Raw genomic sequence first — 57671 nt, forward strand, 5'->3', positions numbered from 1 at the left:
CAAGTCCTTGAGCTTCTATATCGGCTAACCAACGTTGAGCGACTTGCTTTTCATCCTCACGGATATAGTCATCCATCAAGAAATCAATCTGCGCATTTGGGAAGTACTCCACGAACAAAGGACCTGCAGGATAGCGAGCTTGTGGACCAGTAGCAGCCGGTGGGCCATCTACAATCACCAAAATGCGCTTTCGAGACATTTGTCTTTGCTTGGCAAGTTTGGCCAGGGTGCTTTGACAGCTGTAATACGGATAGACTTGACCGTCAGCTGCTTGCCAATCCTCCAACGGTGCTAACGTCAGTTGAACCGCCTTTTCTAATCCTGCCTGTTGAAGGTGGGCTAAAGTTTGTTGATAGTACGATTCCAAATGTTCGAACGAAACGAACGGAATCAGGCGAGAGCCATTACGCTCCGACATTAAGGCCAGCGTCTTGGCAACAATAACCGTAGACATACCAGAGCCAAGCTCAACCACAAGGTCATATGACTTCAGCGTCAAACACCGCATCAAACACAGTGCGAAATCAGCAGACACCGGCCAACTGTGGGCTTCACTATTGAAGGCAGGTAATACACCTGTAGCGAAATACTCTTGCATTCCCACGAAAGACTGTATCTGCCGTACAGCATTAGCACTATTGTTCTTAACCGTTGTTTCAATATGGCGACGAACCCGGAGCAGTTCTTCAGATTGTTTCCTAAACAACTCCTCTTGCATTCTCGGAGCTGTTTCGTCACGAGCAACCAAGGTCTGCACTTGGGCGCTCAGCCGCTCTAGCAGATCTGTTTCACGCGCAGTCTGCACCGCCAAGGATTGCTGTAACTCCAGCTGACGGGCCTCCAGCGCTGCTTTACTCTTTTCCAAGTTCAGTTGCTCTTTAGCTTGCTGCAGCAATTCTCCCTGACGCTGTGCGGCTAAAGCAATCTGTTCATCACGCACTTGAACAGCTTGATTGAGCTGAGCCTGCAAAGACTTATAGTCTGTTCGCTCTACATGGATCTGCTGTCTTGCCTCATCCAGTTGCTGGGCTAATGCCTGAGCTTGAGATTGCAAGGAATGCACTTCATCCAAGCGCTGGGCAGCAAGTCCAGCCAGCTCATCACGAGCACCTATCAACTCTTGCACTTGTGACGCTAAAGAGTTCTTCTCTGCCTGCGTCTCCCGCAATTGCCCCCGAAGCTCCTCACACTCAACAACTGATTCTTCCAACTGAACTAATAGGGACCCGACTTCCTCCAGGCGTTGATCTGCTATGACAAGCAATTCATCGTGAGCGATCGTCAAAGTCTGAAGTTGTGACAGAGCTGCCTCTTTGTCCTGATGATGCGTCTGCAACTGCGCCTTCAGGCCCTCATATTGCTGAGCCATCTCCGCTAAGCCGCCCTGCACAGTGACGCACTGCTCAAACCATTGCCCCGCTTGAGATTCTTTCTCTAGAAGCGTTTGTTTAAGCCGCTTCAGATCAGCTTGCAAACCCATGCTTTCACGCTGCAACTGTGATCTCAACAGTCCTTCTTGCTCAAGTTCGCGCTTCAAGTCCGCCACTTGCTTAAGCGCAGCCTGCGTATTGTCTTGCTCTTGAAGCACAAGTTGTCGCTGTTGATCCCCTTCAAGCTTCCGCTCTTGGAGCCTTTCCTGGTACGCCCCTTCTAACTGCTGAATCTGTGCGCGCAACTCTTCAGCTATTACAAGTTGCTCTTGCTTCTCTTGCCTTAAATGCTGCACCTCATCTCGCGCATTCGACAGCTGTATATCTTGTTGCTCAACTACACCGGCCAAGGTATTGCGCGACTGGGCCAGTTCATCCCATTGGCGCCGCACATCCTCATATTGCGCATCAACCCCAGACAAAGAACGGGCTTGAGCCAAACGCACTTCTTTTGCTTGCTTCAACAAACGATCACGTTGACGCGCCTCAGAATCAGTAAAAGTCACATCTTCCGGCAAGAGCGCCAAGAGTGCTTCTGCCTCCAGCAAATCCCCCGACTCATGTAATCGAAATGCCAGCCACTTTTGACGAAACCCTCGTGGCTCCAAAGCAAACGCACGACGCGCCATCGTTGCGACCAGGGTAGGCTCGGTCGTCATGTAAGTGCGGGCGACAGCCGTCCAAGCGCTAGCTTGCACATTTTTTGAAACAGAAACTTGATTCAGCAAGGCCTCGACCTGCTGGTCCCCACCTTGCTGATAAGCCTGAATAACTTTGTCGAAGGATTTTCCACCCAATACAGCAGGGGGCTGCGTGCGACGACTTTGACGCCAAGCTTGGCGTAAACGCCCAGGTACCGAAATTAACGAGCCAGTGGACTGCACACCCTCAATCAAAATATCGCCTAGCTGAGCGGCTAGGGCGTGTTGCGTCTTTAAATCATGTAGTTGGGTTTGCACCTTAAGCAAACACTCCAACCGGGCGGCTTCCGCCTGAGACTCTACAAGTCGCAAATCTACAGGCGCCACATTAATGACTGTCTGCGTCAAACCCCTCCCAACACCTTGGGGGCTCTCGTACAAACGACATAACTCTTCCTGCACGACCTGCAACTGGTCTAACAACAAGCAGTTTTCCTTCTCGATATGCTGCATCTGCTTGGACTCAGAGCACTCCTGACCTAACTCAGACGACACAACAGGTGACATAGACATTAAATGAATTTCCTATCTTTCTTGTTAGTCCACATGGTCAAGCACAATACTCTTGAGCAGCTTCAATATCCCAGCCAGGATCAACGCCAACAGCAAGGTCACCAAGGTGTTATAGAGACGACGCGGCTCCATTGGATACTCAGGCAAAGTCGCCGATTGCAACACTGACACTTTCTCCAACATGCGAGTTGCATCAATACGCCCTTTCTCCAGAGCACTCAAAGAGGACTTGTAAAGCTCTTGGGTGAACTGCACGTTCATTTCAAGGCGATAAAACTCTTCTACATATTTATTCAATGTCCCACCCGATGGCGTCGCCAACTTCAGCTTTTCCTCTTTAATTTGCGCATCTACGGCTCTCAAGGATTGCTTCAGCATCAATATATTGGGATGGTCTCGATCCAAAGTTTTGGGCAACGAGGCGAGTTGCGTCTGCAATTGAGCGCGCTGCCCTTCTAAAGCAGCAACAATGGCATTAATGCTTTCTGCTGTAGCTTGGGGCGACAACAAACCGGCCTTATTTTGATAGTTCAATAGGTCCTGACTGGCTTTCTGAAAGCGGTCCTGAGCTTGATCAACTTGAGTAACCAAGAAATTCACTTGCACCTGGGCCATTTCATGGCCAAGCACGTTCATGTAACGCTCGCCTTCTTGGACCAACTGCTGGGTAATAGCCTGAGCCATCTCGGGGCTATAAGCTTGGACCTTGATGCGCAACACACCAGAGAAGTCATCAAACTCCACCTCTACACGACGCAGATAATGACGATGAAACCACTCTAGCGAGGCGTCCTGAAACCACATCCGCGACACAACATCATGGTCCGAGGAGCTGTAATGCGTACGTAAGTCCAAAGACTCATCAAGCTTCTTGAGCATGTCCACGGACAGCAAGTAATCACGTAACAACAGCTGATTCGCGCGATCAACAGTCGCTACACCCGATACCAACATTCCTAGATCAAAAGACGGCGCCCCTACCGAGTCTGTCTTTCGGATAATGACGTTTGCCTCGGACACATAGCGGTTCGAGGCAAAGATCAACCAGTACGCCGACGTCAAAACAGCCAGGATCAGAATCACACGTACGGCATGATCAAATAAGCGCAATGAAAACCATGAGCGGAGGCGGGCCCCAAAAGAAGGTTTCTTTGAAACAGCCTTATCGGGAGCGGCACTAGCAGCCTGCGTAGTGACTTGAGGTGTATCTGTCATTTTGGAAGTGAATCCTTGTAGGCATTGAGCGCATCGTCAATCTGGTCAAACCAGTGCGCTCGCCCTTGATGCAGCCAGACTCCAGCCTGGCAAAATTGTCTTAAGGTGTTGTTGTCGTGGGCCACCATGATCAGGCCTGCACGATTTGTCATGGTTTTGAAAGCATCAGCTGCTTTCTTACGGAATGCCGCATCACCCGCCGCCGTCACCTCGTCCGAAATATACACATCGAAATTAAAAGCAAACGACAAGGCAAACTGGAGGCGAGAGCGCATGCCAGAGGAATAGGTATAGACTGGCTCCTCAAAAGCTCGGCCCAGTTCAGAAAAATCTTTAATGAAAACGAGCCGATCTGCCAAATCCTCTTGATGCCCATGAACTCGGCACACAAACTTCGCGTTTTGGCGGCCCGTTAAGGTACCCTCCAGCCCCCCATTCCCCATAGGCCAGGAAACCCTGCACAAACGCTGCACAGTCCCCTTATTGGGATGATCCACCCCGCCGATCAAGCGCAGCAAGGTAGATTTACCGGCACCGTTAGAGCCAATCAAACCCACATTTACCTTGGGTGGGATTGTCAGGTTTACTCCTTCCAATACCCAACGGCCCACGCCATGGGCGGTCTTGTAGCGCTTATAAACATCATTGACGACGATCATTTCATCACCAACTGCTGTGTAAAGCGTCTATACAAAACCAGGCCCAGAAATAAACTGACGATCCCCCACAGATACAGGTATCCCATGCTGACGCCAGGCACCATGTGGTAGTAATTCGCAAACCCTTTGCGCACTAACTCCAATCCATGCACTAAAGGATTAAACAAGAGCAGATCCCGATAAGGTTGAGGAACAGCAGAAATAGGCATGATGACCCCTGAAATCAAATACAAAGGCATCATCATGATTTTCAATATGTGCTCAGTTTCGCGCACCAAGGCCATCAATACAGAGGCAACCAAGCCATAGCCCACGCCAAAGAGCCATAACCCGAACATCGTCACCACAACCTGCAAAGGATCGTCAGGCCGCACGTCATGCCCGAGCAGTGCCGCGCCCGTCAAAATAATTGCGGACACTAAGGTCATTAGAAATGCTTCCAAGACTCCACGAGCTATAGAGGTATCAAAAGGTTGCACCTGTCTGTATGCAAATAAAGGCTTATTGCTATCGACCGCGTACATCACCTGCATCGCTGTACGGCGAAACATGAAAAACGCCAACATGCCCACCACAATCCAGACAGTGACATCAATGCCACCGACTGTACGCAAACGAATCACAGTGAAGATGAACGTGATGAAACTGATATGCAGCACTGGCTCCATCAACAACCAGAACCAGGCAGCCCGCATATCAAACAAGCGATCCAGGGACTCTCGCAAAACTAACGCCCGCCAGACCGCCCAAGTGACGGCCATGGGGCTGCGCACCTGCTTATTCATCTCGGCCTCTGTTGAAGGAGTTGTTCTTAAACATGCGCACGATCACTTCATCATGTTGTTCAAGGTCGTACTAGGCACAGCCACCGACACCACTAAACGCAGGAATTTCTGGAACTCCGCCGCTGGCGAGTTGGACACGTAGATCACGTCCTTATCCTGAACCGGGAAGTTCTGTGTGACAAAGAAAGAAGCCGGGTCACGGAGGTCGATTTCATACACCACGGGCACGACGCCCTTCTTGTCCAGCAGTGTCGATTCAGGTGCACCGTCCACCAACGCAGCATCCTCAAAGCGGAAGACAAACACACCGCGGGCATCAGCTCGTGACGTATCAAGGCCACCCGAACGGGCCAGGGCCTGTACCAGGGAAATGCCCTGAGCTTCAAATGGAATTTCTTCGTTCTTGCCGGTGGCACCCAAAATGGAGAAGCTCTGGTTCTGGTACAGCGCCGTGATCACATCACCCGGTTTCAGCATGATGTTCTGGTTCGGATTACGAATAATCGTATCCAGCGCCATGGTGGATGTGTTCAGCTCTCGCGAGAGCTGAATGGCGATGCGGTTGACTGCTTGCTTGACGCCACCGCCTGCGGCCAGGGCATCCAGCAAACGCTCACCTTTAGGCGTCAAGGGCATCAAGACGCTTTGATTGACCTCACCCACGACCGTCACGTTCGAGGTGTTGTTCTGAATGACTCGCACCAGAACCTGCGGATTATTGGCCTTGCCTTGCAAACGCTCGGCAATGCTTTCTTCAATCTGTTGGGTGTTGCGGCCTTTGACAGCAATACGGCCAGCGAAAGGCATGCTGATCATGCCGTCGGGCGTGACCATCTGCTGAGGGAAAGCGACGGCATTGGTGGTTGCTGCCGTTGCCTTGGGATCCAGGGAAATGCTGCCAAACAGCATGGCAGGCGGTGCTTCCCAAACTGACACTTCCAGCACATCGCCAGGGCCAATCAGGTAGTTGTTCGAACCTGTGCTGGGGAACTGGGCGGCAAAGTCACCCATGCGCTTTTTAGCGGCCAACTTCTTGGTCAACTCATCTGTCACGTTGACCAGGGTGATGCCTTCGATACGGCCTTCACGTCGTTCCTGTACTTGCTGGCGACTGGGGCCGTCTGCAGGCATCCAATCAGGCATCGTGGCACATCCGGCTAGTACGGCGACCAAGGTGCTGGCCAGTACTGGCCGTCCCATTGCTGCAATCTTGCTTACTGCTGTGTGTAGTAATTGAGCCATGCTTATTTCTTCATGAGCGTGTGAACGGTTTCACACGCCAGGTCTATGTCATCCTGGCTATGCGTGGAGGACAGGAAAAAGCGCAAACGCGCTGCTTTTTCTTCCACCGCAGGATGGATAATGGGTTGCACATTCAGACCGGCATCAAACAACTGGCCGGACAGTTTGACTGCTTTAAGAGAACTGCCTGTAATCGCGGGAATCACGGCGTAGCCTTCGGCAAAGCCGGTATTGATTCCCATCGAGCGCATCGAATTCAGAAACTGGCTGCCACGCTCTTGCAGGGTATGCACACGCTCGGGTTCCCGGCGCATGATCTGCAAGGCTTTAAGCGAAGCAGCCGCCAGCACGGGAGAAATCCCCACGCTGTACACAAAACCGGAGGCGGCGTATTTGAGCAGTTCCACCAGCGCGCGGTCGCCAGCGATATAACCGCCGCAGCTTGCCAGGGTCTTGCTCAAGGTACCCATCCAGATGTCGACATCGCGGCCTGCCACACCAAAATGCTCGTGCGAGCCGCGGCCTGTCTTGCCCAGCACGCCCAGGGCGTGGGCTTCATCAACCATCAAAAACGCTTTATACCGCCGTTTTATGTCAATAAATGCAGGCAGGTTCGGGATGTCGCCATCCATGCTGTACAAGCCTTCGATCACAATCAGCACGCGTTCAAACTGGCCACGAATCTCGGCCAGAATGCGCTCCAGGGCGGCGCTGTCGTTGTGAGGGAAGGAACGGCGGGCGGCACCCGATAACTGGATGCCTTGCAAAATACTGTTGTGGATCAGGCTATCGTGAATCACCAGATCCTTGGGACCGAACAAGTAACCAATGGTGCTGACGTTGGTGGCATGTCCACTGACAAAAACCACGCAATCATCCACCTCATAGTTCTGCGCCAGCTCTTCTTCCAATTCACGCTGGACGCGGCGCTCGCCTGCTACCAAACGGCTGGCCGAAGCCGATGTGCCGTACTGGTCCATCGCAGCTTTGGCGGCCGCATTCACTTCCGGGTGTGCAGAAAGACCCAGATAGTTGTAATTGGCAAAGTTCAGATAGTCGCGCCCGTCGATACGGGTGTGCGCAGCAGCCACACCATCGTGGCTGCGGAAAAAGGGGTTACGCACGCCCATACGATCAGCCATGGCCTTGGGCACCAGCATTTTTTCGTAACCGGGATGACGGTCAAAGCGGGTGTAGGACTCCGGGATATGGCTGGCCGCCCCCTGATGGGTGGCGGACTGCTCGGCCATGCGGCCATTGCTGGCCGCTTGCCCGGTTTTACGCCCCAGAATGCGCTGTATCAGTTGTGCTTTACTGCCTGGCGCCAGATCGTTCTTACTCATTGATCAGTGATGTTCCTGTTTCTGCCAATCGCTGTACATCTTTTGCCAAGCCTTGCAAGTCAGCCTCGGACATATCGTCCCCGTGCTGACGTACGACATCGGCCACCAAGTGCCCAGCGTCCTGCTCTGCCGAGTCCTCGCCACCGGCCGTCAGCTTGTCCACAATGCGGGCCGCAACGTTCCAGACGGTGGGAGAATCATTCAGCACCATGGCGGGCAACTGCACGCCAAAGCGTTGCTCCAACCCCAGGGCCAGTTCCACAGCCATCAAGGAGTCCATGCCCAGATCATGCAAGGAGCGCTGGGTTTCAATACGGTCTACTTCGGTGCGCAGAATGTTGGCAACTTCCTGCGCCACCCACTCGGCCACCAAAGCGTGAATTTGCTCGGGCGTTTTACCCGCGATCAAGGTGTGAATATCCTGGCCATCGCTGCCTGAGTCGTGATCCTTGCGGGCACGGTTCAAGATGGCAAAGCGTTCACTTTGGGCCGAGGCCAGCAAGCGTGCCAAGGCATTCCAGTCGAAGTTGGCCACAATGGACACTTCGCCATTGACGGCCAGGACGCGATCCAGTTGATCCAGTGCCTGATCCGACTGCAACGGTGCCTTGCCCAGACGTTTGCCCAAGCTGTCCTTCACAGTTTCATTGCGGGTCAGGTAACCTGCGTCGCCAATCGGTCCCCAGGCAATGCAGGACGCCGCCAGACCCAGGTTCTGGCGCAAGCGCGTCAAACCTTCCAGGCCCGCATTGGCGGCCACATAGTTCGCCTGTCCGGGGTTACCAATAGAGGTCGTCACAGACGAATACAGCACGAAGTGACACAGCTTCAAATCCTGAGTAGCCAGGTGCAGATTCCATGCACCCACCAACTTGGTTTGCAGCACCTTGTTCAAGCTGTCCTGATCCATATTAGCGATCAGGCGGTCATCAAACACGGCGGCAGCATGCAGCACGCCAGTCAGTGGGCTATCACCCGCCTGAATCTGCGCGACAACAGCTTGTACTGCTGCGAAATCCGTAACGTCACACGCCACGATTTGCACGCGACAGCCTTGTGCCTGGAACTGCTTCAGCAGCTCTTGTGCACCAGGGGTATCGGCACCGCGGCGACCAGCCAGGACCAGAGAGCGCACGCCACGCTTGACCAGCCATTGGGCGGAAGCCAAACCGAAGCCAGACAAACCACCCGTAACCAACCACGTGCCCTGTTCGGACAAGTCGAGAGGGGCAGCGATTTGTTTTGCAGGCAAACGGGGTTGGGCATCCTTCAGGGAGACCACCAGCTTGCCGATGTGACGAGCCTGCTGCATGGCGCGGAATGCATCAACCACATGCTCGGCACCGAAGCTACGGTAAGGCAGTGGGAACAGCGCGCCATCATGGAAAAGCTCCATGACTTCCTTGAACAAACGTCCCGCCAAAGCTGGGCGTCCCGTCAGCAGTTGGTCGGCATCAATACCGAAGTAGCTGATATTGCTCTTGAAGGGACGTAGACCAATCGGCGTGTTCTCGAAGAAGTCACGCTTGCCCAACTCCAGGAAACGGCCAAAAGGACTCAGGACGTCCAAACTGCGGCGCATGGCCTCACCCGCCAGCGAGTTCAGCACTACGTCCACACCTTCACCGCCAGTGGCGTCCATCACGTCCTGAGCAAAGCTCAGGCTGCGCGAATCGAACACATGGTCAGCACCCAGCAAGGAGGCGAATACGCGTTTCTCGTCCGTGCCAGCAGTGGCATAAATCTCTGCGCCCAAATGACGGGCCAGCTGGATTGCAGCAATCCCCACACCACCTGCGGCACCGTGTATCAACACTTTTTCACCGGGCTGGATATGAGCCAGATGCGTCAGGGCGTAGTAGACCGTGAAGAACACCGTTGGAACGGTGGCGGCAGCTTCAAAATCCCAGCCTTCAGGCATGGGAGCGATAGCATCCGCACGTGTCACCACATGGCTGGCAAAGCAGGAGGAACCAAAGCCCATCACCGGCTGGCCTACCATCAAATTGGTGACATCAGCACCAACGCGTGTAACCACACCCGAGAACTCCAGACCCAGGCTGGCACCGGCAAAACCGTTTTCGACGGCTTCGTCCGGCAACAAGCCCATCAAATACATCACGTCACGGAAGTTCAGGCCCGCGGCCATGGTACGGACTTCAACCTGATCTGCAGCCAGGCTCGGCGTTTGAACAGCTTGCCATTCCAGATTGCGCAGTTGTCCGGGCACCTGAAAGTCCAGCTTGAAATGGGCATCCTGGCTTAGCTGGGCAGTCGCTGCCGCAGTAGCCTCTTCCAGTACCAAGGTATGACGTGCGTCTTGAGACAAGACAATTTCTGTTGCTTCATCCGGCCACAGCAACTCCAGTTCCAGACGCTGAGCGACATCGCTGGCATTCACATCACCGGCCAGATCAATCAAGGTGCAGGACAAGGCGGGCAGCTCGTTCATCACGACGCGACCAAAGCCCCACAAGGCCGACTGGGCGGGATTCACCGTCCAATCCAATTCCTCTGCCATCGCCGGCAAGGCGCCGCCTTGCGTCACCAGGAACAGGCGACTTGCAGCGGTACGGGCTGACAGATCTTGCGTCAGACTCAGCAGCTGGGCGCTGGTCTGGCTAACCGCAGCAGCAGTATCGGCCCACCCCAGCATCTGCACTACATTCAGAGGGCTCTCATCAGCCAGAATGTCTGCACTGAGCGGCCAGATTTGAGCGTTAACTGTTTGGCCAGCTGCTTCCAAACGGGCCTGCAAAGAATGGGCTTGAACTTGAGAAGCCTCATCAAACAACAAGACCCATTTCGCTGCAGCGACGGCTTCCTGGTTTGGAATCGCCTGCGTTGTGGCGGCCTTGGCCAGCAACAAATAGGCACCCTCACTCAATTCCTGTGCGGCAGGCTCTTGCGCAGTTTGCACCTGCTCAAAACCTGCTTGCTCCAACGCCTTGTGCCAGCCTTCGGGCGACAACAAGGAGGAGGATTGCGACTCACCGGCGGCGTGCCACCAGCTTTGGTCCAGACCGGACAAGAAGTCTGCATGCCAGTCAGGGTGACACTCGGCCACCAGCAATACTCCATCCGTCGCCAGCCATTGCTTGCTCCGCATCAGGGCGGGAGGCACATGCACGGTACGGTGCAGGCTGTGGCGCAAAATCACGACATCGAACTGGGGCTTATCGACCTGCTCCAGTTGCCAGTCTTGCAGATCAAAACCGAGCACCTGCACGTTGGCCAAAGCATGGTGCTGCGTTGCCTGACGAGCCTGCAAATCAGCATCTGGCAAAGCCAATACGTATTCAAACTGGTCTTCGGACAGGCAAGCAGCCAGAGTCTTGGGCAAATCGCTTGGGCCTACAGCGATTTCCAGCACGCGCAGTCGCTGGGAGGCAGGCAAGTTCGCAGCCAGTTCTCGCAACTGGGCTTCCAGTGCCAGACGCACGCCCAGATACATGGGGTCATCGTCATACAGCACTTCAACCACAGGGGAGCGGCGCAAAGAGGCCAGCAGTTTTTCGCCTGAAATATCGCCACGCAACAAGGCCGGCAATTGGCGTCCGACCGAACCAATCTGGGTCAGTTGCGGCAAGCTGCTAGGCGAATCCTGCAAAATTGTGCGCCACAAGTCCTGGGCGGCAGGCATATCGGCCTGCTCCACCACACGATAGCCTTCGTCATCTTGCAGCAGCTCTTCAGCGCGCAGCAGCTCGCTTAGCCAGCGGCCATACGGGCTACTCAATACTTCGGTGCTGAGTTCGGAAGGCTTTACGTTCTGGAAGGCTTCATAAATAAAGGACAGGCTCAAGGCATCCAGCAACGGCAAAGTCTGCTGGAACCAGGTTTCTCGCTCTTGCTGCTGGTCAGCCAGTGCTGACCAGCCGCTTTGGGCCAGTTGCTCAGGCGAGAGCGTAACGGCAACTCGCTCATCGCGAGGATGAGGGCGCAGATACGGGGTAATTTGCCAGTTCGACACCGCGTGGCGATCCTGGCGCAAGAAATACGCAGCGCGGAAACGGCAGGCCTGGGCGCTGGCCAACAAACGGCCATCAGCACCATACAGCTCGAAATCTGCCAGTACCGAACGGGCACTGCTACGACGCAGGTGGGCATGAAAATGCGTTACCTGCCCTTCCGTAGACAGGGTGAAACGGCCTACTTTCACAGGCAGCAAGGCCACACCTTGGCCTGCTTCAATATCTTGTGCGAAGAAATCCACCAGGGACTGGTAGCACACGTCCATCAAGGCCGGATGCAACAGATAGCCGTTTTGCTCCAGGCTGACGGGCATCTCCAGTTCGGCATTCAGGTAAGTACCTTGAACCTGCGAGGCTTTCAAACCCTGGAAGGCCGGACCGTAATCCAGACCCAGGGAATGCGCCAAGCGATAGTGTCGATCGCGATCAATATGCAGTTCAGCCGAGGCCAGGGGCGAGAGTTCCGCCACGGCCATGCGTTCATCCGAAGCCAGAATACGACCGCTGGCGTGTACCACCCACTCGTCCTGGCTCAAGCGTTGGCGACTCTTGATATGGAAGCTGCCATCACGCGGGCTCAGCACAAAACGCAGGCTGCGGGCATGTTCACCATCAAAAACCAGCGGAGCCAGAATATCCAGCTCGTCCACCAGGATCAGTGCTTCGCCCAGCCACTCGCGGGCTGCAGCCAAAGCCATTTCCAGGTAAGCGGCACCTGGGTACACCATGGCACCACCCACTTTGTGATCCGCCAGCCAAGGCAAAATCACCGGGTCCAGCACGTTTTCCCAGCTGATATCGCTATCCGGCAAACGCCAACCCAGCAAATCATGCACACGACGACGCTCGATGGAGCGCATCCCTTCTGTGCTGTTCTTGTACCAATGACGCTCGCGCTGCCATGGGTAAACGGGCAGCTCCACTGGATTGCCAGCCACGGGGAAACGGGCTTTCAACTGGGTCGGCAATAAAGCCAGGGTATGCAAGGCCGTATCAGTCAGCCGCTGCGGGCCATCGTCATGCTTGCGCAAGCTGGACAACACCACGCCCTGAATCTCACACTGAGTCAGGGTTTCACGAATGTAGCGCTGCAAAATGGCGTGCGGGCCAATTTCCAGAAATACGCGGCAGCCCTGGTTCGCCAGACAGGCAATAGCCTGCTCGAACTGCACGGGTTCGCGAATATTGCGCCACCAGTAATCCACGCCCAGCTCTTGCGGGGACAGTTCGTCGCCCGTAACGGTCGAGACAAAACGGGCTTGTGGAGCCTGCTGACCAGGCTGCAAATCGCCCAGGCTCTTTTCCAGATGCGGCAGCAAGCCATCCATATAGGGACTGTGAAAGGCGTAATCCAAATCCAGCAGGCGGAAAAAAACGCTTTGGCCTTCCAAGGCAGATTGAATGCGCAGCAAGCCGTCCAGACTGCCGGACAGAGTGATATTGGAAGGGCTGTTTACCCCCGCCACATTCACGCCCAAGTCCGCACCCAAGCCTTCCAGCAAGGTGTTCACCGCTTCGTGCGACAGACCGATAACGGCCATCCGGCCTTGGCCACGAGTCAGACCTTGAGCCTGACTACGGGCACAAATAACGCGTATGGCTTGTTCCAGATCCAAGGCACCAGCGGCCCAGGCAGCAGCGATTTCGCCCACACTGTGGCCAGCCACGGCATCAGGTTCAATGCCATCTTCGCGCAGCATGCGCGTCACAATAACCTGTACAGCAAACAACAAAGGCTGGGCGACTGTCGTGTCGTCCATGCGGGAAGCGGCAGGTTCGGCCTGCAATTGCTCCAGCAGCGAAAAGCCCGCCAAGGGCTGCATCATGGCGTCCAGTTCGGACAGCAAAGCCGCAAAACGAGGGGACTCGCACAACAAGGTCACGCCCATGCCCAGCCACTGCGCTCCGTTACCGGCGTAGACAAAGGCCAATTGGCCTTCTTTGCTCAGGGCGTCTACGGTTTGCAAACCTTGTGGGGCTTGGCCTTGCGCGTAAGCACGCAATTGCGCCACGCCTTCTTCAACCGTTTCGGGCTGAATGATCAAACAACGAGCCAAAGTCTGACGACGGTGAGTGACCGCGTAGCTGACATCGTAAAAATCTTGCGCCGTCTTGCCGTCCAGCAAGTCCGCATAATTACCCGCTTGCTCACGCAGAGCGGCTTCTGTCTTGGCCGACAAGACCAAAGGCGGCAAACCCGAGTTCGGCACCGTTGCCGATTGGGCAGTTGTCGCTACAGGAGCCTGCAACAAGACGTGGGCGTTGGCACCACCAAAGCCAAACGAGTTAAGTCCTGCGACCAAAGGCTTGCCATCGGTGCGCTGCAACTCGCGGCCCTGGGGCAGCAGCTCCAGATTCAAACCATCAAAATCAATGGCGGGATTGGGGGTATTCAAGTGCAAAGCGGGCGGCAAGGCTTGGTGCTGCAATGCCAGCACTGTCTTGACCAGGCCAGCCATGCCGGAGGCCGATTCCATATGGCCCAAGTTCGCTTTGACTGAACCAATAGGCAAACGCTGTTCACGCGATTTGCCATACACCGCGCTGATGGCGGTGGTTTCAACAGGATCGCCTACGGCTGTACCGGTACCGTGGGCTTCTACAAAGTCAACATCAGCCGCTGTCAGGCCACTGCGCTCCAGCACGGAGCGCATCAACTCAATTTGTCCCTGGCAGCTAGGAATAGTAATGCCGGTCTTGCGAGCCCCATCGGCATTCACGCCTGTTGCCAAAATGACGGCCTGTATCTGGTCGCCATCGGCCAGCGCCTGCTCCAGGGGCTTGAGCATCAGTACCGCGCCACCTTCGGACCGCACGTAACCATTACCAGCCTCATCAAACGCCTTGCAACGGCCATCTGCCGACAGCATCGACGCTTTGGTAAATCCAACAAAGGGATAAGGGTGCAGCAACAGATTGACGCCACCGACCAAGGCGGTTGAAGCCTCGCCATTGCGCAAACTTGAGCAGGCTTGATGCAAAGCGACCAAAGAAGACGAGCAGGCGGTATCCACCGCCATGGACGGACCGTGCAGGTCGTAGATATAGGACAGACGGTTGGCGGCGATACTCATGGTATTGCCGGTCATCATATGGGCTGTCAGGCTGGACAAATCATCCAAGCCGCGCATGCCGTAATCCAGGCCGGAAATACCAACATAAACCGCACAGTCACTACCGGCCATGCTGGAGGGCAAGACGCCCGCATTCTCCATGGCTTCCCAGGACAGCTCCAGTAACAAGCGTTGTTGGGGGTCCAGCCAGGCGGCTTCGCGAGGGGAAATGCCGAAAAAGTCCGCATCGAACTCGTCGATGCGCGACAAGACACCAGCCGAAAAAGTAATGCTACGCCCCGGCTCGGACCTTTTATCGTGTTGCAACTCGGCCGTCGCCCAGCGATCCGCCGGGATTTCCGTAACCAGGTCGCGTTTTTCAATTAAGGCATTCCAGAACTGGTCGGGCTGCGACAGGTCACCCGGAAAGCGAAACGCCATACCAATAATGGCGATTGCTCCAGACGCAGTATTGCTTTTATTAATATCCGTACGGGATGCTTCTAACTCCTTAGCACCCTTGCCTGTATTTTGAGACACGCACCCTACCCTTTCGATCTTTACTGACTTGCCCTGTCACCGCGGAGCACGGAATAGTCATATTTGATAAAACGCTATTTCGGACAACGACTTCTGACATAGCCGTGTCGCAGGCAGCACACCAGTAAACAATGGCGAAACTTACATCCCGTTACTATGATTTACAAACCCCAATTACATGGAATATATATAAACTCTATGCAATTCGATGATATTTATTTTCGAATTTTATTTAGGCAATAATGCTAAAAATAAAATATTCAAATAAAATATTCCCTGACGATATTATTCTATTTATTGTTAACCAAAAAAAACGAGTGTTTGAAAAATAACAAAGCCTTGGGTATATTTACCAAGGCTGTCTAATCAAGACACTAGGCAAAATATCAAAGATTTTTTTATTTCGTCGCCACCTTTAACGAAATAAAAACTTCAATTCGACATTAAGCAAAGACTGCTCCTCGCCAAAAAATCCTGCCTACTTGGCGGTAGCCTGCTGCACTGCAAAAAGATTAGCAGCTGCGAATGTTACCATTACGCAGTTGTTCTAATCTATAAAGAATTGAAATCGAGCAGGGCCGCACTGTAACAATCCGATGCTGTGCTAAAGCCGCAAGACGAGCTTTTTCAGGACTATCAGGCAGCTTACAAGGCAGTCATAACTGACACTTGCTGACGTTCCAATAGGCCTGACACAACCATCAAGTCGTAGTGAAAAACTCATTTTTGATACAAACACGACATACGCGCGACGAGCGCGAACCCGTTACTGGTGCCGGTATACAACGACCTTCCCCCATGACCTGACCATGTGTCACCAAAGCAGTGTTTTCCCTTAGCCGCATCAAAAACGCCCAAATCAGGGCGTTTTTTTTGGGGGTTATCCCTCATCTATAGCTAGGTCCACCTAGGCTCTATACGAATTGTCTTATGACAGGGCTGTCGCACGCCGTTACATTGAAATGGCTTCATCTAATAATTAATCCACTCTGGAGACATTTCATGGGTACGAACGCGACCACCGCACCCGTCGACGAACGATTACCGAACGGCAGGCTGGCTGCACTGGGCTTGCAGCACGTTCTGGTAATGTACGCCGGTGCCGTCGCGGTTCCACTAATTGTGGGCCGGGCATTAAACCTGACGTCTGAAGAAGTATCGATCCTGATTGCTGCTGACCTGTTTGTCTGCGGCATCGTGTCCATCATCCAATCGATGGGCTTTACGCAGTATTTTGGTATCAAGCTGCCCGTCATGATGGGTGTGACCTTTGCCGCTGTCGGCCCCATGGTCTCCATGGCACAGGCCAACCCCGGCCAGGAAGGAGCCCAGTTGCTCTTTGGCACGGTCATCGGGGCAGGGATCATCACCATGATCATCGCCCCTGCCGTCAGCCGCATGCTGCGCTTTTTCCCGCCTGTGGTCACCGGCACCATTATTGCCATGATCGGCATTACGCTGATGCGAGTGGGGATCAACTGGATTTTCGGTAACCCTGTTGGCCCTACCGCCCCCACGGTCATCAACCCCGACCACCTGGCCTGGATTCAGCACGCACAATCGGCCGCGGCCATGCCCGGCTCGGCCTTGCCCCCACCTCCAGAAGGTCTGGCCCTGAAAGCAACGGTACCGAACCCGCGCTACGCCAACCTGACTGGCCTGGGTATTGCCGCCATCGTGCTGACCTCGATTCTGCTGATCGCCAAATTTGCCAAAGGCTTTCTGGCTAACGTGGCCGTCTTGCTGGGTATTGTTATTGGCGCCGTTGTGGCCTCGGCCATGGGCATCATGACCTACGAGAAAGTCGCCAATGCAGCTTGGGTTGATCTGGTTCTGCCCTTCCACTTCGGGATGCCCAAGTTCAATATCCTGCACATTGCGACCATGACACTGGTCATGATTGTGGTGCTGATTGAGTCTACCGGCATGTTCCTGGCTCTTAGCGACATGACAGGCAAGAAAGTGGATCAGAAAGATCTGGCACGCGGCCTGCGCACCGACGGTCTGGGCACCTTGCTGGGCGGTATCTTCAACACCTTCCCCTACTCCAGCTTTTCGCAAAACGTGGGCCTGGTTGCCGTGACAGGCGTGCGCAGCCGCTTTGTCTGCGTGGCCGGGGGTGTGATTTTGATCATTCTGGGCCTGCTGCCCAAAATGGCTGCCCTGGTTGAGTCCCTGCCCACCGTGGTTCTGGGCGGCGCCGGGATTGTGATGTTCGGTATGGTGACGGCTACTGGTATCCGCATTCTGTCCGGCGTGGATTACAAGACCAACCGCAACAACTCCATGATTGTGGCTATCTCCATTGGCGTGGGCATGATTCCTCTGGTTGCGCCCAACTACATGCAGTGGATGCCTCACGCCATTCACCCGCTGATCGAATCGGGCATCCTGCTGACCTCGATTGCTGCCGTTCTGCTGAACTTGTTCTTTAATGGTGCTAAAGAAGATACGCATGCAGCGGTAGAAGCAGCCAAGCACGCGGAAGCCTAAAACGCTTGCTCAGCTTGTCTTGAAACCGGCCTGTCCATGAATGGGACAGGCCGGTTTTTTATCGTCCGGCTTCTGCCATCACGAAGCAAAGCGCCGCGCCCCCGCCACGCACAAGGCAGCGCCTAAAGTCACCCAGATCATGCTGGCATTGACGGACTCACCCAGCAAGGCGGCAGCCAGTCCCAGGCCCATAAAAGGCTGCAACAACTGCAGTTGCCCCACTGCGGCAATCCCTCCCTGCGCCAACCCCCGATACCAGAACACAAATCCCAGGAACATGCTGAACACTGACACATAGCCGAAACCTAACCAGGCTGCTGTATTCACATTGCTGAATGTTTGCGGCCAGAACCACAGCATCATGACGAACATGAAAGGCGAGGAGAGCACCAGGGCCCAGCAAATAACTTGCCAGCCACCCAAACGACGCGACAGGCGTCCACCTTCGGCATAACCCAAGCCACACACCACCACGGCGGCCAGCATATACAGGTCCCCTTGCCAGGCCGCATCCAGACCTTCTCGCGCAGCATAGGCCATCACCAGCAAGCAGCCTAAAACAGAGCACAGCCAGAACACGGGCTTATGCCGCTCTCCGGCCAAAACCACCCCAAAGAGGGCTGTGCACAACGGCAACAAGGCGACATACACAATAGAATGCGCCGAAGTGATGTACTGCAAGGCCAGCGCCGTCAACAAGGGGAATCCCAGCACGACACCAAAACCAACCACGGCCAAGGGTAACAAGTCTGATCGCTTTGGCCGTGCCACACGCCCGACCAGCAACCAGACCGCTGCCAACAAGGCAGCGACTACCGCTCGCGCGCCAGTCAGGAAAAAAGGATCCATGCCCAGAACAGCAACACGTGTAGCCGGCAGAGATCCGGCAAAGATTGCTACGCCTATAAAGCCATTTAGCCAGCTGACTGCCTTGCTATCCATCATTCACTCTCCAACAAAGATGCTTGTCAGTACAACACAGCTATGCCAGCATACACAGGCACAGTCCAGTACAGTTTTAAAAAACTGTACTGCTCACCGGACCCATACACCGTACCCGAGCCAGCCTCATGTCTGCTTTGACCCGTATCGACTACATCATGCAATCCGTACGTGATCGCATCGCGGCACGGACCTACCTGCCCGGTACCCGCCTGCCATCCGTACGCGCACAAGCAAAATCGGCAGGCGTGTCGGTATCCACGATTGTCGAAGCCTATGGCAGGCTGGCCGCTGAAGGTCTGATCGAGGCTCGCGCGGGTTCCGGCTTTTATGTGACGGCTCCTTTGGCTCCACTCAGCTTGGCCGCCCTGGAACCAGCTCTGGAAAAGGATATCGATCCTTTATGGATCTCGCGCCAATCTCTGGAAGCCGAGGCCGATGTCCTGATGCCCGGCTGCGGGTGGCTGCCCTCGGACTGGATGTATGACCAAGGAGTGCGCCGCGGTTTACGTAAGGCCGCCCGTAGCCCCAGCGCGGACTTGACGGACTACGGCTCGCCTCTGGGCCTAGAGCCCTTGCGACAAATGCTGGCCCGTCGTCTCGTGCAGTCCGAAATAGATGCTGCCCCGCATCACATCATGCTGACCGACTCGGGCACTCAAGCTATTGACCTGCTTTGTCGCTTCTTTCTGGAGCCAGGCGATACGGTCCTGGTGGACGACCCCTGCTACTTCAATTTCCATGCGCTGCTGCGAGCGCATCGGGCCAAAATCGCCAGCGTGCCCTATACCCATCAGGGCCCTGATCTGGCGGCCTTTGAGGCTGCCCTTAAAGAACACAAACCCCGCCTGTACATCACCAATTCAGGCATACACAATCCAACCGGCGCACGTCTTTCGGCCATGACGGCCCATAGCGTGCTGGCCATGGCGCAACGCGCCGACCTCTACATTATTGAGGACGATATTTTCGGGGATCTGGAGACCCGACCCGCTACCCGACTGGCGGCACTGGATGGGCTGTCCCGCGTAGTACAGATAGGCAGTTTTTCCAAAACACTGTCGGCCGCCTTGCGCTGCGGTTATATCGCGGCCCAGACTCCATGGATCGAGAGCCTGGTCGACTTGCGTACCGCCACCAGTTTCAGCAGCAACCGCCTGGCCTCACATATTCTGAACAGCGCGCTTGGCGACAGCGGCTATCGCAAACATCTGGAACGAGTTCGATACCGGCTCTCCAAAGCCATGGATCATGCCGTGGCACAGCTGGAGCAACTTGGCCTGACGCCATGGCTGCGCCCCCGCGAGGGCATGTTTCTCTGGGTCCGTCTGCCGGCCGGAAATGATGCCTTGAGCCTGACACGCGCCTGCCTGCCCCATGGCATCGTGCTGGCCCCTGGCCCTGTTTTCAGCCAAGCTCCTGATGCTGCCCAGTTTCTGCGTTTCAACGTCGCTCAATGCGGGGACAAACGCGTCTTCAACGTCCTGAAACGGGCTCTGAACAACGAGCTGTCTGTTTAAAGCATCAAGGGATTTCAGATCCTTCCACTTGAACGTTCCGCATCGATGTCCTGGTCGCGGCCAGAGGATTACAATCGGCTCTGTTATGCGGCCCATGCGGACCGCCGCCACCAATCTGACTCCCATGTCCCCCAAAGACTTACGCGATTTATTCCTGCTGGCCGCCATCTGGGGCGGCTCGTTTTTATTTACGCTGCAAGCGGTCCCCGACTTTGGCCCCTTTCCCCTGACCGCCATACGGGTCGGTGTCAGCGCCCTGGCCTTGATGAGCTACATCACCGTCACCGGACGCTTGCCCATCTTTCTGGCGAACTGGAAACCCATCTTTGCGCTGGGCATTCTGAATGCCGCCGTGCCCTTCTCCTTATACGCCTTCGCAGCCTTGCGACTGGAGTCTGGCTTGCTGGCCGTCTTGAATGCCATGGCTCCCTTGTTCGGCGCACTGGTGGCACGAGTCTGGTTGAAAGAGCGCCTGACACCCAGCCGGATTCTGGGCCTGTGTCTGGGCTTCCTGGGCATTCTGATTCTGGTGTACGACAAGCTCAGCTTCAATAAAGGCGCCGAAGGCTGGGCTGTGCTGGCATCTTTGCTGGCCACAGTGTTTTACGGTATTGCCGCCAACTTTACCGCCCGCTATCTGCGCGGCGTGCAGCCACAGGCAGTAGCAGCAGGCAGCATGGTCAGCGCAACATTGGTTCTATTGCCCGCAGCCATTTACTGGTGGCCCGCACAGTTTCCGGGCCTGCATGCCTGGGGGGCTGCGCTGTCCTTATCCCTGCTGTGCACGGCCGTCGCCTATCTGATTTTTTACCGCCTTCTGTCCAATGTCGGCCCCTCCAAAACCATTACGGTGACCTTTTTGGTGCCACCTTTTGGGGTGTTGTGGGGTGCCTTGCTGCTGGACGAGGCCCTGACCGCACAGATGCTGATCGGTATGAGTACCGTTCTGTTCGGGACATTGCTGGCTACAGGGCTGATCGGCAAGCGCAAGACGACGTAAGTCAGCTACGCCGCCTTCAAGCGTCTTCGTTCTCGGTTCTCGGTTCTCGGTTCTCGGTTCTCGGTTCTCGGTTCTCGGTTCTCGGTTCTCGGTTCTCGGTTCTCGGTTCTCGGTTCTCGGTTCTCGCAGCCTATTTGAACTCGTGACTGACGCTGGCCGTCTTTCCTGAGCGCACTCGAATTGTTGTGCTGAACTCTGGCAATCCCGCATTCTTGACAACAATGCGGTGCGAGCCTGGAGCCAGTGACAAGGACTTCAAAGGCGGGCTGACACCTTGCTTTCGGCCATTCACATAGACCTCCCCCCAAGGCCGTATATCCAGGGCGATTGTGCCCTTGGCAGGTGGCGCAGGCTTGGCAGCGACAGGATCCAGTTGTTCCACATGATCGACTTGCGCGGAAGGCTCAGAGGAGTCGGTTTGCGTGCTTGCGGCCACCCCTGATGCAGTGGCCGTAGCAGTCCCGGTAATTCCCATTGCTCCGACACTTCCCGCTGCCCCGGTAGTTTCATTAACTCCGGGGGCGCCTGTTATTGCTGCTCCCCCTCCAGTAGCTCCTGTAACTCCAGCGGCTCCGGCTGTTCCGGCTGTTCCGGCTGTTCCGGCTGTTCCGGCTGTTCCGGCTGTTCCGGCTGTTCCGGCAGCATGATCGGCCAAAACCAGGCGAGCTGCATCATCCGATGTGTTTTGTGTTTGAACTGGCAAAGCAGGCTGCAAAGCTCCCGACTCGGCCAGCAGTTTCAACTCCGTTGTTGTCGCGGCTTGCGAGCCCGAAGCCTGGGCTAATTGCTGCCCTGTCACCGAGTCATTTTGTGCACCTGTCGACTGCGACCCAAGCTGATCTGATCCTGCCACCGAAGGCTGCCCCGATTGGGAGGCAGACCCCACCCCTGCACCCAAAGCAGCCACATCATTCGGCTTGGACTCTCCATCCGCTACCAGCCCGCCCTGCAACTCCGACGTGATTGATCCCGGTCCCGACCTTGATGTGGACTCCTCAGGCGTGGCGCCCACCACCGCCGGACGATTGGAATCAGACGCTGCAACAGCGGGCCCGGAAGTATCGCCATCACCGCTCCAATACGCCGCCCCCAGCCCTGCCAGAACGACTACTGCCAAACCCGCCAGCCACAATGGCAAGGAAGACCGGCGTTCAGGCGTAATCGGCAGCACAGTTTGCGCAGCGGGAGCATGTGCGGGCACAGGCTCTGGCACTTGCCCCAATCGTTCCAGCCTTCGGTAAGAAGCCATGGATTGAGGCCGCTGCACCCAGTCAAGGGCCAGCCCCTGCAACATGGCCTGCGTCGGACCGTCCGCGTCCTCGTCCATCACCACAGGATCTTTCAACTGCCGCCAAGGGGCGGCCATCAGAGGAAAGCCCGTCGTCAGTTGCCAGCGCAAGGCCGCATAAGCGTAAACATCCGTCCAGGGGCCAGCAGGCCGCACAGGATCATCCACATATTGCTCGGGGGCCGCGCAAGGCTCATCAAAGGCCATACCCTGAGCACGCGCCTGTGCCAGACTGCGCTTGTGCATGTTCTGCTCCAGCGGCAATAACTGAACCAGACCTTCATCACTCAAAACCACCGTATCCAGCCCCAGCACGCCATACCATTCCTGGTGCTCATGCAGCTCGGCCAGTTGCAAGGCCAATTGATCCAGAATCACCAGCCGTTGGTCCAGCAGCAAAGAGTCCAGAATCTGCCCCAAAGGGCGACCCTGGACATCCTTGGCAGAGTTTGTACGTTTCATGAGGGATCTCACCATGGTTGATAAGCGCGGCTTGCTGCATCTGCCGCTGTTGCTGACACGAACAAGCGCCGAAACAAGGCCAGACTTAGCTCGCCACTGTGCGTCACGCTGCGCCAGCCAGGATTGTTCATGCCCAGGCACCACCAGTAACTACGGTGGGAGCCGGGCTCCAGACAAGGCTGCAGGACAGCCCACGGGTCTTGTGGCACAGACGGCGCACGAGAGCCGTACAAAACATCCAGAATGTCCTGCCCGGCATCACGCTGCTCGGACTGGGCGGCAACACTCTCCGCCAGCAAACCGGCATAAGGCACGGCACTACACAAAGTTTGATCCAACTGGGTTGCCGCCCAGCAAAACCGCACCCCTTGCTGCAAGGACAGGCCCAATTGCTCAACCATATTGGCCAGTACAGGCAGACGGACACGCTGACATTGCTCGGCATTCAAAGGCACCAAAGCGCACACCAGATACTCGCGCCCAACCCGGTCCTGACTGGGCATGACCGCTCCTGCTTGCACGCCCCCTTGCGGCAAGGACATCAGAAATCCCCAGGCATGGACAGGCGAGCTGGGCATATTGGCTCCAGCAGTCTTGCTGGGCGAACGAATCTGGCTGACACCACTGCTGAACCAGCGCTCCCACGGCAACAAAATCGGCTCGGGCATACGTCGACGTACAAAGTCCCCCATGGCCGGAATCTTGCCGTACCACATCACCTCCGGGCTGGAGTCGAAATCATCCTGGCGCATCTCAATGGCTCCCCGGGCAGCTAAACCCTCTCATCTCCGCCAAACGCCACGGATTCCTGGAGCTATTGGCCACCACATCCACCACAAACTGACGACTCCCCAAAGCAAAAGACAAGCGCTGTGCCCCGGCAGACGCACCCGATACAGGCTGTGCCTTGTCCAGCAATCGCAACAACGCCCAGGCACCGGTCGCCCTCATCCCCGAGCCTTCGGACTGTGGCTGTGCCTCCAGACTGACCTGACGGCCCCCGCGCGGCCCCGGCCACTGTACCCCCATGGCAACCTGTGGGCCATGGGCATAACGCAGCACCTGGCCATCCACATCCAGCAGCACTTGCGACAGTTCTGCATCCAGCTGAACCGGAGTGAACGCCATATCAATACGCGGTTGATTACTGCCTGCCGGGAAGAACACATCCCGAATCACAGCCGCACGCTGAAACGCATCCAGATAACGGAAGTTGGCCGCTGCCTGCCCATCTATGCCCGGTTTGAAACGCCAGCGTCCACCTGACATATCCACCTGATGCATCAGATGCTCTTGAAAAAAGGCATCCATCAAACCACCCGGCGCAAACATGCGGGCAAAATCATTAGGTGCGACATCCTGCCTGGATTGAGCGGCGAAGGGATATCGACCGGCAATCGCACTACGGCAAAACTGACCAATAGTGGCATTTACCAACTGCCCCAAACTGGCTTGAGTCCGCGACGCGATCTCGGCAGAAGCACCTACCGAAAACTGATCCAGCGCATCACGTAAAGGCCCAGGCAACCGACCTGCCTCTGCCTGCAACTTGGTCAAGACATTGGACTGCGGCGGTGTACCCGCGCTGCGCAGAGCAGCATCCGAGGAGGTCAAAAAAGCATAGAACTCATCCAGCAACTCCAGGGTGCCATCAATAGGCGCTGGTGCCCCGCCACTACTGGAAGCCAGGCGGTGATAAGGCTCGAAGTGCTGATCCACGATGGCCTCTACCTGCTTGGCCTGAGGCTCATTACGGCGACTACCCTCCAAGCCGACCGGGCCAAACATCTGCTCCAGCGCCTGCCGGGTATCGTCCAGCCGCACTTTGGCTTGTGCCCCCAAGGAGGCCCCCTGCTGCGCATCCTCTCGCAACAGACGAGTTTGCAAAGCCACCTGCTGGACCAACTGCTTCAGGGGCGAATCGGCCATGGACAAGGTCCGAGCCAACTGAATGTTTTCCAGCAAGCTGCCGCCTTGCAGCAGGCGCAAGTCAGCCAGATACTCATCCCACACACGCACATAATCCAGCAGATACAGACGACGCAGCTCCTGGCTTGCCGCACGACGCGCCGCCTCGGACTGTCCGGCTCCCGTATCCAGCCCCAGAATCCAGCGGTCATCCTCGCGCATCTGCTGCAATTCGCTGTCGATACGTGGTTCAACCACGGTCCAGTACCCCTCGTAGGTGTACAGACCGTCTATCCCTTCGGTTAACGGTTTGCCACTTTCGCGCTTGAATACAGAGGCCGCGTATGGCCCGGCCATGCCTGAGACCGACATAGGTATCAAACCGGGTGTGGCGGCCAGAATACGGCGCATGCGGCTATAAGTGCGCTGCTCCAGACTGATACGCGCCAGACGTTCCCGGCTTTGTTCAATCAAGGCTTCATTGCGCGGGAAGGGATTCAAGAGCAAGCCCGCCTGCGTCACTGCACGGACATGGCTCTCCAGCCTGTCGTATTGCGACTGGGTAAAGCCTGCCGGCAAGTCCTGCTTCAAACTGCCCAGCAACCAGGTCTGCAAATGGGCAGCGTCATAGCGCCGCGTGTCGTATAGCATCAAATAGGCGCGCAGGGCCTCGTAGCCGTACTCCAGGTCCTGCGCCTGCTCGCTACGCAACACGGTTTCGATACGACGCGCCAGCAAGGGGGCCAGCAATTTCTCCAAAGCGCGTTGGTAGACGGTATCGGCAGCGGCCTTCATCTTGTCACCCTGATACAGGCCCATGCGCCGCTCCAAACCGGGCGCATTCAAGGGAAACTGATCGCTTTGCGGCAGCAACGACAACATATCCAGCAAAGGCAGCAAGCCGACCGCCGGGGTGGTATCCAGCACCTGTGTTTGGTCCGCCTGTTGCTGAGCCTGCGGAACACGTCCTTCAACCTGCTCCACATAGCTGCGGTTCAACAGAAAGCTGCGACTCCAGGCCAGCCCCAGTAGCAACACACCCACCGCCACCAGACCGTAGACCAGAAAATGACGCAAGCGCACGCGGCGCTCCCAGCGCTCGTCGCGGCCTGCAACACCGGCCTCCTGAAAGATCAGCTCTTTCAGCAGCTGGGTCAGAAAATAGCTGCGGCCCTGACCGGCCACTGGCTGCGCTTGATCCGCCTGCACATCCACTTCCAGATACTCGCGCATGGAGTCCCGCACCTGATCCAGACGCACACCTCCTTGCCGACCACTGGTGAAGTACACGCCGCGCAGCAACAGGGGTGCCTCGAAGCGGGACTGGCTAAACACCTGTTCCAGAAACTCCTCCAGCACCGGCCCCAGGCGAGCAAACTGTTGTGGCAGCAGATAGGCTTCGGCACGCACGCTTTCGTTGGGCTGCTCGGCCATCACGGCCGCCAGACCACGCTCCAGGCGTTGATGCAAGGCTTCGTACTCGCGCCCATAGGTATGCGACAAGGAAAATCCCGCTTCGCGCGAGCTTTCATAAGGCAAGGTGAAGCCCCAGACCTGCTCCAGTTCCTGACGATCACAATGGTCGAAATACTCCTGAAAGCCCTGGAGCAAATCCATTTTGGTGACCAGCACATAGATAGGAAACTGAATCCCCAAACGCTCGCGCAATTCAGCCAGGCGCTGGCGCAAGACCTGCGCATGATCGTGACGTTGCGCGGCCGTGCTGGACAACAAATCTGGCACGCTGATAGTCAGCAAAGTGCCATTTATCGGCTGCCTGCGGCGATAGCGCTTGAGCAGGCCCAGGAAACCACGCCATTCCTGCTCATCTCCTACCGGATCACTTTCATGCGTGGTGTAGCGTCCTGCCGTATCCAGCAGGACGGCTTCGTCGGTAAACCACCAGTCGCAATTGCGCGTGCCCCCTACACCTCGCAGCGACGTTTTTCCGTAGCGCTCCGACAAGGGAAACTGCAAGCCGGAATTGACCAGCGCCGTGGTTTTGCCCGCTCCGGGTGCCCCGATAAAGACATACCAGGGCAATTGATACACGTACTGGCGCGACAGCAAGGAGCGCAAACGTCCGCCCATATGCGAACCAAAGCGAATCCGCTTGAGCAGTTCGATGGCCTCATCAAACTGGCTTTGCAAAGGATGCGGCGTAGCCGTATTGCTCGATGCTGATGCCTTCTGCGCCGGGCGGCTTAATTGGCCTAGCAACTGCGCGTTCAAGCGGCCTTCACGCCAGCTGCGCCACAACAAGCGCAGCAACCAGAACACCACCACCACAGCCATCGCAATCCAGCGCGACAGCTCGGTTTCCAATGGCCGGGTTTGGCCAATCGCCAACAAAGGCCCCAGCAACCAGATCAGCACCAGTAGGATCAGCACACCCACAAAGGTCCAGACGCTGCGGCTGAAGACCAGACTCAAAAGACGTGTCATTGCCCGGCCTCCTTGCTCAAGGGCACGATCGTGATCTCCACCCGTCGGTTCTGTGCCCGACCTTGAGCAGTGCCATTGTCCGCCACAGGCGCAGCATCGGCCCGGCCTTGTGCGCGTACACGTTCCGGCTGACTCAAGCGCTCCTGCAAGACGGCCTTGACCGAGTCGGCACGAGCCTGCGAGAGATGAAAATTGGAAGGAAAGCGCACACTGCGTATGGGGACGTTATCGGTATAGCCATCTACCAGCACCAAGCCCGGCGCGGCTTCCACCGCATCGGCGATACGTGCAATAACGGGAAGCAACGGCGCACGGATCTGGTCGGCTCCTGAGTCGAACAGACCGTCGCCTCGCAAGATAATGACGCTGCGATCGGCCTGATCTCGCACGGTCAGCAGACCTTCGGCCACCTCGGGGGCCAGCAGCTCTGCCAAGGCCAAGGGTGCCTGCGGCGCAACGCCACTGGACGGCGGCTGGCCCTGTGTCTGCAAGGCTGGCAGGCGCAGAGCCACGATGTCCTCGAAAGCCTCATCAGACTGCCGGTTCAGCAACAGACTGGCCCCCAGATACATCAACAAGCACAGCAGCAAGGCCACGCAAACAGCTACCCAGATGGGCACAGGCAAAGGCTTGCCAACTTTCTGCGCCGGGTTGTCGCGCCAGTGCGGGGACAGAGCAGCTGGCACCGTCTGCCCATACTGGCGCAAGCTCATGTACAGACGTTGACGCACAGTTTCCAGCTGGCTGGCACCCTGCTCATGCACGCGATAGCGGCCTTGAAAACCCAAAGCCAGGCAAAAGTACATCAGCTCCAGCAACTGCAAATGCGCCGCCGGGCTTTGCATCAACTTGTCCAGAAGCTGAAAGAACTTCTCCCCGCCCCAGGTTTCATTATGAAAAGTGACCAGCAAGGTGTGCGAGGACCAGACTCCAGCCTGCCCCCAAGGGGTTAGCGCAGCCGCCTCATCCAAGGTCGTGCACAGGCAATAACGAGCCGCCAAAATGGTTTCATTGGCCACGGGCACGGCCTGTGCGCGCAACTCAAATTGACGGATTTCAGCCACCAGCTTGGCACGCAGACCTGCCGGGTCTGCATGTCGGGCGCTGCGGCGTATATCGGACACCATCACCAGCAAAGGGTTGGCGGCCTCCAACAGGGGATTGGCCCCCTGCGGAACAAAGCGCGGTGCATCCGCCCGCGATCGGCGCTCGTCCGGGACCGGGCCGTTATTCCAGGAAACTGTCTCGTTCATAGCCATGCTCCGGGTCAGCGGCGTATTGCCCAAAACTCAAGTTGTAGGCCGGGGAAGTCTCCGGCCAAATGCAGGGCCAATGCGCCGTTCTGCTCCAGCTGACGCCACAGCTCGCCGCCTTTTTCCAGCTCGAAGTAGGTGAATCCTGCGTGATACGGCAAGGCTCGTGGCGCGACAGACAAAGGCTGCAAACCGATGCCCGGCAATTGCAGATGCACCAGATCGCGGATGCGTTCTACCGGCCCCAATTTCACCTGTGCCGCAAAATGCTGCCGCACGGTTTGGGCGGGCAAATCGGCTTGCACGGCCAACACAAAACCCGCCTGCCGCAAGAGCGCACGATCCGCAATCTGGGCCAGACGTACGCCCTGCCCCTTGTCCTCCAGCGCAATCGACACCGCCTGCTGCTCCAGGACCACGGACAGAGCACGGCGCAACTCCAGCACCAGCGGCAAAAAGGACTGGGCTAGATCGTCATGCTGATAGGAAGGCCAGATCAGCGGCTGACGCCCGTCCTGGGTGTAGGTAGCTAAAGCACCATGCAATTCCATCCAGGCCTGATACAGCTCGCCAGGATGTACGTGTACGCGCTGCTCCATGGCCCACAAGGCAGCCCGATAGCGATTGACCAGCTCCAGCATCATGAAGTCGGCCACATCGCCCTGCCCGCGCCCTCCCGGCCCCAGACGTTCCGCCAAAGCTTGGGCACGGGCCTGCAATAACGCCTGTACATCCGCGCTTAGAGCACTTAGCCGGGCATGGGCCTGAATGGACAAGATAGGGGCAATGAAATCCGGGTCCAACACCAGCGAGCGGTCGGGTCTGCGCTCCAGAATGCGGGCCACGGGCATGGCAACACTGTCTTCATACACCTCGGATTCGGGCAGCAAAACAGGCTGCAAACGCCCCAGTTGCGACAGACACGGTTCAGGTGACAAACCACTGCTGTCATACAAATCCTGCTCGCTGACCACATAACGCGACCGACGCGAGCTGTGCCCATCAAACTGAATCTCTGCCCGCCCGGCCTGACGACGAGGCAGCACCAGCATCAGACGCTCGGGACGCACCACTTCGGGGGCCGTCCAGGCCACAATCTGCATCGCTCCCGGCCTGCAATCAAAGGGCGTGCCATCCGGCAGCAAGCCGCGCGCTTCGCGTAAGGCGACACTGCCCATACTCAGGGCCTGTTCGTCCAGACTCAAGGTTTCAAAGCCCCAGCAAAACGGCTGCGTAGCCCGCCTTCCGGCGTGGGCATAGTGCTCCAGATAGCGCTCCATCTGCTGAAAATGCTGAGGCCGTAAAAACAGCCCTTCGGTCCAAATGACTTTATCCATTGAAATAATCCGTTCTACGCCCATCAATCAACGACATGAATGGCGTTCTTGCGTAACTGCAGGCTGACCTGGACGGCGTCCGGGGCCGACTGCCAGAACTTGTAGATATTCGTGGTGCGCGACTCGGGCAGGGGCAACAGGACACGCCACACGCTGGCATCCAGCTCGCGATACCCTACGACCACGCCAACAGCGGTGGCTTGCAAATCGCCCGGCCGTTTGAAGGTATGGGTCTGGCCGGGGCGCAGCACGATCTGCTCCACATTGAGCAGATCCGCCTGCAAGGCTTGTTGCGGGTCGGACTGCAGGGCGAAGAAGTCCCTGGATTCAAAGGTGCTGCCCGAGCGCAGCTCGAACACAAACACCTGTACCGGGGAAGGCCGACCCGTGGCATCCGGGTTGAGCTGTTCATCCGCAGTCAGAACAATCTCGTAGGGCACGGCCATGCGACTGGAGGTGGACGCGCACGAGGCCAGCAACCCCAGCATCAGCAGCGAACACAAACGAAGCAATCGGCGAACGGTCACGATGTCTCCTTGAATGGCAATGCGCCCCATCTAAAAGCATGAATGCGACAACTTTGTTAAGGACACGGGGTGTTTCGGTGCTTACCCTTGCGCAACAACTCTTACAAAACCGTCCGCGTCATGTCATGTGGCTGTCTTTTTCCTTTCCTAGTCTTGAGGGCAAGTACAACTTTTCTTTTTCCTGCCATGTATTTACCTGCCCGCCTGATCGTTCCGGCTCTGGCCCTTTTACTGACAGCCTGCGCCCAAACTCAGAACAAGCCAGTGGCTGTTTTCAGCCCGGCTGCCGAAGCTGAACTGGAGCAAATACGCTCTGCCTTTAATGAAGGTGACTACAGCACCGTGATCCGGCAAGTGGGCCGCTCCAGCACCCTGCCTGCTGCCGCACCCAATCAATACAGCGAAGCCTTGAAACTGCAGGCCTTCAGCTTTTGCGTGCGCGACTACACTTTTTTGTGTGAAGAGCGTTTCAAGCAGGCACGGGCTGTAGACCCTGGCTTTACCCTGGCCCAGGCCGAGCGCGGTCACCCCACCTGGGGCCCGGTTTATGAAAAAGTGGCAGGAGCACAGCCATGAGCACAGCTGTAGATTGGCGTTTGCAAGCAGAGTCCGGTGGAGCCCCGCGCCCTGTTCCTGAACCCGGTCTGGTCTGCGGTTCCTGGACTCAGGCTGATCTGGTTTTGCCCGATAACAATCAAACGCCGCCCGTGCTGTCTTACCTGCGTCGCCAGCACGATGTGCTGACGATTCAACGAGCTAGCGCAGACGGTCAGGTCGCCGTGAATGGCATCGAATTGGCACTGGCACAGGTCAAGACCTTGCAGAATGGGGATCGCCTGACCTTGGGGGAAATGCACTACCGGGTGGAATCGGGAGTCAGCCCCGTCACACAGGATGAAACGCCTTTGGCAGCTGCGCCTGTGGCCGATCCTTTCGCAGATCTGCATGTTCCCGGCATGGTCCCGGTCGGTGGTCCCATGCCTGCGCCCTCGGACAAGCATCCCTTCGATACAGCAGCCAAACCAGCCAGTTCACCCAGCACCGACAGCACCATTCCGGCAGCCAGTTGGCAACCAGAGTTGGGTCGCGCCCCGGAGTGGGTCAGCACCTTGTCCGACAAGGAAAACGAGTTCGATCTTTTGCAGGGAATGCGTCAGGCCTAGGCCTTAGCTGCGCGGATCTTGCCAATCTGGACGGCTGTCCAGAAACAGGCACAGATCCGCTCTGTCCTGTGTGCCGGGCTGACCTAGCCAGGTCTCCTGGCCCAGACCCAAGCCCGCCCCCAAACCCAGATCAGGCTGCTCGCTGGCTTGTAACACCAGTTGCAACTGAACCGACCACTCCAAGCCCAGATACAAAGCCAGGCAATAGCGCAATTGTCGCCAGGCCGGACGACCTGGCAAGAAGCGTCCATAGTCCTGCCGACTCAAAGGGCCAATCCGTATTCGTATGGTTTGCTGCACATCCAGAATACGTGCGCCAAGAACGGTATTTTTCCCAAGCCCCGAACAACTGCGGCCCAGGCTGACCTGAGTTTGATCATCCAGCGGCACCCAAGCCGGCACGTTCTGCTGAATGCTGACGGGCAGTTGGAAATAGCTGGCCAGAAGCGATTGCAGAGCAGGCGCGCTACGGGTTTGAGACGCCAGCGCGGGTGCCTGAAAATGGACCGCATGGTCGCTCATGGGAGCCGATTCGCTCTGGCTCCCGACTCCGGCCAGGCTGGCCAGCCAGCGTGTAAAACCATCCTGATCATGTTCCAGGTCACAGACTGCCTGCGCTTGTGCCCAGGCTCTGAAAAACAGTAAAAACAGACGGTGGTGAAACTGGTCCAGAAAGGCCACACCAGCGCGGTCACCAAAGTTGCGACTACGCTGAAAAAAGTACTCCGTCATGTGCAGCGGCAAAGGGCCGTTGGGCCCCCACAAACCAAAACCCTGCACATCCAGATGCAGTTGTTCATCGTCCCAACGAGCGGTTTGCACACTGGAGGCCGCAAAAGCCAAACTAGGCGGCTGACCTACCCGCACATCTTCTTGGCGAGGCGTAGGCGCGGTTCCCAAACGAGGCTGGCCTTGGGCGGCTTGCAAGGCATCGACGGCCCGCAAAACCCGAAACAGATCATGGCCATAAGGCCATTGCTGAATGATACGGCCCAGCTCTTCCAAAGAAGCCTGGGGCTTTAGCTGTTCCTGCTCGGCCCGGTTCACAGCACCGCCCGCGTACCTGCTTGCGGCCCCCACGCTCCCAGTTCCACCCCTGTCTCGGAACGAAACTGGGTAGAGACAAAACTGTTCAGGCTGACATGACGGGCCAGATAACGACTGAGCACGGCGGCCAGAACAAAGGGACGGCCACCGGGAAAACCACTTTGGTCCAGCGTGACCTCAAAATGCACGCCACGCGCCATCACCAAGGGTCCTGGCACCGGCATGGCCCTCTGCACAGGCCGTGCCTGCACCGCCACAATGGAAGCCAACTGACGCAAGGCACCGGCATCAGCGCTGTCCACATGCGGGGCCAGCAAGGCACGCCAGCGACCTGCAGCCTGCTTAGGGTCGGACTGGGCCACACCCAACTGGGCCAGACTCATCTGTGAAATCAAATCCCAGGCCTGACGGCCGCCGGTTGATGCAGGTCGAGGACGGGTCAAACCACCCAATAAACTGACACCGGCCACAGGGGCCGAAACTTGCAGGCTGAAGTCAGACTCGGGCGAGCGCGGTAGCAGCAAGGGCAAATCACGGTTGCTGCACCAGGCCGTGACACTGATCTGATTCATGCCGAAAAACTCGGACTGCTCGTGCTGATTCACCAGAGATAAATACACTTCGCTACCGCCATAACTGCTTCGGCCACCCCAGCGTTTCTGGGTATCAGACACGACACGCGGTTCGCGTCGCACAGTGTAGTAACTGCCATAGCGTCCTGCATCCTGCGCCGTGCTGGCATACAAGGGGCGAAACAGCACATCGTCCGTGCCCTGTCGGCCATGTCCTTGCACTTGCTCCATCAGGCAAACTTCAAAGTCCATGGGACGCGTTCTGTCCATGACCACATGATGATCTGTTGCCTGTGGGCGCAAGGCCATGCGTTCACTGCGTCGTCGAAATAAATTCACGACCGGCGTGCAATACAAACGCACATGGCCAGGGCCAACGCGTGCCGCCAGATCGGGCCAAGCCTGCTTAAGGACAATATGCAGGCTCCAGCGGCGGCTTTTTCGCTCCTGCGCACGTCCTCTGGCGATAGCTGCTTGCAGACCACGCAGCCGTACAAAAGCAAAACGGCCCAGCAAGGCGAAATACTCCCGCAGCAAGCGATGGCCGGAGAACTCGTGAGACACCATGGGCAAGATGGCTTGATCATCTTCCAGGCCATCGTGTGTCAGACAATCAGACGTAGCCAGAAATTGTGGGGCCTCGTCCTCCATTTGGATGAACACCCCCAACGCCTGCCGCAGCAAGGCATCCAGCAGCAAGCTGCTGTCAGATTCCGGGCCGTCCAGATGCAGGCTAAGCTCATCCAGAGCCAGCTCCTCCAGTGTCAAACCGCCATGCACCGTGAAGTCCAGTTTCAAAGCCGAACGGGCTTGTGCAGCCTGTCGGCTACCTAAAGCCGCCAGAGGCAGATCAGCCGCCACATCCCCCAAACGGACTTGCGACAAGCTCATGGGCCACAAGTCCACGGCATGGCAAGTAGAAAACTCGCAGGCGGTTTGTTCTCCGGCTGGAATACGGGAGCGCAATGCGGTGTGGCGCGGCATGGTAAAGCCTTTGGCCAGAGCACCTTCGCTCATGCTGGGACGAAACTGCACCAGTCCCATGCTGGGGGTGGGCATCAACCAGGAAGGTTGAATCACATCCAGCAATTGCTGGCTGAGACGGGGAAATTCCGCGTCCATCTTCATCTGAATGCGAGCCGTCAGAAAGCTGAAGCCTTCCAGCAGACGCTCGACATAGGGGTCAGCCACCGCCGTATCGTGCACACCCAGACGGGCCGCCACTTTGGGGTAGGCTTGCGCAAATTCGGCTCCCAGCTCGCGCAGGTAAGCCAATTCACGGTTGTAGTAATGCAGCAGCTCCGGATTCATCCCGACGCGTAACTCTCTTCAAGGTCCAACTGCCCGCTTTCCAGATCAATACTGGTGCGCAGCAAGAATTCCTGCGGATACGGCTCGCACCAGACATGACCCTGAATACGCAAGCTCAAGACGTTATGCAAATCGCGCTGAGCCCTGTGATCCAGACAATGCACCTGCAAGGTATCGGGCAGAATACGCGGCTCGAAATGCAGGATGGCGGTACGCAGCGCTTCTTCCACATCCAGCCATTCCACTTCGCTCATGGTCTTGCCCGCCAGCGGGCTCATGCCGTAGTTCAGGCAGGAGCGGCGCACATGAGCCAAGGCCTGCATCAAGGGGGTAGCGCCCTGATTGGGGGTATTGAGCAAATGACCCAGATCGCGCAATACCGCCTGACGCATCTGGTACTGGCTCATGGGCTGGGGAGGTTCCCAGGTTTGATCGGGCCGCTCGTCGGTCAGCCTGTCCAGCAGACAAGGTTGCAAGCGATCCGCCTGACCGCGCATCAGCGCGGCCCCGCGGCGTCCCGGTAAGCGAAAGCGGTCCATAGCGGCCCTGCCTGAAAACCCAAGCCCGATCAGGCTTCTTTGTTTTGCTTGATGTCCCAGGCCACCAGCGTTTCAGCACCTTTGCTGCCGCGGTCGGACTGTTCCCAGTACTGCTGTTTGACGCGTGCGGCCTGGAAGGAGTAATTGACCATTACGCTTTCCACATCGCGCTCGGCATTGAGCTGAACCGAAGTCACCAGCACTTCTTCCAGGGTGATTTTGGTGTATTCCACCTGCTCGCCACCGGCCTTGCACACCGACAGCTCCACCTTGCCCAGGTGCTTGCCGCTGGCGCAGTGCTTCATCACGGCAGGCGCGGCCTTGTCGATGCGAGCGACCACATGCAGATCGTTGAAATTGGCCTTGCCCTGGCCACCGCCACCGCCCGAGCTCATGCTGCCCGGTTGCGAGGCACCCCACGAAAAGGACTGGATATCAGTCCAATCCTTGTGATTAGAATCTTTGGACTCGCCATTGGCGCCTTCAATTTTCATGAACATATCAACAGACACGCTTTTCTCCTTGGAGGTCGAATAAGGCCATCAAAAGGCCAGGGTGGGAATCAGTTCTGCTCGCCTTTGAGCGAAGGCAAGCGGGACACCAGGCGCAGGGAGACCGTCAGGCCTTCCAGCTGGTAGTGCGGGCGCAAGAAGAACTTGGCAGCGTAATAACCGGGGTTGTCCGGTACTTCCTGCACCGAGACTTCGGCGGCGGCCAGCGGCTTGCGTGCCTTGGTTTCCTGCGAAGAGTTGGTCGGGTCGCCGTCCACGTAATTCATGATCCAGCTGTTTAGCCAACGCTCCATATCGTCGCGCTCGCGAAAGGAACCGATCTTGTCGCGCACAATGCATTTCAGGTAATGCGCAAAACGGCAGCAGGCAAACAGATAGGGCAAGCGCGCGGCCAGACGGGCATTGGCGGTAGCGTCTGCGTCGTAATATTCCTGGGGCTTCTGCAAGGACTGGGCGCCGATAAAGGCCGCAAAATCGGAATTCTTGCGGTGTACCAAGGGCATGAATCCGTTCTTGGCCAGCTCGGCTTCGCGGCGATCACTGATGGCAATTTCCGTGGGGCATTTGATGTCCACACCGCCATCGTCCGTGGGGAAGGTATGGCAAGGCAGGTTCTCGACCGCACCGCCCGACTCCACACCGCGAATTGCCGTGCACCAGCCAAAATGCTTGAAGGATCGGTTGATATTCACCGCCATGGCATAGGCCGAGTTAGCCCAGGTGTAGCGGTCGTGGCTGGCTCCGTCGGTGTCTTCCTCGAAGTCGAACTCATCAACCGGGTTGGTACGTGCACCGTAGGGTAAACGCGCCAGAAAGCGGGGCATGGCCAGGCCCAGATAACGGGCATCGTCGGATTCGCGCAGGCTTTGCCAGGCGGCGTACTCGGTGTTGGAGAAGATCTTGGTCAGATCACGCGGATTGGCCAGCTCCTGCCAGGACTCCATCTGCATCACGGAAGGCGCCGCTCCCGCGATGAACGGGCTGTGGGCCGCCGCGCCAATACGGGCCAGTTCCCCCAGCATCTCTACATCCGGCGGACTGTGGTCGAAGTGATAATCCCCCACCAGGCAGCCAAAGGGCTCGCCACCAAACTGGCCGTATTCCTGTTCATACACCTTCTTGAACAAGGGGCTTTGATCCCAGGCCACCCCTTTGTAGCGCTTCAAGTTGCGCGCCAATTCCTTCTTGGTCGCGGGCATCACCCGAATGCGCAGCAGCTCATCAGTTTCGGTGTTGCTGACCAGATGGTGCAAACCTCGCCAGGCCCCTTCCAGCCGCTGAAATTCGGGGTGATGCAGGATGTGATTGATCTGCTCGGTCATCTTCTGATCGATCTGGGCAATCACCGCCTGAATGGTTTGATAGGCGTCATCGCTCAAAGTCACGGACTGGTCCAACGCCTGCTCGGCCAGCGTGGTGACGGCAAACTCAACCGCCTGCTGAGCCTGCTCGGTTTTGGGACGAAACTCTTGCTGCAACAGGCTGGACAGTTCATCCAGCTGGGCCGTGTCGCGAGTGGCGGTCAATGTCTGGGTGGAAGTCATGGGGTGGGCTCCTTATGCTTTGGGCTCGTTGTCCTGATCGGGCTGGGACTCGTCCATCGTCAGGGCCTGGGGCGGGCGACCAGCCAGGGCGCGCAAGAGTTCGGGCTGCTGCAGGAGACGGGACAAGAGTTCTTCCGCCCCGCTTTTGCCATCCATATAAGTCAGCAAATTCGCCAGCTGGGTACGAGCTTCCAGCAGGCGAGCCAAAGGTTCGATCTGACGGGCCAGTTCAGCCGGGGAGAAGCTGTCCATGGAGTCAAAAGACACTTCCACTCCCAGCACGCCATCGCCCTTCAGGCTGTTGGGAACCTGCATGTTCAGCTTAGGTGCGATGGACTTCATGCGGTCATCGAAGTTGTCCACGTCGATTTCCATAAACTTGCGCTCGCCCAGCTCCGGCTGGTTCTCCGTATTGTGTCCGGCCAGATCCGCCAGCACACCCATCACGAATGGCAGTTGCACACGATGCTCGGCGCCGTACAGTTCAACGTCGTACTCAATTTGCACACGCGGAGCCCGATTGCGCCCAAGGAATTTCTGGCCGCTGCCAGAATTGGATTTCACAGACATCAGGTCTTCTCCAGTTGATTTATGGAATTAAGAAGCGGCTGTCGCCACTTCGGATCGAGGCATGAAAACCTGGATCTGATCCCAGGCACCGGGAGCCAGGTCACGAATCAGCTCGTGAAAACCCATGGGCACCAGTTGCTGGGCACGACGCAGCAGCAAAGGGGCAGGATGGCTGGGTTCGTGCTGCTCGAAATACGCCACCAGCTTGTCCAGCAACAACACCACCTCTTCACGGGATGAAACATGCAGGTTTTGCCAACTCGCCAAGCCCATCACCGGAGCGACCTGATGGGCAGGTTGCGGGGGCACAGGAATGGTGGGGTCGCTTGCCTGCACAGGCTCGGGAGCGGAAGGAGCAGATAGTGAGGTTGCCGCGTCCAGCACTGCGCAGGCGGCTTCCACGGTGTCCCAGGCTCCGTCCAGACGCACGGACCACTCGGCATCCAGATGGCGATGCACCAAGGCCTCCAGCTCATGGCGGAACTGACGTAGACGACTCAAGGCCACGGTCTGGCTTTGGCCGGCGGCAAAGGCACGGCGCAGCTCTTCAACCAGACGGTCACGACCCGGCAGGCCGCTATCTTTCTGACTGCCATCCAGCACATAGCCGACTTCACGTAAATTCAGTTGACGATGCCCCAGGCTGACCACGGGAGCCTCACGCATCAGGCGACCCAGACCATCAATAGCCGAGAGCCCGGCCAGCGCATTGACGCGCGGCAAGGGGTCCAGCTCGCCATCGTCGTGCAGACGCGGATGAACGTGCTCCCAGCCTTGTTGCAGGGCGCTCAACAGCCAGTCGCACACCTCCCCCAAGGCGGGCAATCCACCTGTCTGCAATCTCGCCTGGGCCAGTACCACCAGCAAGCGAATATCTGCCGAGCGGTCCAGCAAGTCCTGCACCAGGCGCACGATGCGCGTCCAGTCCGGAACCTGAGCCGGGATAATAGTTTGGCCAAACTGCTGCTCGCCCTGTACTTGCAAGGCCTGCATCAAGGCCAGAAAGTCGGCTTCGTATTCCAGGTTGTCGCCGTAATGGGCATTGCCGGTAGCCAAAATCCAGGCTGGCTGCCACTGCTCCTGTATTCCTTCGACCATAGCTGTCGTCTCGGATAACTGATCACGGAGCCAGTCTAGGAACTGAAGGTGACACCTTTTTGACGAAAATTTTTCCTTACTTATTTTGCAAAATGGATGTATTTACGCTCTTTTTGAAGCAAATAAAGAAAAAGCGCCACCCGCAGGCAGCGCTTTTCAAAGGAAGCAAATAGAGATCAGCTAGGTGCTAGTCGTCCAGCCCCTGCTCCTGTCGCCAGTGCTGGTAGCGCTGCTCCAGAACCGGCCGCAAGGTTTCGTAGCTGTCCCAATCGTCAGGCACGTGATAGATGGATGGCAAAACCTCGTCGTCCAGCGTATCCACGTAATCATCCAGATACAGCTCGTCGTAGTAAAAATCGCTAAAGGCTTTGCCCTGCTCGGACATGTCTTCGCTGACCAGCACATCGTCGCAACACTCTTGCAGCAGTTGCGAGCCTTTGATCATGTGATCACGGCACTGGCGCACCTCGTTGGGGTAGCGGTCCATAAAAGCATTGGCCAGCAGGCCTTTTTCCACCAGCCAGGCCAGATACATGCCGATGTGCGTGCGACCACCTTGCGGGCCCAGATCAGAGGGGTAGTCCCCGCCCACATGCCAGTCCACAGCGTCATATTTAACGGGATCAGTGTGCGTTTTCAATGTCGTACCTCCGTAGGTATGCGTATGTTCTTGGGAAGTGGCTGCTTGGGTGCATTCTTGCCAATCAACTCTGCGCCCTTGCTCTCCATTGCCTTGTCCTTGGCCTTCTGGGTTGCGGAGCGGCGCGCTCCCCCGCTCTTGACTTCGACCGCCCGGATTTTGCCCGTGTTCTTGTCCTTGATCAGTATATCGATCACACGGCGGGTCAATGGGGTTTTTGCAGACACCTGCGTGCCCATGACCTCGTGGCCTTCCTGCTTCAGCTCGGCCTCGACCTCGCGCTCTCGCTGCGCACCCCGACGCCGGTTGCGTTTAAGCTGCGCCCGCTTGGCTTCACGTGCTGCCGCTTTACGCGCCGCCTCCGGCCCGCTGCCCGACACACCCTTGCCGCCTTTACCGGCGCCGCCCCCGGCACCACCGCCACCTAGCAACAGCACTTTGAACTGGCTGGGCACTATCCGCATGCCCACCGTATTCACCGTGTTCTGCATGCTCAAGCTAGTCAGACGGGTCGCCGGGATTCCCTTCCACAGCACATTAGGCACACAGGTAATGGAGCGCGAACGCGACATCACGGTTTGCGAGATCAAGCCCAAAGCCACACCCGGATTGTCACCATTACTCAAGGGTATCGTTGTGAGCAAGTTATGGGCAGGCCCACCCTGCAACAGGATGTTCCAGGCATTGGGAATACCCATCAGGCCCGTCGCAAAATTCGGGTAAGGAATCGGCAACAGAGCCGGTGGTGTCTTGCAGATGTCGGGGAAGGCAATATCCATGCCGCCCCGTTGGCAATTGGCAAACATCAGGGCTCCTTATTCAAGATTCATATGACGCGCGGTCCAGCTCTCAGACTCATGCAAGGCCGGGTCATTGGGCAGGCAGCCTGCGGCCTGTTCTTGCCCGGCCTTGTCCAGCAAGCAACGATGAAACTGGGTGCGCTCAAAATGTGCGCCATCCCAGCGAGCACGGCGGCAATCTGCATACGAGAAATCCGCATAGCGCAGTTGGCTATGCTCGAAACGGGCCCGCTCCAACACTGCCTGCGCGAAGTAGGCCTGCTGCAAAAAAGAGCCACGAAAATCTGCCTCGGGAGCGTGGGCTTGAGCCCACAGACTTTGTGTCAGATCCGCCTCCCGAATCTGCAGTCCTTGAGCCTGTGCATGAACAAATAAAGCCTGCTTGGCTTGGACCTTGTTCAGCACGGCCTGATTCAAGATGGCAGACTTGAAATTGGTGCCGCAAAGACAAGCGTGGCTTAGATCCGCTTGAGTAAAGTCGGACTCCATCAAGACACTGCCGCTGAAATCCAACCCCGACAGGTCCATGCCCTGGAAATTGCAGGTTTTGGCCGTCACCCTGTGCCAGCGACTACCGGCCAGAGTGCTGCCCCGCCAATCCATTTCGGTGACCACCACATCTTCCAGACGGGTCGACTGCAAGGACAAGCCCCCTGCGCGGCAGCCAGTCCAAGTGCAACGCTGCAAAAAAGCTTGGTCGAAGTTGCCCGTTTGCAAAATGCATTGCGCCCAGTGACTGTCGCTCCAGGCTCCGCCTTGCCAGATAGCGCCCTGTAAATCACAGTCCTGCCACATCACCTCCCTGGCCTGGACATGCTTGCAGGACAAGCCGATCAACACGCATTCCATAAAGGCGCAGCCATCCAGCACACTGGCGTCCAGTACTGCTCCGCTCAAGTCACATTGATGAAAGCGGCTACCCGCCAGATTGACGCCCAAGGCTTGCACACGCGGCAGACGGCAAGCGATGAACACCGCTCCTGAATAATCGCCCGGTGGCAAATACAGATCGCTGATGTCCAGCCCCAGCAAAGGCTCGCCTTGCCGAATGCGCAAACGCAAAGCATGTGCGTCCATCAGACTTGCCCCCCGGCAGGATCGCGACGTGCCGTGCGTAAATACAGATTGCGGCTGCGGGTACGCGCATCCGTTTGCAAGCCCGTCAAATCAGCGCGGAAGAAGTTCACGGTGTCCAGCATCGTGCCTTGAACATTCGCGCCCCCGGCCAGGCTATTGCTCATATCCACCTTGTTCATGATGGCTTGGCCAAAGTCAGTCTCGATCAGAATGCAGTCGCTCAGGCGGGCCTGCGTCCATTGCGACCCCTGGAGATTGGCACCGGATAAATCACAGCGAATCAGTTGGGCCTGTTCAAAACAGGATTGCGACAAATCCAGCCCACGCAAATTGCTTTCTTCCAAGCGGGCACCGCGCCAGTCTGACCCCGGCATGTCCACGCCGGACACCACGCTTTGACGCCAGCGGCTGTTACGGCAATCGAGCACACCGTCCAACAGACCCAGCAGCCAGGACGTGTCCTCCAGGCTGGAGCCCCTCAAGGACAGGTCCCGCAGATCACAGTCCAGCCATGCGCATTGCTGTAACTGGCAATCCAGATAAGACAATTCGGACAAGCGCGAGCGCATCAAATATTGCACGCCACTTAACTGCGAGGTCTCGAAGGTGCAGCGCAGCAAGTCCACATCCAGCCACTCCTGCTCCTGAAGGTTCGACTGCTGGAACAAGACATCCTGCCAGCTGGACTCGCGCGGCTGCCATCGGGCCGCCTGCACCTGACGAAACTGTACGGATTGCAGTACTGCCGCGCTGAAATCCACATCATCCAATTGGGATTGATTGAATTGAACCTGCTCCAATCGCGCCCGCACAAATGTGGCTCCCGAGCAATCAGCTCCTGCAAACGTGCCTTGCCGTAGAACCGCATCGTTAAAGCAGGTGCCAACACAGCGCACCCCGGAGAAATCGAAGTCCTGCAAATGCAAACCGCTCAAGTCCAGGCCAGACAGATTGCGAGTTCCGGCCAGAATCAACTCCACTCGCCTGCGCAAACGCTGCTGACGCAGATCAGAGGCAACAGGCGGTGCAGGGGCATAAGTTTGCATCGCACGTCTGGCCTGCTCCATGGGTTTGGATAGCAAGCCGGACACAGGCGCCTGGTCGCTGGCCGCTGCATCCAGCTCATACAACATCTGCTGCGTATCGCGCGCCGTAACACGGGTGCCGGCCTGATCCTGAAAGGGAGATTCACGCTGCAAGTCCTGCACTTTCGCCATGCCCTCTTCCATCTGCTGACGCGCCTCCCATTGCTGGCGATTGGCTTGGCGCACTTCCTGCACCCAATCCGTTCGGTCCACATCCATAGGTTTGGGAGGCCCAGCCTGCGCCAAGGAAAACAGCTCGTTCTGCCAAGCCGGGTGTTCCTGTGCCGCGTCCTGCGCCCAGCGCTCCAGGCGCATCCGCATAGTCAAGGACAAGGGGTCGTCTGAACTGGTCTGAAAATCATCCAAAGGTGCGCCGCAGTCAGCGGGTAGCAAATCCTGGTCGCGCAAGGCAAATAATCCGGCCTGATCGCCTTCGCTACGCAAGCGCAGCACTTGCTCGTAATGATCCTGGCCACGCGCTTGCCCCAAGGACTCCAGGGCAGGCATTAATAAGTTCACATCTTGCGCCTGCGCGTCCTGAACCGGCACGCTTCCTTGGTACAGCAAAAGCATGTGGCCTAAATCGGGGAAGAACCAGACAGTGGTGTGCCGCAAGTCCAGCTTTTGCAGACCGGGTAGACGACGATCTTGATACCAGCAGATCGCCTCCCACTGCGGCAAGCTGCCACTCCACCGGGGTCGCTGGGCGTGCAGATGGTGTAGTTCCCAAGAACTGTCTGCGGGCCAATGACCTTGCTCACGCCACCACTGGTCCGGTTCAGCAGCATTGAAAAAATGTGGGTCCAGGCTGTCCAGCATCATGCCAGGATCGCCTTGCTGCCAGGCGGGGTCATAACGGCCCGCCAAACGAAAGCGACGTGGTCGCAAAGGCGACACAGGCCCCAAACCCGCTGGACGGCCCTGCTGGCCAGAACGGTGCAAGCGCCCTTCCCAAGGCTCTACCTGCGGCAAGCAAAGCGGTTCGCCCGGACTGGCTGCTTCCATTCCCATGCCGGCGGGATTATCGGGATACTGCGGCCCGCCCCAGCTACGGCTGCCATCCAAAGGCACGCGGGTAAAAGGCTCTGCCTCCCCCGGCCTGCCTTGTCGCCACTGCCGTTGCCCAAATACAGCCAGCTGCTTTTCTATCGGGCCGACACGTGCTTGTACTGCCAGTTGGGATACCGGCTCACCACCAGGAGCGCAGGCATGGCCAGAGACCAGAAACTCTGCACAAGGTTTGGGCAAGGCCAGGTCCAGCACATCGTCGTCCTGCATCAGGCCGGATACGCTTTGCCACATACGTGCATCGGTGCTCAAGACATGCGGGGCATCCATGGAGCACCAGGCCTGTACCGACACGCTTAGCGCGTGTTGTCCACGCCAGCTCCAGGGACGTGCCAAAACACCCAAGCGCAAGGGCTTTACGATGCGCATGGGACTTGTCCTTTGGGAGAGCACGAGCAGGACTGACTTGGAGCAGGAGCACTGCCTGACTGCTCCGGACCCACGTGTGCGTCATCCCCGATCAACTGCGAAGCCAGCGCCACCATCAATCAATCCCCATAGGAGTTAGCGGCGGGTTTCAGCTGCAAGGTCACCTGTTCACGGTTCAGGGCGCACAACTGGGGATTGGTCGGATCGCACAGCACGCTGACCCAATTACCCGGCTTGAATCGCTTGCTCAGTTCGGGCTGCACCAGTACATCCACATGGGTTTTCTGGCCATCCACGTCCAGACCCAGGCGCACGAGCGGATAAGCAGATTTGAAGACTTCTGGCAGCAGTTCATCCTGAGATACGATCACGGCCTGTTGCGGTACGACCTCGGCACGATGCAGGCGCTGATACAAGCGTTCCTCAGGACGAGCACGCCAATAGCGCGTAAAACCCCTATACCCAGCCACAAAACCACCCACTGCGATCAACATGGGCAAGATGACCAGATAAGGCAGCCAATCCCGCCACTCCAGAGCAATACCAATCGAAATCATGATGGCTCCCATCAAAGCGCTGAAAGCCATCCATATAATCTGTCCCAGCATCGTCGCGGACGTCCTTAAAAAAAGATGTGCAAGCCGGACTTGGCCAAACGCAGAGCCGAACTGCCGACGCGCACCGCCTGCTTGCCCAGATACACCGCACTGGTCTTGATCGCGGCGTAGGCTTTCTCGTCCTTGAAGGCCGAGTGGTCCATCTTCATGACGGCAGCCTGGAAATTGACCAGATAGCCCTGCGCCCGAATACCCCAGGCATCCAGCGAGGAAATCGTGCCGTTCAGGCGGAACCCCGTCACTTTTTCGGTATGCGGAATCCACCATTTTTCAATACCTGTGACATTCACCTTCCAGCTAGGCGTGGTGATGTTCACGCCCGCTGCGGCGGTAATGTCCACAGGACCGGAAATGCTTTTGGTCAGATTGCCAGTCAAGGTGTCAGTGATATTGCCGGTGGTGGTCAGGTCCACATCACCTGTAATGGTTTCTTTGACATCGCCAGTCACGGTGTAATCCACCGGGCCGGTAATCGTGCGGGTGTAATCGCCGGTTTGGGTGGAGTTGCGAGTGCCGGTGATGGAATCCGTGACATCGCCCGTGACCGTATGAGTGACCTCGCCGGTGATGGTTCGGGTCAAATCGCCGGTCAAGGTGTCGGTGACATTGCCCGTCACGGTACGCGTCACATCACCGGTATGAGTTCGGGTCTGCTCGCCTTCTATGGTTTCAACCAGATCCCCGATGACCGTACGTACGACGCCGCTATTGAATGTCTCGGTTTCCAGATCCTGCACCGTTGTTGTGCGGGTTGCCGTGACACTCAAGGTGTCATGGCCTGTGACCACAGTAGTCCGGTTACCGTCGACGGTATGGGTTTCATCACCCTCGACTTCCGTATCCAGATTGCGCTCGGCATGCAGCCAGATACGCTCCTGCCCGGCTCTGTCCTCGAACATGAAGGCGTTGGCGTTGCTGGGATCACCGTCTTTGGAACGACTTAAAAAGCCGCTTTGTGTAGCATTGTCCGGCAGATTCCAGGGCGGCATATTACTGGCGTTATACACACGACCGACGGCAATGGGCCGGTCCGGGTCGCCCCCCAGAAAGTCCACAATCACTTCGTCGCCCACTCGGGGCAGCTGAATGCCACCAAAGCCGCCACCTGCCCACGGGCTGGAGACTCGCAGCCAGCAGGAGCTGTTTTCATTGGCCTGCCCATAACGATCCCACAGGAACTGAACCTTGATGCGACCATATTGATCGGTCCACAGTTGCTCGCCGCTCTTGCCCACCACCTTGGCGGTTTGCGGGCCGTAGGTACGCGGAATAGGTGTGCGTCGCAAAGGGCGATACGGCTGGCTGGACGGGATCACCAGAAAATCAATGAAGTAGTGGCTGGCCATGCCGCTCTCGCCGGTATGGCCTACATCCAGAAAGTCGTAATCGACCTGAGTCACCAGATAGTCGCGGTTGTCCTCGGGGCGCGGATGATTGCGCACGGACAGCAAATAACCCGGCGCGACACCACGCGCGTTGGTCTGGGCCTGTGCCTGACTGCGGACCGCCTGCAAGGCTTCCAACCGCAAGCGGGAGTAATGTTCACCATGTTGAGGCTCGGTGTAGCCACCCGCCCATTCGTAGACTTCCAAATCACCCAAGGCGTGTTCAGCCGGGTTGCTGCGCGTGGCGTCCAGGCTGGCTCCCGGCTTGCAATAGTCGTAGTCAGCGGTCGCGTAGCGGCCCGGAGTGACTTGCTCATACGGGTGCCAGGCATGGATATGCTCAACATCGGGATGCGCTACCCGATCGGGGGAAACAAAGGGCAGCTCAGAAAGCCAGGGCGCAGCCGCATGTTGACCCACATCGTCGGCCATCACCAGGGTATGGGCGCCATTACGGTGCTCAAACCAGTAGTAAATCCCCTCGCGTTCCATCAAGCGGCTAACAAACTGAAAGTCGCTTTCCTGATACTGAACGCAATAGGTTTGACGCGGATAGTCCTGCGTCAGGCGCGACTCCCAGGCAAAGGGGTAGCGGCCCAGCACATCCTGCAAGACCTCGGGCACGGTCTTTTCCTGAAAGATCCGGCTGTCCATGTTCTGGCTCAAGAACCAGAGCCAGGGGCGCAAGGTGGCCCGATACGTGTAGAAGCGATCGCTGCGGCCGGTTTTACCCATCAGGCGAAATGCACTGATACGACCATCCAGAAAGCGCGGCACCGCAAAAGGCGTTTTGATTTCCAGGCTCAGGGACTCGCCCAGCAAGCTGCGCAAATCCAGCAAGGGGGTATTGCAGACCACATCCACCTGCAATTCAAAAGGCTGGGACAAGGCTTCCCGACCTTGCAGAGCCTGAAATAGCAAGACTTCCGGCCCGAGCGGGCTATGCACTTGTACAAGGCGTTCTGTCAGCATGCTTACCCCATATGGATTTGGTCAGCGTCGACTTTGACCAGCTCGCGCGCAGTCATCAAGGTATGGCGGGCATGCAAACGCATTTGATGCTGGGCCTGCACGTCCATGCGACCCCCACGCCAACGCTCTTCTTTTTCAGTCAGACGAAATACGTGATTGCACACTTGGGACAGGCGATCCGCCACGGTTTCCTGCACGCGCGACAAAATCCGCAGCGTGCCTGCGGTCAGGCTCATCTCCCGGCCAGACTGGCGCAAATGGCCACCTGCCTGCAAAGTCAGGTCCGCCTCGGACTGGATATGTACCCCACCCTGCGCCGCCTGCACATGCAAGCCCTGCTCGGCGACCAGATGCAAAGCCCCGCCCTGGGGTCGCTCCAGCACGGCGAACACATAGGCCTGCTCGCCATCGGCACCGCCTACCCAGACCTTGTCGCCCACTTGCGGCTGCACCAGGCAACTGACGGCCTGCGGCACAATCCAGCAGCGCTCGCCGCAGTCGACTTCAAACTGCCCCGACTCCAGACGAGCCTTGACCCATCCCTGCCAGAACATGGGGGGAACATGCAGGCTGGACACCATGCGCGAGGGCAATCCCATACATCCTCCGTGTGAGCTGTTCAACACAATGAAAAGGACTATGGCCCGAGCCCATGTCTACTCTATGACAACAACAAAACTTTACTTTTTTGACATTTAGGGGGTTTTAAGCAAATTTGCTTACACGTATTGTGCTATTGCCCGCCGATGCAGGGGACGCCCCAATAAAAAAGCCGCCCGAAGGCGGCTTTGTCCAGCAACGATAGAAACAGCAGCAGATCGGAAATTATGTCCGCTCGAAAATCCCGGCGGCTCCCATGCCTGTACCGATACACATGGTGAGCATGCCGTATTTCAGCTGACGACGCTGCAAGGCATGAACCACGGTGGCGGCACGCATGGCACCAGTCGCACCCAGAGGGTGACCCATGGCAATAGCGCCACCCAGCGGATTGACGCGCTCGGGGTCCAGGCCCAAATCACGAATCACCGCCAGAGATTGAGCAGCAAAGGCTTCGTTCAGCTCGATCCAGTCCATCTGGTCTTGCTTCAGGCCAGCCAAGGCCAGCGCATGAGGCACGGCTTCTTTAGGACCGATACCCATGATTGCTGGTGGCACACCACGGACCGAGAAAGTCACGAAACGGGCCAGCGGAGTCAGATTGTGCTCGCGCAAGGCGCGTTCGGAAACAACCAGCAAGGCACCTGCCCCGTCCGAAGTCTGCGAACTGTTGCCGGCCGTAACCGAGCCACGCGCCGCAAATACGGGGCGCAGCTTGCCCAGCACTTCCAGGCTGGTATCAGGGCGTGGTCCCTCATCGCGATCAACCACTTGAGTTTTGACGGAGATTTCCTGCGTGCTCAGGTTCGGTTGACGACGTGTCACCGTCACAGGCAGAACTTCGCCCGTGAACTCGCCCGATTCCCAAGCCTTGACGGCTTTCTGGTGCGAGGCCAAGGCAAACGCGTCCTGATCTTCACGGGAGACTTTCCACTGACGCGCTACTTCTTCAGCGGTCAGACCCATGCCGTAAGCGATCCCGTAGTTCTCGTCCGAAGCGAAAATCTCGGGGCTGAACGTGGTATTCACACCCATCACCGGCACCTGACTCATGGATTCCACACCCGAAGCCACGATGATGTCTGCCTGGCCCGTACGGATACGGTCGGCCGCAATCGCAATGGCGCTCAAACCCGAGGCGCAGAAACGGTTGACGGTCATCCCGGCCACGGTATGCGGCAGGCCTGCCAGCAAGGCAGAAATACGCGCAACGTTAAAACCTTGCGGGCCTTCAGGCAGGGCGCAACCGGCCACCACTTCTTCAATGGCGGCAGGGTCCAGTTTGGGCACATCGGCCAGCATGCCGCGAATGGCTTCCGCCAAGAGCTCGTCAGGACGGTAGGACGAAAACACACCGCGAGGCGCTTTTCCGATGGGCGTACGCTTGGCAGCGACTATATAAGCTTGTTGTACAGTCATGTCTACTCCTTGATCCGCTCTAGTTACGCACTGGCTTGCCAGTGGTCAGCATCCCAGTAATACGTTCCTGGGTCTTGGGGGAATTGAGCAGCTCCAGGAAGGCCTGCCGCTCTTGCGCCATCATCCAGGCTTCATCCACCAGCGAGCCAGGATCCACATCGCCCCCGCAGATCACGGTTACGACCTTCTCGGCAATATGGAAGTCATATTCCGAGATGAAACCACCTTCTTTCATGTTCACCAGTTGAGCTTTCAACGTGGCGATGCCATCGCGACCGGCAACCGGAAAGCGACGTGGCAATGGCGCACGCCAACCAGCGCTGGCCAGAGCCTGTGCCTGACGAACGGCTACATAAACCAGTTCCTGACGATTCATGACGATGGTGTCGGACTCTTTCAGGAAGCCAAGCTGACGCGCATCCAGAGCGGAGCGCGACACCTGTGCGCTGGCGATAGCCAGAGCAAAACGCTTCAGGTAGGCCAGCAACGGGGCATCAGGTGCACCCATGGCTTGCAGTTCAGCCGAGCGACGAGCCGAGTAAGCCAGACCACCTGCGCCTGGAACCAGACCCACACCCACTTCAACCAGACCAATGTAGGACTCGAAGTGAGCGACGCGGTGCGCGCAATGCACAGCCAGTTCGCAACCACCACCCAGAGCCAGACCGGCAACCGCAGCCACCACAGGCACCTGGGCGTAACGGATACGCAGAACCATGTCCTGCATGGCGCGCTCTACCGGCTCAACACCGGCCACGCCTTCTTTCTCGAACACGGGCAAAATGGCTTTCAGGTCAGCGCCAGCGGAGAATGGATCGCCATCCTGGGCCACCACCAGAGCCTGATACGAGGCTTCAGCCAGCTCAATCGCCTTGAACATGCCATTGACCACACCAGGGCTCAGCGTGTGCATCTTGGTCTTGAAGGACACGATCAGCACGTCTTGTGGGTGCGGTGCAGGCAGCGTCCAGCAGCGTACCGACTCATCTTCGAAAACCGTGGTGGTTTCCAGAGACTCGACCTCGCCCACCAGCAAAGGTGTGCCAATGTGGCGCAGGTAAACAGGCAGATCGCTACGGCCTTCAAAGCGGCTTTGCGAAGGATTCCAGGAACCGGCAGCGGTATGCACGCCTTGCGCTTCCCACACAGGACCACGAGTCGCCCAGTCTGGCAGCGGCTGGCTGCTCAGTGTCTTGCCGTCCTGAATGTCCTGATTGATCCAGTCGGCCACCTGCCGCCATCCGGCAGCCTGCCAGATCTCGAACGGGCCTTGCTTGTGACCAAAGCCCCATTTCAAGGCCAGATCCAGCTGACGGGCGTTGTCGGCAATGTCTTGCAGATGAATGGCACTGTAGTGGAAGGTGTCGCGCAGCACGGCCCACACGAATTGAGCCTGAGGCTTGTCGGACTCGCGCAGCTGGCGCAGGCGCTCAGCCGGGTCACGTACAGCCAGAATGGCGGCGACATCAGGATCGATTTTCTGGTCAGCAGCCACGTAATCGCGCTGTTGAGCATCGAAACGCTGGATTTCACGGCCCTTCTTGCGGAAGAAACCGGCACCGGTCTTTTGACCCAAAGCTCCTGCATCAATCAGGCCCTGCACTTCTGGTGGCAGGCCAAAGTGTGCTTTGAAACTGTCATCGGGCAGCTGATCCTGCATGGTGCGGATCACGTGTGCCAGAGTGTCCAGGCCAACCACGTCAGCAGTACGGTAAGTACCCGATTTGGCTCGACCCAGACGTGTACCCGTCAATTCATCAACCTGCTCGTAAGTCAGGGAGAAACGGCGAGCCTGCTCGAACACGGACAGAATGCCAAAGACACCGATGCGGTTACCGATGAAATTGGGGGTATCTTTGGCGCGAACCACACCCTTGCCCAGTTGCGATACCAGGAAGGTTTCCAGAACATCCAGCAGCTCTGGCTGGGTGTATTTCGTGGGGATCAGCTCCACCAGGCTCATGTAGCGTGGCGGATTGAAAAAGTGCACGCCGCAAAAGCGTGGACGCAGCACTTCCGGCAAAACATCTGCCAGGGAAGTGATGGACAGGCCGGACGTGTTGCTGGCGATGATGGCATTAGGGTTCAGTGCTGGCCCGATCTTGCGGTACAGATCCTGTTTCCAGTCCAGACGCTCGGCAATGGCTTCGATTACCAGATCGCAATCGGCCAGACGGTCCAGGTTGTCGTCGTAGTTGGCGGGCTCGATCAGGTCGGCCAGGTCTGGCGTACCCAAAGGAGCGGGATTCATTTTGCGCAGATTGGCAATGGCACGCAGGGCGATGCCATTTTTGGGCCCCTCGCGGGCGGGCAGATCAAACAGAACTACTGGTATGCCTGCATTCACGCAATGGGCGGCAATTTGCGCGCCCATGACGCCGGCACCGCACACGGCGACCCGACGCAAGGTACGGGCACTGCCCGTCACTGCACTGGCTGAACTAGATGTCATAGGTTTGTCTCCAGGAAACTGAAACCCCACGCAGCATAAGGTCCCAAACGGACGCTCTACGATGCGAGGCAATCGAATAATCGTACACGCACAACCGCTTTTACGACCATAAAGTCTTTTTTATTTTCAATCAAAGATGGGTATAGATCAAATCCATCTTCATGAAACTGTCCATGTTTGGATCCGGATCGGGCTGCTCAGCCGCTCCAGCAACCCACCATAAATTCAAACGATCGTTTCAATCTCTTTTATTTCAACAGATTGAACCCATAAAAAGCTCATTACACCCTTCATTAGCCGCCGGAAGCACCCGTCCCCTCAAGTGGGCATCACACATGGTTTCAAGTTATTTTTTTAATACTTTTCTTATTTATTTCAATTCATTTTTTATTTAATTTTTGCACCCATTTTAATTAATTTTTATCTTTAAATATTTCAAACAAAAAAGCAGCGCTTGAGGGTAGAAAAAAATTTGAACGACCGCTGCCCGACAGCCGTTTTCTTGCCAATAAAGGCCACGCCGCACCCCCAGCAAGAAGGATCAGGCCGCCACCCGAGCGCACAAGAGGGCAAGAACGGCTTAATTTGTATGCCAGAATGTTCAAACTTCCACTTTTGACGAGCCCTATCCGCCTTCATTGCTCTATGACCCGGTCTCAAGAAGCAGCCCCTTTATCCCTGAGCGCTCTATTTCTGATCTTTGCCCGCATTGGCCTGACCAGCTTTGGTGGGGGCTTGAGTGGCTGGTTAATGCGTGAGTTTGTTGTTCAGCGGCGCCTGATGAGCCAGGCAGATTTTCTTAGCGGTCTGGCGCTGTCCCAAGCACTGCCCGGCATCAATGTGGTGAACCTCTCTATATGGATTGGTTATCGTCTGCTGGCCGGGCCTGGGGCGTTAGTTGCCACGCTGGGCATGGTGCTTCCCCCGCTACTGCTGGCCATTTTGATGCTGATTGGTCTGGAACAACTGACGGGCTCTACCCTGGTGCCTCAAGTCATGGCCGGAATTGCCGCCGCCGCTATTGGCCTGTCTCTTGAAATGGGCGTACGCTCGGCGCGCAGCGCAGCCACCGGAATCGTGCCCATTGCCCTCATGTTGGCCGTTTTTGCCGGCATTTTCGTCATGGAATGGAGCCTGATCCCCGTTATTCTGATCTGTGCACCGCTGTCCGTCTGGTACGCCTGGCTGCAACTTGGAGACAAAACGGTGGAGCAACCATGATCACGGTTTTGCTCCAGCTCATGCGCGTCTTTGCACCCCTGTCTTTTCTGACTATAGGGGGCGGGCAAAGCATCATCCCGGAGATTCACCGGCAATCGGTAGAAATCCATGGCTGGCTCAGCAATCAGGAATTTCTGGATCTGTTCGCCCTGTCGCGCCTGACACCCGGCCCGAAATCCTTGCTTGTCACCCTGGTGGGCTGGAAGGCGGCTGGCTGGGCCGGTGCCCTGGCCGCATCCGTCGCCATTTTCCTGCCCTCTGCCCTGCTGATCTATTACCTGGCAACAATCTGGAAGCGCTATGAGGGCACACGCATCATCCGCGCCATTGAAATTGGTCTGCTGCCCATTGCCGCCGGCATGATCCTGGCCGCCAGCGGCACAATTCTGAAAGCGGCCCAGGGCGGACTGTGGGCCTGGGGCACGGCTCTGGCCTGTACAGCCATTTTGCTGCTAAGTCGCATCAACCCTTTATGGTTGCTGGCAGGCGGCGGATTGCTGTTCGCCTTGATACAACCCGCTATCTAAAACAAATTCGACACAAAAAAGGGCGACTTCACCACCAAAGCCGGTTTGAAGTAAGTGGCTGTATCAAGAGCCACAAAATGGCTCATAAAAGCGCCACGATCCCGCCCCCATAGCGCGCAAGACATTGAGACGCCGGAGCTGCAAGCGGTACAATGGCAGGTCCTTTTATCCCCTTTTGCCCGCGACATGGTTGTAAATACTGACCGAGCCGTACTAAATCTGGACTCCGCCTCGCTGGGCTACGGTGCCTTTACCGTGCTCGCGGACGTGTCCATGACCGTTCAGAAAGGTCAGGTCGTCGCCATGATGGGGGGGTCAGGTTCCGGAAAAACAACACTTCTGCGTGCTGCGACCGGACAAATTCGTGCTCAGAAAGGGACTGTTACGGTTTTTGGCCAGGACCTGGCCAAGCTGGACGGCGAGGCTCTGCGCCAGACGCGTCAACGCATGGGTGTGCTGTTTCAGCAAGGTGCCCTGTTTACGGACCTGAACGTGTTTGAAAACGTGGCGTTTCCCCTGCGGGAGCTGACAAACGACTCCGAAGCCGCCATTCAGGACCGTGTACTGGACAAGCTGGACGCCGTTGGCCTGCGCGCGGCTGCCCATTTAGGTATCAATGAAATTTCTGGCGGTATGGCCCGCCGAGTTGCCCTGGCCCGTGCCATTGTGCTGGAGCCCGAGCTGATTCTGTACGACGAACCCTTTGCCGGCCTGGACCCTATTTCCATGGGCATTACCGCGCAGCTGATTCGCGACCTGACCGACCGCCTGAACTGCGCTTCAGTATTGATTACGCACGATGTGGCCGAATCCTTTGCGATTGCCGACCAGGTTTATATTGTTGGCCAGGGACGTTTGCTGACCCAGGGCACGCCCACTGAGCTGCGCGCGTCCAAGGATCCTTACGTGCAGCAGTTCCTGCGTGGTGAACCCGACGGCCCTATCGCCTTTAACTATCCCGTCACCCCGGCTTTTGAAGCCTGGCTCCAGAATCGGACGACGCGCTCATGAATTTCATCACCGCCCCGATTAGCGCGCTAGGCGCTGCGATACGCAATAGCATCTACGGCCTGGGTGCCTTCAGCCGCCTGTTCGTGGCCTTGCTGGCCCGGTCTTCCCTGCTGTGGCGTCGCCCCCGTCTGGTTTCCCAGCAAATCCACTTTATTGGCAACTATTCGCTGCTGATCATTGCCGTTTCCGGGCTGTTCGTGGGTTTTGTGCTGGGCTTGCAAGGTTATTACACACTGAACCGCTATGGTTCCGAAGAGGCCTTGGGCCTGCTGGTCGCCCTGTCTCTGGTACGTGAACTGGGACCGGTCGTCACCGCCCTGCTGTTTGCAGGCCGAGCCGGAACATCATTAACCGCCGAAATCGGCTTGATGAAGGCCGGTGAACAGATTGCCGCCATGGAAGTCATGGCGGTAGACCCCTTGCGCCGCCTGCTGGTACCGCGCTTTTGGGGTGGCATTATTGCCATGCCCATTCTGGCCGCCGTGTTCTCCATGGTCGGCATTCTGGGCGGCTATGTCGTCGGCGTGCAGATGATCGGCATTGATGCGGGCGCCTTCTGGTCGCAAATGCAAAACGGTGTCGATGTCATTGATGACGTACTCAACGGAGTGATCAAAAGCCTGGTGTTTGGCCTGATCGTGACCTTGATTGCGCTGTATATGGGCTGGCATGCCAAGGCCACGCCCGAAGGCGTTTCTCGCGCGACCACACGCACGGTCGTCAGCGGCGCTTTGGCGGTATTGGGCACGGACTTCCTGCTCACCGCCCTTATGTTCAGTTAACTATTTAGGAATTGCTCAGCTATGAATCGCGAGAAAACCGATTTCTGGGTTGGCCTGTTTGTTTTGCTGGGGCTGGTCGCACTGGCATTCCTGGCCCTGCGTGCGGGTAACCTCAGTTCTTTTTCCTTTGCCAAGACCTACCAGGTATCGGCCAAGTTCGATAATCTGGGTGGTCTGAAACCACGCGCTCCCATCAAGGCCAGCGGTGTGGTCGTTGGCCGGGTTGGCTCCATTGGTTTTGACAACCAGGACTTCAAAGCCGTGGTCACCCTGGATATGGACGAGCACTACAAGTTTCCTGTCGACACCTCGGCCTCCATCCTGACGTCAGGCCTGCTGGGCGAACAGTACATTGGCCTGACTGCGGGTGGCGACGACAAGGACCTGCAAGGTGGCAGCACCATTACCTATACTCAAAGCGCGGTTGTGCTGGAAGAACTGATCAGCAAGTTCCTCTACAACACGGCCTCCAAGGACGGCGGCTCCAAATCGGAGTAAGCAAACCCGCCCGTTCATGCTCATTACAGACGACACAACCATGAATACAACAACTCGCCGCTCTTACTCCCTGCCTCGTGGAGTCCGTTTGAGCCTGATCGGTGCCAGTGCTGCGCTTGTGGCCGGTTGCGCCAGTGTGCCCAACCCCAACCCCCAGGACCCCTGGGAAGGCATGAACCGTGGCATCTACGCCTTTAACGAAACCGTGGACGGCGCGCTGATCAAACCGATTGCAGAAGGCTACAACGCCCTGACGCCGCAGCCTGCACGCACATGTATTAGTAACATTTTCAACAACCTGGGCGATGCCTGGTCGGCCGTCAACAGCTTCCTGCAAGGCGAACACGTCGACTTCTTCAACACCCTGGGTCGCGTCCTGTTCAACTCGACCATGGGCTTGGGCGGTTGTATTGACGTTGCCACCATGAACGGCTCCAAGCGCATCCCCAACGACTTTGGTGTGACGCTGGGCGTATGGGGCGTCAAGTCTGGCCCTTACGTGGTTCTGCCCTTCTTTGGCCCCAGCACCGTTCGCGACGGTGTGGCACGTGGCACCAGTTTCCTGGAAGGCTTCTCCTCCACGGGTCCGATCATGGCGATCAAGGATGTACCGGTACGCAACAGCATCCTGGGTTTGTGGGCCTTGGATGCCCGTGCTGGCGTGCTGGATGCAGAAAAACTTGTTAACGACATCGCCCTTGACCGCTACAGCTTCATACGCGACGCTTACCTGCAACGACGCCATGCGATGGTGCAAGCCCGCCGCACCGGTGGCGACACCAGCCAGGACCTGCCTGACTACTCGGACGCAGACGAATAAAAACGCGCTGCCCGCAGAACATTCTTCTGGAGTTTTTTATGATTTCCCGTCCCGCCTTGGGCGGGACTGCTTTGCAGTCCTCCCCCTCTCGCCTGATTTCCTGGATCCTGACCGTCTGTGCGGCCCTGGCTCTGTGTTTGTACGCCGTCGCAGCCCAGGCACAAGTTGCAGATCCCAAAGGGGAGCCCAACAAGTTTGTTGAATCGGTCGGTAATCAAGCATTGCAAGTGGTCAAGGAAAGCGACGCCATCCGCAAGGGTGACCGCGCTGCCATTCTGGCTGCTGTGAACGAAAACATCATGCCCTACGTGAACCTGGAAAAGACGACACGTCTGTCCGCTGGCCGCTACTGGCGTCAAGCCAGCCCCGAACAGCGTCAGAAGCTGGTCGAAGCGTTCAAGGGCACCTTGGTGCGTACCTACAGCGGAGCCTTGTCCCGCGTGGATGACAAGACACAGCTGACCATCCTGCCGTTCCGTGGCGATGCCAATGCAGACGACGTGGTGGTGCGCTCCTCGCTGACTCAGTCCAACGGTGGCCCGGTTGGCGTGGATTACCGTCTGGAAAAAACACCTGAAGGCTGGAAAATCTACGACTTGAACGTGGAAGGCATCTGGCTGATTCAAAACTACCGCAACCAGTTTGCCCAGCAAATTGAGCAAGGTGGCATTGATGGCCTGATTCAGGCGCTGAACAAGCAAAACAGCTAAGACAGGCCGTGGCAAGCACGGGCGCTTTGGTCGGGCATTCTTAAGCAGACCAGAGTCGTACTCTATAATAAAGAGCCTGATCACCCCCAAACAGGTCTACGCCCATGCGTAGGCCTGTTTAGTTAACAAAGACGCTACAGCGACGACTTACACCGCCACACCCGCGTCAGGCCAACCCAAATTGCCATGTCCGCCTTCAAACTCGATAACGTCAGTAAACGCTTCGCTCCCCAAAGCCGGGGACTCAAAAGCCTGTTTTCCCCTCCCCGTTCCGATGCCGGTTTTCTGGCCGTCGATCAGGTCAGCCTGACTATCGAACATGGTGAATTTTTCGGCTTGCTCGGCCCTAACGGCGCCGGCAAAACAACCCTGATTTCCATGTTGGCCGGCCTGACCCGTCCCACCAGCGGCCAGGTCAGTGTCTGTGGTTACGATGTGCGCACCCAGTATCAAAAAGCCCGCCAATCGCTGGGCGTGGTGCCACAGGAAATTGTTTACGATCCCTTTTTCACCGTCCGTGAAACCTTGCGTCTGCAATCGGGCTACTTTGGCCTGAAAAACAATGACGACTGGATCGACGAGATTCTGGCCAATCTGGCCCTGAGCGACAAGGCCGATGTGAACATGCGCGC

At 57.3% G+C, this 57671-nt stretch carries 43 protein-coding genes (2 of these 43 only partly in view); 13 read left to right on the forward strand and 30 right to left on the reverse strand.

What is annotated here, in order from left to right:
- The 7 genes in view from NBV64_RS17375 to NBV64_RS17405 are tightly spaced (at most 42 nt apart) and all read right to left on the reverse strand, a layout consistent with a single transcriptional unit that may run on beyond the window.
- Positions 1-2644, reverse strand: the 5' portion of a protein-coding gene (locus NBV64_RS17375) for a coiled-coil domain-containing protein (RefSeq protein WP_250756235.1). The gene continues 74 nt to the left of window position 1, outside the view; 2644 of the gene's 2718 nt are visible here — the first part of the coding sequence; the start codon lies at positions 2642-2644; the stop codon falls past the left edge of the window.
- Positions 2645-2668: 24 nt separating this feature from the next.
- The gene (locus tag NBV64_RS17380; protein WP_250756236.1) at positions 2669-3859 is read right to left on the reverse strand and encodes a KpsE/RkpR family capsule polysaccharide export protein; all 1191 of its coding nucleotides are present in this window, start codon (positions 3857-3859) and stop codon (positions 2669-2671) included.
- The gene (locus NBV64_RS17385) at positions 3856-4518 is read right to left on the reverse strand and encodes an ABC transporter ATP-binding protein (RefSeq protein WP_250756237.1); all 663 of its coding nucleotides are present in this window, start codon (positions 4516-4518) and stop codon (positions 3856-3858) included. Before NBV64_RS17385 ends, NBV64_RS17380 begins: the two co-directional genes overlap by 4 nt.
- A complete protein-coding gene (locus NBV64_RS17390; protein ID WP_250756238.1) occupies positions 4515-5303 on the reverse strand; it encodes an ABC transporter permease in 789 nt (262 codons plus the stop codon). The genes NBV64_RS17385 and NBV64_RS17390 overlap by 4 nt, the downstream gene beginning before the upstream one ends.
- Before the next feature lie 42 nt (positions 5304-5345).
- Complete coding sequence (locus tag NBV64_RS17395; protein ID WP_250756239.1) at positions 5346-6545, reverse strand: polysaccharide biosynthesis/export family protein; 1200 nt, start codon at positions 6543-6545, stop codon at positions 5346-5348.
- A gap of 2 nt (positions 6546-6547) precedes the next feature.
- The gene (locus tag NBV64_RS17400) at positions 6548-7888 is read right to left on the reverse strand and encodes an aminotransferase class I/II-fold pyridoxal phosphate-dependent enzyme (protein ID WP_247966317.1); all 1341 of its coding nucleotides are present in this window, start codon (positions 7886-7888) and stop codon (positions 6548-6550) included.
- The gene (locus tag NBV64_RS17405) at positions 7881-15455 is read right to left on the reverse strand and encodes a type I polyketide synthase (protein ID WP_250756240.1); all 7575 of its coding nucleotides are present in this window, start codon (positions 15453-15455) and stop codon (positions 7881-7883) included. Before NBV64_RS17405 ends, NBV64_RS17400 begins: the two co-directional genes overlap by 8 nt.
- A gap of 1002 nt (positions 15456-16457) precedes the next feature.
- Here NBV64_RS17405 and NBV64_RS17410 point away from each other — a divergent pair.
- Positions 16458-17948 carry a nucleobase:cation symporter-2 family protein gene (locus NBV64_RS17410; protein ID WP_125301999.1) on the forward strand — a complete coding sequence of 497 codons (1491 nt, stop codon included), beginning with the start codon at positions 16458-16460 and terminating at the stop codon, positions 17946-17948.
- A gap of 78 nt (positions 17949-18026) precedes the next feature.
- Here the strand turns inward: NBV64_RS17410 and NBV64_RS17415 are convergent, their stop codons facing one another.
- Positions 18027-18890 (reverse strand): DMT family transporter, encoded by an 864-nt coding sequence (locus tag NBV64_RS17415; protein ID WP_203145835.1) that lies wholly within the window; start codon positions 18888-18890, stop codon positions 18027-18029.
- A gap of 128 nt (positions 18891-19018) precedes the next feature.
- Between NBV64_RS17415 and NBV64_RS17420 the strand changes: the two genes are divergently transcribed.
- On the forward strand, positions 19019-20410 hold the full coding sequence (locus NBV64_RS17420) for an aminotransferase-like domain-containing protein (RefSeq protein ID WP_250756241.1): 1392 nt from the start codon (positions 19019-19021) through the stop codon (positions 20408-20410).
- 85 nt (positions 20411-20495) lie between these two features.
- Positions 20496-21410: a DMT family transporter gene (locus tag NBV64_RS17425; RefSeq protein ID WP_009463539.1), complete on the forward strand. Its 915-nt coding sequence runs from the start codon at positions 20496-20498 to the stop codon at positions 21408-21410.
- A gap of 130 nt (positions 21411-21540) precedes the next feature.
- On the opposite strand, the gene NBV64_RS17430 is transcribed toward NBV64_RS17425, so the two are convergent.
- Genes NBV64_RS17430 through tssJ form a run of 6 tightly spaced genes read right to left on the reverse strand, consistent with a single transcriptional unit; the run spans position 21541 to position 30630 of the window.
- On the reverse strand, positions 21541-23160 hold the full coding sequence (locus NBV64_RS17430) for a PEGA domain-containing protein (RefSeq protein WP_250756242.1): 1620 nt from the start codon (positions 23158-23160) through the stop codon (positions 21541-21543).
- A gap of 8 nt (positions 23161-23168) precedes the next feature.
- Positions 23169-23912, reverse strand: coding sequence for a type VI secretion system-associated protein TagF (tagF, locus tag NBV64_RS17435; RefSeq protein ID WP_250756243.1), 744 nt, complete (start codon positions 23910-23912; stop codon positions 23169-23171).
- 1 nt (position 23913) lies between these two features.
- On the reverse strand, positions 23914-27513 hold the full coding sequence (gene tssM / locus NBV64_RS17440) for a type VI secretion system membrane subunit TssM (RefSeq protein WP_250756244.1): 3600 nt from the start codon (positions 27511-27513) through the stop codon (positions 23914-23916).
- On the reverse strand, positions 27510-28766 hold the full coding sequence (locus NBV64_RS17445; protein ID WP_250756245.1) for a DotU family type VI secretion system protein: 1257 nt from the start codon (positions 28764-28766) through the stop codon (positions 27510-27512). Before NBV64_RS17445 ends, tssM begins: the two co-directional genes overlap by 4 nt.
- 14 nt (positions 28767-28780) lie before the next feature.
- Positions 28781-30103, reverse strand: coding sequence for a type VI secretion system baseplate subunit TssK (tssK, locus tag NBV64_RS17450; RefSeq protein ID WP_250756246.1), 1323 nt, complete (start codon positions 30101-30103; stop codon positions 28781-28783).
- 23 nt (positions 30104-30126) lie between these two features.
- Positions 30127-30630 carry a type VI secretion system lipoprotein TssJ gene (gene tssJ, locus NBV64_RS17455; protein WP_230940566.1) on the reverse strand — a complete coding sequence of 168 codons (504 nt, stop codon included), beginning with the start codon at positions 30628-30630 and terminating at the stop codon, positions 30127-30129.
- Between the two features lie 186 nt (positions 30631-30816).
- Here tssJ and NBV64_RS17460 point away from each other — a divergent pair, with 186 nt between their 5' ends.
- The gene (locus NBV64_RS17460) at positions 30817-31206 is read left to right on the forward strand and encodes a TssQ family T6SS-associated lipoprotein (protein ID WP_026483661.1); all 390 of its coding nucleotides are present in this window, start codon (positions 30817-30819) and stop codon (positions 31204-31206) included.
- Positions 31203-31793: an FHA domain-containing protein gene (locus NBV64_RS17465; protein ID WP_250756247.1), complete on the forward strand. Its 591-nt coding sequence runs from the start codon at positions 31203-31205 to the stop codon at positions 31791-31793. Before NBV64_RS17460 ends, NBV64_RS17465 begins: the two co-directional genes overlap by 4 nt.
- A gap of 3 nt (positions 31794-31796) precedes the next feature.
- Here the strand turns inward: NBV64_RS17465 and tssG are convergent, their stop codons facing one another.
- The 16 genes from tssG to NBV64_RS17545 form a co-directional block, all read right to left on the reverse strand.
- Complete coding sequence (tssG, locus tag NBV64_RS17470) at positions 31797-32840, reverse strand: type VI secretion system baseplate subunit TssG (RefSeq protein WP_009455541.1); 1044 nt, start codon at positions 32838-32840, stop codon at positions 31797-31799.
- Positions 32837-34723, reverse strand: a complete 1887-nt coding sequence (gene tssF / locus NBV64_RS17475; RefSeq protein ID WP_250756248.1) for a type VI secretion system baseplate subunit TssF — start codon at positions 34721-34723, stop codon at positions 32837-32839. Before tssF ends, tssG begins: the two co-directional genes overlap by 4 nt.
- On the reverse strand, positions 34720-35262 hold the full coding sequence (gene tssE / locus NBV64_RS17480) for a type VI secretion system baseplate subunit TssE (protein WP_021447237.1): 543 nt from the start codon (positions 35260-35262) through the stop codon (positions 34720-34722). Before tssE ends, tssF begins: the two co-directional genes overlap by 4 nt.
- Before the next feature lie 29 nt (positions 35263-35291).
- Complete coding sequence (locus tag NBV64_RS17485) at positions 35292-35774, reverse strand: Hcp family type VI secretion system effector (RefSeq protein WP_009455532.1); 483 nt, start codon at positions 35772-35774, stop codon at positions 35292-35294.
- 50 nt (positions 35775-35824) lie between these two features.
- Positions 35825-37318, reverse strand: a complete 1494-nt coding sequence (gene tssC, locus NBV64_RS17490; protein WP_009455530.1) for a type VI secretion system contractile sheath large subunit — start codon at positions 37316-37318, stop codon at positions 35825-35827.
- 12 nt (positions 37319-37330) lie between these two features.
- Positions 37331-37888: a type VI secretion system contractile sheath small subunit gene (tssB, locus tag NBV64_RS17495; protein ID WP_009455528.1), complete on the reverse strand. Its 558-nt coding sequence runs from the start codon at positions 37886-37888 to the stop codon at positions 37331-37333.
- Between the two features lie 27 nt (positions 37889-37915).
- Positions 37916-38986, reverse strand: a complete 1071-nt coding sequence (tssA, locus tag NBV64_RS17500) for a type VI secretion system protein TssA (RefSeq protein WP_009455526.1) — start codon at positions 38984-38986, stop codon at positions 37916-37918.
- A 187-nt stretch (positions 38987-39173) separates the two neighbouring features.
- Entirely contained in the window at positions 39174-39626 is a 453-nt protein-coding gene (locus NBV64_RS17505; protein ID WP_009455524.1) for a DUF7832 domain-containing protein, read from the reverse strand.
- Entirely contained in the window at positions 39623-40432 is an 810-nt protein-coding gene (locus NBV64_RS17510) for a DUF4150 domain-containing protein (protein ID WP_250756249.1), read from the reverse strand. Before NBV64_RS17510 ends, NBV64_RS17505 begins: the two co-directional genes overlap by 4 nt.
- Before the next feature lie 9 nt (positions 40433-40441).
- Entirely contained in the window at positions 40442-41503 is a 1062-nt protein-coding gene (locus tag NBV64_RS17515; protein WP_250756250.1) for a pentapeptide repeat-containing protein, read from the reverse strand.
- On the reverse strand, positions 41503-44025 hold the full coding sequence (locus tag NBV64_RS17520) for a DUF2169 family type VI secretion system accessory protein (RefSeq protein WP_250756251.1): 2523 nt from the start codon (positions 44023-44025) through the stop codon (positions 41503-41505). Before NBV64_RS17520 ends, NBV64_RS17515 begins: the two co-directional genes overlap by 1 nt.
- Positions 44026-44144: 119 nt before the next feature.
- A complete protein-coding gene (locus tag NBV64_RS17525) occupies positions 44145-44612 on the reverse strand; it encodes a hypothetical protein (protein ID WP_230940567.1) in 468 nt (155 codons plus the stop codon).
- Between the two features lie 35 nt (positions 44613-44647).
- Entirely contained in the window at positions 44648-46999 is a 2352-nt protein-coding gene (locus tag NBV64_RS17530) for a type VI secretion system Vgr family protein (protein ID WP_009455517.1), read from the reverse strand.
- A 2-nt stretch (positions 47000-47001) separates the two neighbouring features.
- Positions 47002-47598, reverse strand: a complete 597-nt coding sequence (locus NBV64_RS17535; RefSeq protein ID WP_250756252.1) for a DUF3540 domain-containing protein — start codon at positions 47596-47598, stop codon at positions 47002-47004.
- Between the two features lie 226 nt (positions 47599-47824).
- Positions 47825-49018 carry an acetyl-CoA C-acyltransferase gene (locus NBV64_RS17540; RefSeq protein ID WP_026483649.1) on the reverse strand — a complete coding sequence of 398 codons (1194 nt, stop codon included), beginning with the start codon at positions 49016-49018 and terminating at the stop codon, positions 47825-47827.
- Between the two features lie 19 nt (positions 49019-49037).
- Positions 49038-51470, reverse strand: coding sequence for a 3-hydroxyacyl-CoA dehydrogenase/enoyl-CoA hydratase family protein (locus NBV64_RS17545; RefSeq protein WP_446764029.1), 2433 nt, complete (start codon positions 51468-51470; stop codon positions 49038-49040).
- Positions 51471-52115: 645 nt separating this feature from the next.
- Between NBV64_RS17545 and NBV64_RS17550 the strand changes: the two genes are divergently transcribed.
- The 8 genes from NBV64_RS17550 to NBV64_RS17585 all read left to right on the forward strand — a co-directional run.
- A complete protein-coding gene (locus tag NBV64_RS17550; protein WP_009455508.1) occupies positions 52116-52691 on the forward strand; it encodes a chromate transporter in 576 nt (191 codons plus the stop codon).
- Positions 52688-53218 carry a chromate transporter gene (locus NBV64_RS17555; RefSeq protein ID WP_021447240.1) on the forward strand — a complete coding sequence of 177 codons (531 nt, stop codon included), beginning with the start codon at positions 52688-52690 and terminating at the stop codon, positions 53216-53218. The genes NBV64_RS17550 and NBV64_RS17555 overlap by 4 nt, the downstream gene beginning before the upstream one ends.
- Before the next feature lie 186 nt (positions 53219-53404).
- Positions 53405-54229 carry an ABC transporter ATP-binding protein gene (locus NBV64_RS17560; RefSeq protein ID WP_009455504.1) on the forward strand — a complete coding sequence of 275 codons (825 nt, stop codon included), beginning with the start codon at positions 53405-53407 and terminating at the stop codon, positions 54227-54229.
- Positions 54226-55011 (forward strand): lipid asymmetry maintenance ABC transporter permease subunit MlaE, encoded by a 786-nt coding sequence (mlaE, locus tag NBV64_RS17565; RefSeq protein ID WP_009455496.1) that lies wholly within the window; start codon positions 54226-54228, stop codon positions 55009-55011. The genes NBV64_RS17560 and mlaE overlap by 4 nt, the downstream gene beginning before the upstream one ends.
- Before the next feature lie 21 nt (positions 55012-55032).
- A complete protein-coding gene (gene mlaD / locus NBV64_RS17570) occupies positions 55033-55509 on the forward strand; it encodes an outer membrane lipid asymmetry maintenance protein MlaD (RefSeq protein WP_009455494.1) in 477 nt (158 codons plus the stop codon).
- Between the two features lie 40 nt (positions 55510-55549).
- Entirely contained in the window at positions 55550-56329 is a 780-nt protein-coding gene (locus NBV64_RS17575; protein WP_051359147.1) for an MlaA family lipoprotein, read from the forward strand.
- A 38-nt stretch (positions 56330-56367) separates the two neighbouring features.
- Positions 56368-57039: an MlaC/ttg2D family ABC transporter substrate-binding protein gene (locus tag NBV64_RS17580; RefSeq protein ID WP_250756253.1), complete on the forward strand. Its 672-nt coding sequence runs from the start codon at positions 56368-56370 to the stop codon at positions 57037-57039.
- A gap of 186 nt (positions 57040-57225) precedes the next feature.
- Positions 57226-57671: the 5' portion of an ABC transporter ATP-binding protein gene (locus NBV64_RS17585; RefSeq protein ID WP_009455490.1), read on the forward strand. 346 nt of this gene lie beyond the right edge of the window; the window shows 446 of its 792 coding nt (coding positions 1-446); its start codon is at positions 57226-57228; its stop codon lies beyond the right edge, outside the window.

Origin of the sequence: Alcaligenes sp. DN25 (assembly GCF_023674485.1) — a bacterium.
In the GTDB taxonomy this organism is placed as follows: Bacteria; Pseudomonadota; Gammaproteobacteria; order Burkholderiales; family Burkholderiaceae_B; genus Alcaligenes; species Alcaligenes phenolicus.

What these genes read in the sequence shown, in the direction of transcription:
- NBV64_RS17575 (WP_051359147.1), top strand. Translation starts at nt 55,550, where the DNA reads ATGAATACAACAACTCGCCGCTCTTACTCCCTGCCTCGTGGAGTCCGT.
- NBV64_RS17580 (WP_250756253.1), top strand. Translation starts at nt 56,368, where the DNA reads ATGATTTCCCGTCCCGCCTTGGGCGGGACTGCTTTGCAGTCCTCCCCC.
- tssM (WP_250756244.1), bottom strand. Translation starts at nt 27,513, where the DNA reads ATGACACGTCTTTTGAGTCTGGTCTTCAGCCGCAGCGTCTGGACCTTT.
- NBV64_RS17530 (WP_009455517.1), bottom strand. Translation starts at nt 46,999, where the DNA reads ATGCTGACAGAACGCCTTGTACAAGTGCATAGCCCGCTCGGGCCGGAA.
- tssE (WP_021447237.1), bottom strand. Translation starts at nt 35,262, where the DNA reads ATGGACCGCTTTCGCTTACCGGGACGCCGCGGGGCCGCGCTGATGCGC.
- NBV64_RS17400 (WP_247966317.1), bottom strand. Translation starts at nt 7,888, where the DNA reads ATGAGTAAGAACGATCTGGCGCCAGGCAGTAAAGCACAACTGATACAG.
- NBV64_RS17445 (WP_250756245.1), bottom strand. Translation starts at nt 28,766, where the DNA reads ATGAACGAGACAGTTTCCTGGAATAACGGCCCGGTCCCGGACGAGCGC.
- mlaE (WP_009455496.1), top strand. Translation starts at nt 54,226, where the DNA reads ATGAATTTCATCACCGCCCCGATTAGCGCGCTAGGCGCTGCGATACGC.
- tssK (WP_250756246.1), bottom strand. Translation starts at nt 30,103, where the DNA reads ATGGATAAAGTCATTTGGACCGAAGGGCTGTTTTTACGGCCTCAGCAT.
- NBV64_RS17510 (WP_250756249.1), bottom strand. Translation starts at nt 40,432, where the DNA reads ATGTTTGCCAATTGCCAACGGGGCGGCATGGATATTGCCTTCCCCGAC.
- NBV64_RS17390 (WP_250756238.1), bottom strand. Translation starts at nt 5,303, where the DNA reads ATGAATAAGCAGGTGCGCAGCCCCATGGCCGTCACTTGGGCGGTCTGG.
- NBV64_RS17385 (WP_250756237.1), bottom strand. Translation starts at nt 4,518, where the DNA reads ATGATCGTCGTCAATGATGTTTATAAGCGCTACAAGACCGCCCATGGC.
- tssA (WP_009455526.1), bottom strand. Translation starts at nt 38,986, where the DNA reads ATGGTCGAAGGAATACAGGAGCAGTGGCAGCCAGCCTGGATTTTGGCT.
- NBV64_RS17460 (WP_026483661.1), top strand. Translation starts at nt 30,817, where the DNA reads ATGTATTTACCTGCCCGCCTGATCGTTCCGGCTCTGGCCCTTTTACTG.
- NBV64_RS17410 (WP_125301999.1), top strand. Translation starts at nt 16,458, where the DNA reads ATGGGTACGAACGCGACCACCGCACCCGTCGACGAACGATTACCGAAC.
- NBV64_RS17520 (WP_250756251.1), bottom strand. Translation starts at nt 44,025, where the DNA reads ATGCGCATCGTAAAGCCCTTGCGCTTGGGTGTTTTGGCACGTCCCTGG.
- NBV64_RS17555 (WP_021447240.1), top strand. Translation starts at nt 52,688, where the DNA reads ATGATCACGGTTTTGCTCCAGCTCATGCGCGTCTTTGCACCCCTGTCT.
- NBV64_RS17425 (WP_009463539.1), top strand. Translation starts at nt 20,496, where the DNA reads ATGCGGCCCATGCGGACCGCCGCCACCAATCTGACTCCCATGTCCCCC.
- tagF (WP_250756243.1), bottom strand. Translation starts at nt 23,912, where the DNA reads ATGCGCCAGGATGATTTCGACTCCAGCCCGGAGGTGATGTGGTACGGC.
- NBV64_RS17535 (WP_250756252.1), bottom strand. Translation starts at nt 47,598, where the DNA reads ATGGGATTGCCCTCGCGCATGGTGTCCAGCCTGCATGTTCCCCCCATG.
- NBV64_RS17560 (WP_009455504.1), top strand. Translation starts at nt 53,405, where the DNA reads ATGGTTGTAAATACTGACCGAGCCGTACTAAATCTGGACTCCGCCTCG.
- NBV64_RS17515 (WP_250756250.1), bottom strand. Translation starts at nt 41,503, where the DNA reads ATGGACGCACATGCTTTGCGTTTGCGCATTCGGCAAGGCGAGCCTTTG.
- NBV64_RS17380 (WP_250756236.1), bottom strand. Translation starts at nt 3,859, where the DNA reads ATGACAGATACACCTCAAGTCACTACGCAGGCTGCTAGTGCCGCTCCC.
- tssB (WP_009455528.1), bottom strand. Translation starts at nt 37,888, where the DNA reads ATGTCTGTGAAATCCAATTCTGGCAGCGGCCAGAAATTCCTTGGGCGC.
- tssC (WP_009455530.1), bottom strand. Translation starts at nt 37,318, where the DNA reads ATGACTTCCACCCAGACATTGACCGCCACTCGCGACACGGCCCAGCTG.
- NBV64_RS17545 (WP_446764029.1), bottom strand. Translation starts at nt 51,470, where the DNA reads ATGACATCTAGTTCAGCCAGTGCAGTGACGGGCAGTGCCCGTACCTTG.
- NBV64_RS17525 (WP_230940567.1), bottom strand. Translation starts at nt 44,612, where the DNA reads ATGGCTTTCAGCGCTTTGATGGGAGCCATCATGATTTCGATTGGTATT.
- NBV64_RS17550 (WP_009455508.1), top strand. Translation starts at nt 52,116, where the DNA reads ATGACCCGGTCTCAAGAAGCAGCCCCTTTATCCCTGAGCGCTCTATTT.
- NBV64_RS17420 (WP_250756241.1), top strand. Translation starts at nt 19,019, where the DNA reads ATGTCTGCTTTGACCCGTATCGACTACATCATGCAATCCGTACGTGAT.
- NBV64_RS17430 (WP_250756242.1), bottom strand. Translation starts at nt 23,160, where the DNA reads ATGAAACGTACAAACTCTGCCAAGGATGTCCAGGGTCGCCCTTTGGGG.
- NBV64_RS17395 (WP_250756239.1), bottom strand. Translation starts at nt 6,545, where the DNA reads ATGGCTCAATTACTACACACAGCAGTAAGCAAGATTGCAGCAATGGGA.
- NBV64_RS17415 (WP_203145835.1), bottom strand. Translation starts at nt 18,890, where the DNA reads ATGGATAGCAAGGCAGTCAGCTGGCTAAATGGCTTTATAGGCGTAGCA.
- NBV64_RS17540 (WP_026483649.1), bottom strand. Translation starts at nt 49,018, where the DNA reads ATGACTGTACAACAAGCTTATATAGTCGCTGCCAAGCGTACGCCCATC.
- NBV64_RS17465 (WP_250756247.1), top strand. Translation starts at nt 31,203, where the DNA reads ATGAGCACAGCTGTAGATTGGCGTTTGCAAGCAGAGTCCGGTGGAGCC.
- mlaD (WP_009455494.1), top strand. Translation starts at nt 55,033, where the DNA reads ATGAATCGCGAGAAAACCGATTTCTGGGTTGGCCTGTTTGTTTTGCTG.
- tssF (WP_250756248.1), bottom strand. Translation starts at nt 34,723, where the DNA reads ATGAATCCGGAGCTGCTGCATTACTACAACCGTGAATTGGCTTACCTG.